The sequence below is a fragment of the Tautonia sp. JC769 genome (assembly GCF_040717455.1).
In the GTDB taxonomy this organism is placed as follows: domain Bacteria; phylum Planctomycetota; class Planctomycetia; order Isosphaerales; family Isosphaeraceae; genus Tautonia.
Window position 1 is genome coordinate 1 of the sequence record NZ_JBFEFH010000036.1, and the last position, 55,669, is coordinate 55,669.

Below are 55,669 nucleotides of genomic sequence, written 5' to 3' on the forward strand. Positions count from 1 at the left end.
AAAGAGCCGGTTCGGCGCCGGCGGGCGCCCCGGGTCGACCGGCAGGGGGCAGCCGTTGACGAGGTAGACGTCGAGCCAGCCGTCGTTGTCGAAGTCGATCAGGCCCACCCCGCCGCCCATCATGTCGGCGATGAACAGGTCGCCTTGCGCGCCGCTGTCGTAGGAGAAGATGAGCCCCCGGCTGCTGGCCTCATCGACGAACCGAGCCGCGGTCGCCTTCGAGGAGATGCCGGAGGTCGCAGCGTTCTCCGGCCTGTCCGCGGGGCCGGTCCTGAGCCGGGGAGGCCTCGGGGCGGCGGGGGCCATCTCGCCGAGCCGGGCGATCGCCTCCTGCGCCTCGCGATGGAACGGATCAACGCGGCTCGCGTGCGCGAACCAGGCTCGGGCCTCGACCGGCATCCGCGATTCGAGGCAAAGGCGAGCGAGCTGCACGCAAGCTTCGGCATTCCTCGGGTCATCGAGGCCGCCATCCAGGCGTGTCTTCAGGGCGATCATGCGGTCTCGGATCGCCCCGGCCTGGTCGAGGACCGGCCCGGCCTCCTCGGACCGGCCGGCGCGGACCAGTGCCCGGCCGAGCCGGTATCGGGCGCCCAGGTGTTCGGGATCGGCCTCGACCGCTGCTTGAAAGCAGGAGATCGCCTCGTCGATGCGCCGGCGATCCTGCTCGACCAGGCCGCGGAGGATCCACCATCGGGCCTGATCGATCGGCCGGTCCGGTCGCGGGCCGAGGGCCGCGATGGCCTGCTCGGGGTCTCCCAGCATGAGCCGGCAATCGGCCAGGGCGAGCCGGGCGGCCGGGTCGTCGTCCATCACCCGGTTCGCGAATTCGAGGTCGGCCAACGCCCCGGCCGGGTCCCCTTGCTCCAGGCGGAGCAAGCCCCGGGCCCGCCGCAACCAGGGGTCGTCGGGCGAACGATCGAGGTACGGCTCAAGCTCGCCCCGCAGGCGGTCGCCATCGCCGGCGAGGTCGCGGAAGATCTCCTGGTGGCGGTCTTCCAGGGCAATATTGGTCAACGAGACAAGCTGGCGAGGGTCGCCGGAGCGGCGGAAAACGTCCCAGAGCAAGGCCCTTGCTTCCTCCTGCCTGCGCTGGATGAGCAGGAGGCCGAGCAGTCGGACCTTCGGCTCGATGGCGTCCGGCTCCCGTTCGATGACGGCCCGGAAGGCACGCTCGGCCTCGATCCGGTCGTGCCGCTGCATGGCCAGGGTTCCAAGGCCGATCTGGGCCTGAGGCCAGGCGGGGTCGTGCTCGGGGATCCGACGGAGGGCGGCCCGGGCCTCGTCGTCCCGGCCGAGGCCGCCGAGCGCCTGCCCCCGCAACAACCAGGCCCGAGCATCCTCCGGATGCCGGTCGACCCACGCGGCGAGCCGCCGCTCGGCGTCGCCCCACTGCTGGCGTCTCACCGACTGCTCGATCGCCTCCCATCGGCGATCGTCCGACGGGGCCAGGCCCCATCGGATCAGGACGATCAGCCCGGCGACACTCGCCAGGCCGATCCTGACGCGCACCAACCGCCGTCCCGGGCGTCTTGGCTTGACACTCATCGCCGATCACTCGACCAGTCATCGGGCCAGACCGATCTCACTCACGCACGAGCAAAACAGAGTTCGAATTCCAACGGGATGTCGATCGCGCCGAGGCATGACCCGCCAGGCCCGCCTTCCCGAACTCGAAACCCCACAACACAGATTATCCCGAATTCGAAACAGAAGCACCCTTCGCCCTGCAAAATCTGGGAGAAACGTACCGCCGGGCGTCTCCCGACTTCGCAGGACCAGCCTGCGGTCATCGTACGCTCAGCCGCACCGGACCGCCAGAAGGGACTGCTCCAGGACGGCCATCAGCGGCGGAAGAAGGAAGGTCGATCGTCCCGGGCGGTGGCGTTGAACATGCCCGAGCCGAGGGTCCGCAAGACCCACTGGCCACCCGGCAGGACTTCGGGCCGGAACAGGGGGAAGGAGGCGGGGCCGGTCACCCGGATGTCGGCGATCTGGCCGCCGGCCTCGCGGAAGGCGTCGCTGAGCAAGGGGATGCGGAACCCGCCTCGGCCGTACATGATCCGCAGGCGCAAATCGAGCTGGCCGCGCAGGTCCATCGTGCCGCCCCCCCGGAGGCTGATGGCGTCGCCGGTCAGGAGGATCGGGTCGAGGTAGGCCAGGCCGTTCTCGATCCGGACGGAGACCTCGGCCGTGTCGAAGGCGGTCTCGTTCGACGGGGCGGCGATGTCGAGCGTGTTGAGCACCTTGAAGAAGCGCAGGGCGACGGGCAGGTCGCCCAGATCCCCCTCCGCGATGCGGAAGTCTCCGGAGCCGCTGACCGACCGCATCTCGTTGCCGATCCCGCTGAAGGTGATCATCCCCGAGAGCAACCCCCGGAAGCTCTGCTTGCCGGGCAGCGAGGCGGTGAAGCGGGCCAGGTCGGCATCGGCCACGGCCAGGGTGGCGTTGTATTCGGGCTGCTCGGCCATGCCGAGCCCGACCTGCCCGGTCAGGCGGCCGCCGAGCAGGTCCCCCTCGATCGCCTCCAGCCGCGCCGCCTTCCCGTCGATGACCAGGGGAGAGCGCACCTGGGTCACCTGCTGGCCGGCGATCGTCAGGCTATCCAGGTCGATCAGGCCGGACAGGCCGAGCGATCGGCCGTCGAAGCGGCCGGCGAAGTCGACGAGCCGACCGTGGATCGCCTCCAGCGGGATGCTCGTGCGGATCGTCTGGCCGTTGAGGACGACCAGGCCGTTGGCCCACTCGACGTAGGCCGGGTCGCCCGGCTGGCCCGACCAGCCGAGCCGCAAGTCGCCCCGCATCGAGGGGATGGCCGGGCTCTCGTCGAGCCGTCGGGCGAACTCGGCCATGACCGAGGGCATCAGCTTCCTCAGGTCGGCGTCGAGCCGGAAGCGGGCGACACGCAGGTCGTCGACCGAGAGGCCGAAGCGGCCGTCGGGCTCCAGGTTCACCGACCCGGATCGGAAGCGGACGGGGGAGCCGCGGAACTGGAACGAGACGTTGTCCATCGACACCAGGCCGTCGTCGTAGACGAACAGGCCGTCGATGGCCTCCATCGCGGGCAGTTCCAGCGGCGGAGGGTCGGGGCCGCCCGGCTCGTCGGGGGCGGGGGTGAAGCGCAGGCTGATCGACGTGCCGGGGTCGGGCCGGACGGCCAGCGTCGTGTGGTTCTCGTTCCCCTCGACCCGGATCGCCGCGTCGAGCGTGGCCTTGCCCATCGGGTTCAGGAGGTTCCAGGTCGCCTGCCACTCCGGGGGCAGGGCGAGCCGAAGCTGCTCGTCGAAGGGGAGGTCCGTGGCCCGCATCGTCAGCTCGGCGTCGAACGTGTTCGGGCCGCTCTGGCGGACCCAGCCGTCGGGGCACTCGATCCGGGCCAGGCCGTTGTAGCCGACCAGGTCGTGGAACTCCCAGTGGTCGGGCATGATCACCAGGCGCCCCTTGACGTTGGTGATCGCGTACGGCATCCCCTCCCAGGTGAAGGCGAAGCCGCCGGCCTCGGCCGGTTCGCCCAGGTCGAGCGCCGCGGTCAGCTCGACGATCTCGTCCTCGTCGCTCTCGGGCGGGGCGGGGCGGATGTCGAGGTGGGCGTGGGCGACGCGGACCGTCCCCTTCGGCTGGAACTGGTGGAGGACGGTGCGCACCTCGGGGTTGAGCGCGGCCAGCAAGGTTTCGTCGATCGGTAGGGCCCCCAGCTCGAAGTCGAGCGAGACGACCGGCTCGGTGCTGGCCGCGTCGATCGTCCCCCAGCATCGGGCCGGGCGGTTGCCGATGATGGTGGTCAGGCCCGGCGGGGCGATCGTCACGCGGTCCCCCTCCCAGACGACCCGGCCGTAAAGCTGGCGGATCGGGTACGGGCAGGCGGCGTGGGTCATCGACGCGCCTTGCAGGTCGAGCGTCAGGCCGAGCCCGACCGGGCTGCCCCGACTGCTCCGCACGGCCCGCAGGTAGGCGTGCGTCCGGCCCCCGGGTCGCAGTTCCTCCCAGAGGCCGACCAGGTGCTCGGGGGTCTTGCCCCGCAGGCGGTCGTCGAACTCCAGGTCGGTGACCTCGACCAGGAGGTCGAACGGGCCGGTAACTGGGTCCGTCAGGTCGAGCCGGCCGGCGGCCCGGGCGGTGGTCCGGCCGTTCGTCCCCCTGGCATGGTCGACGAGCAAGGTCCCGTCGCGGATCGTCGCCAGCAGCTCCACCTCGTTGAGCGGGAAGGGCAATTCGGGCACATTCAGGCTGGCGGACCGGACGAGCAGATCCAGCTCATGCTCTTTCAGCGGTTGGTGCCGGTCCTCGGGGTCGATCTCCAGCCGATGCACGCGGACGTCCAGCTCTCCCCCCGAAAGCCCGAGCCGGTCGTAGCCCGCATGAAGCTCCTCGGGCAATCGGCCGCGGAGGCTCTCTCCCAGCTCCAGGCGGATCAGCTCGCTCCCGGCCAGGGTGGCCCGGCGGGTCCGGGTGTCGAAGGTCCCGGCCAGGTCGAGCCGCTCGAAGCCGTCTCCCCGGGCGGTCCCCTCGAAGGCGTAGGAGGTGTCGCCCTGCGGGGTCATCGTCAGCACGACATCCCGGAGCAGGCTGACCGATCCCCCCTCCCGGCTCAGGATGATCTTGCCGTTGCGGATCAAGACCGTCGGCAAGACCTCCGGCGGGGGCAGCGGCCAGGGGTCGGCCAGGAACCCTTCGAGGTTCCAGCTCCCGTCCTCGCGGCGGCCGAGCCGCAAGGTCGGCTGCGCGACGATCACTTCGCGGGCCTCGAACCGCTGCTGCAGCAGGGCGGCCACGTCGAAGGTCAGGCGGAGCCAGCCGACCTCGATCGTCGGCCCCGGCAGCGTGTCGATCCCCTGATGGACCCGGACCTGTTCCAGGGTCGCCGAGCCGGCGAACGGCCGGAGGCGGACCCGGCCGACGCTCACCTTCGAGTCGGGCAGCAGGCGCAACGACTCCCGCTCGACCAGGCGGGCCAGCTCGGCGCCGTCGGTCGCGTGCCCGGCCGCGTACCAGCCGCCGCCGATGAACACGGCAATCGGCAAGATGATCGACCAGGCGATCATCTTCTTCGTGTCGTGCCCGAATCGCCCGCCGACGATCCGCATCAGGCCCGCCGCCGCCAGGCCCATCGCCGGCACCATGCCCGGCAGCCGATAGCGGATCGAGCTGACGAAGACCATGTGCAGGACGCAGAAGCAGAGGACCGTCCCCCCGAGCAAGACCAGGGTCCTCGGGTCCTTCCGCCGGTCCCAGAGCCCGACGACCAGCAGGAGGAAGACCGGGATCGTCGCCACCCCGCTGAGGATCCCGACGCCCGGGGCCGACAGCTCGTCGGCGTTCGGCCAGGGGCTCCAGAAGCGGAGGGCCTTGATCGCCGCCAGTCCGAGGGCCCGTCGAGGGTTCTCCCGGGCGAAGTCGATCGCGCGGCGGCGCAGCTCGGCATCCTGCGAAACCTCGTCGAGCGCCCGGATCTCGGGGTCGTCCAGGAAGGTCATGTCGCTGGAGCCGGTCGCCTCGGGGCTGAGGCCGTCGTACAGGCTGGCCCCGACCCAGAGCGCCGTCGGCACGAACCGGCCGACGACCTGGGCATTGCGGATCCACCACGGCGCCATCACCGCCGCGATCGTCAATACGACGACCGAGGCCAGCCCCGCCGCCCGCTTCGACCGCTCGAACAGCACCCAGGCCGGCAGGGCCAAGGGGAGGAAGACCGCCCACGACGGCCTCACCAGCAAGGCCGCCCCGATCGCCAGGCCGGTCAGGACCGCCACGACGAGCGATCCGATCGGCCCCGGCCCCGGCGTCGGCCCGTGCCAGGCGAGCGAATGGGGGACCTCGCCCGCCGTCGCATGGGCCTCCTCCTGCTGCCGGGCCTTCGGGCCGGGCCGCCAGAGGACCGCCAGCCCCCAGAGGGCCAGGAGCATCAACGGGACGAACACCCCCTCGGACAGCAAGAGCCCCGAGAGGGCCACCGAGTACGGCTCGACCGCCGCCAGGGTCGCCGCCAGGATCGCCACCCGCCGCGCCCGGCGCCGGTCGTGCTCGTCTCCCCGACGCCAGAGGGCGAGCACCAGGGCATACACCACCGCCACCCCGCCGGCCCCCAGCACCGCCTGGACGACCCGGGCCCCCAGCGCCGCGTCGGGGCCGAACAGGATCTGGCAGACGGCCAGGAAGGCCGGATAGCCGGGGGTCCGCAGGGCGTAGTGCGGCACGTCCCACTGGTTGACGACGTACGGCGACCCGGTCCGGATCGCCTCGGCCAGGTACCAGTAGATCCCCGTGTCGCCGAAGATGCAGAGCACGCCCTTCTGCTGGGCATAGAGCTGCACCGCCCCGGCCGCGAGCAGCCGCAGGGCCAGGCCCACGAGCACGATCAGCGGCACGATCGCGTACCGGGTCCATCGCGATCGTCGCGTCGATTCGGGCATGGCACGCTCGATGGCCACCCCGAAGCGAAGCTCAGGGCGGCCGGATCGGGTCTGAAGGGATGGGTCGAGTTCCTGTCCGATCGCTTCAAGAGCCGTCGCGTCCCAGGCGGGTCGGCATCCTAGCCCCGACCTCCCGGACGGTCAATCGCAACCGAGGGCCGCCCGGCGGCCTCCTGGAACGGCCCAGCCCCGCGCAACGCCCTCTTGGAATGACGATGCTCCTCGTCGATCACGTGGGTTTCCGAACCTCGCCTTGGTACAAATTCTAGAGATGACATATTTCTGCAAAGATCCCTGTAGCAAGAACAATCAAGACGAAATAGGGGTTGATTCCCAACTAGCACAATCTTACAGTCATCGTTCCAATCACGAACGCATTCCCTCCCCTAAACGGGGGGGGGGGGGCTCCTTGAATAGGAGGCTTCCCATGCAAAAGTCATTTCTTCTAGCTCTCACCGTCGTAGTGTCATCTGCCGCTTCGTCTCTGGCGTACGCGAAGTACAAGGCTACTGACACAACATGCTACGGTGGCATGACGGGATGGTCACGGAGCCAAGGGACCGCTGCTCCCGTGATGAACATCATTTACGAGCCACCTCCAGTCAACTCCACCGGGTTATACGTCAACGCCGATGTTGGATTTTACTGTGATATGTTTTTCGAACCGGACGGACCTTGCTCATTTTGCATGAAAATGTTCGTTGATGTCTCATGGGTAGATTCAACAAACACTATTCCCTGGCAAAGCATTGGCGCGAATGAAATTGTGGTCAACTGCTGGGATTTCGTCGGGCCACCAACTGACAAGTGGGAAGAATTATTCGAAACCTTTCCAATTTGCCAGGGAAAGGCTTCAGAAATCCAAGAGAAGCCAGCGATTGTTACAATCACAGTCGGGGCTTTTCCGAAGGGGGCCGGCCCTTGTCCGAACGACCCCTACGAGAATCACGACGCACTGTATCGCTACGCAGGTACGGAATGGGTCGACAAGTTTTTTCGAGATTTTAACATGGAGGGATTTTGGGATACTTGGTGAAATTTTCAAGTATGCCAAATTTTTATTTCCCACATTCCAGATCCGCAATCAAGAGAACAGGAGCCCTCAGATGAGAAAACGCGATCTACTAGGCCTGTTCGGTCTGTTGAGCGTGTCGGTGGTGACATCACTCGTCACAGTGAACCTCGCTGCTCGAGCCGCTCAGGCAGAGGGCGAGATCCGAAAGATGACGCCGTTTGATCTGCCCCCGTCGTACGGTCGCGCCGCCGTTGACATTCCGAGTCTCAACGAGCGCGGCCCTTCCCAGTTGACGACGGTTCAAGGCTCGATCAGCATGCCGATTCGCTACCAGATCAAGACGACGACCTCCTTCGCCGACACTCCTCACCGATTGGTCGTCCAATTCTTCGAACCATGCGTGGCCTGTGACGAGGCCGGGGAACGTGACATGCCCCCTGAGCCGCTGGGGTCGTGGGCGTCGCCGCCGTTCACGCCGGGCGATCGGCTACACATCAACGAAGTAACTCCATTGACCCTTCCTTGCTCGCCGGGGACGTACCGCGTCACGATCCGAGTCGAACGCTACTTTGAGGGCATCGAACGGACCCGCGGCTTGATGACCGAATGGCAGGTCCAGTCAGCCCGATCCTATCCGGAGGTTGTGGTCCGGTAAGGTCCGCGCCGACCGGCGGCGCGGAGCCGTCGTCACGCATGACCACAGGTCCGATCAGATCTGCGGACTCGGAGTGGCGTCACTGGGCATCTCCGAGTCCGATCACAAGACTCCCCTGGGCGAGGCTTCCCTCCCTCCGACTCGTTGGGCGTGATCAATCCACGTCCACGTCGATCGCATGGGCCTTCAGCTCCTCGATCGAGACGAACTCCAGCGCCGACATATGCGTGGCTTCCAGCACGACTGGGGGCGCGAGGCCGGCCTCCAGCGCCTCCTTCCAGCGCTCGACGCAGAGGCACCAGCGGTTGCCCGGCTTCAGGCCGGGGAAGCCGTACTGGGGCATAGGGGTGCTCAGGTCGTTCCCCCGGCGCTTCGAGAACTCGAGGAACTCCCCCGTCATCTCGGCGCACACCAGGTGCAGGCCGATGTCGTCGGCCCCCGTGTGGCAGCACCCGTCCCGGAAGAAGCCGGTCACGGGGTCCAGGCTGCACGATTCCAGGTCGCTCCCCAGCACGTTCTTGGCCATCGCGGTTGCGCTCCCCCTTCAGATCCTTTTGATCCGCCACCGTTCGCTTTCGAAATGGTCCGGCGACTCGTTCGAGTACGAGTATCGTAGCCGATCGGCGGGGGGCCGTCGAAACCCCAGGGCCGGCCAAAAGCCCCGCGCGACGGCCGATCGCGTCGGCCCGGCGTCCGTGATGGAGCGTTTCACAGGCGACAGGAGGCCCGGATCTCGCCACAATTGCATGTCTCGGCTGCCGAGGCACCAAGGCACGTGCTCCCCGCCCGATCGACCCGAGTCCGGTCGTCGGCCCGGGCGGGAGGGGGCCGAGGGAGGAGCAAGACCATCGATGTCCACGTCTCACGCGAGCGACCCGATCCAGCGGGCGGCCGAGGCGATCGCCTCGGCCCGGGCGCTGGTCATCGGTGCCGGCGCCGGCATGGGGGTCGACTCCGGCCTGCCCGACTTCCGCGGCCGGGAAGGCTTCTGGCGCGCCTACCCGATGGCCGAGCGCCTCGGCCTGAGCTTCTCGGAGATGGCCAACCCCCGGTGGTTTCGCCACGACCCGGCCTTCGCCTGGGGCTTCTACGGGCACCGACTGAACCTCTACCGGGCGACAACCCCACACCCCGGCTTCGCCATCCTGCGTCGATGGATGGGGCAGATGCCCGGCGGCGGCTTCGTGGTCACGTCGAACGTCGACGGCCAGTTCCAGCGCGCCGGCTTCCCGGCCGATCGGGTGGTCGAATGCCACGGGCGGATCGACGTGTTCCAGTGCCTCGTCTCGTGCGGGGCCGACCTGTTCGACGCCGACCCGACCCCATTGGTCATCGACATGGAGGAACTTCGGGCCGCCGAGCCGCTGCCCCGATGCCCACAATGCCGGGGGATCGCGCGGCCAAACATTCTGATGTTCGGTGACTTCGACTGGGATTCGTCCCTGACCGACGCCCAGGAGCGGCGGTTCGGCTCGTGGCTCTCCGGAGTGATCGACGAGGGCCCGATCGTCGTCGTCGAGTGCGGCGCCGGCACGGCGATCTCGACCATCCGATCCCTCTGCGAGCGCACGGCCGAACAACTCGGCGGCACGCTCATCCGCCTCAACCCCCGTGCTCCGGAAGTGCCCCGCAGCCAGATCGGCCTGCCCCTGGGGGCCGCCGAGGGACTCGACGCGATCGACCGCCGAATCGCCAGACTCCAGCGGTGAATCGACCCTCCGCCGGGACCGAGCGGAACGAGGTGACGCGCCCGGTCAACCTCGGGCCGCCTCGCAACGCAGGCCGAGCAGCCGATCGGTCCCCTCGGTGCGTCGGACCCGGTCGGCGATCCGATGGCCGACGACCCAGATCACCCCGCGACGATCCCGGACCACGGGCACCCGGCCGCGATCGCTCGAAGCAACGCGCCGGCCGCGCAGGAAGTCGCTCAGCGTCATGGAACGCCCCCCCATGCCCAGCGGCGCGAAGCGGTCTCCCGGCAGCGGGGCGCTGATGACCAGGTGCGCCCCCGAGGCGTCGAGGAACGGGTCCAGCGCGTCGCGGTCGATCCGCTCGTCGCCGGGGGCATCGGGGCCGGGGTCGATCTCGGTCACGATCCGGCAATCGGCCCACACCTCGGACCCGGGGATGGGCAGGATCGCCGAGGCGGGAGGGATCGCGGGGGCGACGATCGGGGCCTGCGGGACGAGTTGCACCCGATCAGGGCTGAGGAGCAAATCGACCCCCGCCCCGATGGCGAATCGCCCGTGATCGCGACGCACCAGCGCCGCCATCCGTTGCCAGCGATCGGCCGACATCGACCGCTCGGGCCAGCCGGCCCGCCGCCAGACGACGCGCAGAATCTCGGTCCGGACCGATCGGGGCAAGGCCGCCAGGCGATCGCGCCGGAGGGCGACCCCGAACGGCTCGATCGTCACCACGATCGCCCGGGCCAGGCTCGACGCCTGCCGCTCGGCCTGCCAGGCGGCGTCTCGGCTGCTCTCGCCGAGCCGGATCAGGGCCTCGGCCACCCTCGGGTTGAGGGCGGCGAGCCTCGGGAGGATTTCGAGGCGGATCGCGGTCCGGGTCCGGTTCGGCTCGGCATTGCTGGAGTCGTCTCGCCAGGGCTGATTCAGGGCATCCAGATAGCCTCGGATCTCCTCGCGGGCGGTCGTCAGCAGGGGGCGGATCAGCTCGACCCCCTCGCCCAGCCGTCGGCGCGGGGGCATGCCCGCGAGCCCCCGGACCCCCGTGCCCCGGACGATCCGGTGCAGCACCGTCTCGGCCTGGTCGTCGCTCGTATGGCCGACGGCCACCGCCTCGGCCGAGCGTCGCCGGGCGACGTCGAGCAGCCAGCCGTAGCGGGCCTGCCTCGCGTCGGCCTCGAAATGGGCGGCACGTTCCGGCCGCCAGTGCCCAAGGTCCATCGGCAGGCCGAGGCGATCGGCCAGCTCGCCCACGAACCGGGCGTCGCGGTCGGCCTCCTCGCCTCGGGTGCCGTGGTGCAGATGGGCGACCGAGAGCCGCAGGCCCAGCTCCTCCGACGCCTCGATCGCGGCCCGGAGCAGGGCCACGCTGTCCCCCCCCCCCGAGACGGCGACGACGATCCCCGAGCCTCCCGATCTCCGCCGCCATCGGCCGAGGAACGATCGGACGCGCCGGCGGACCGCGAAGGCTGGGTCGGTCGTCATGGTCCCCTCCCCGTGTTGGAGTCGATTCCGGATCGGTTCGCGGGCGCGAAGTGAACGCCCAGGGCGCGAGCTTCAAGGCGACGGCGCATCCCCCCAGGGCTCCGGCCCGGGACCCGCCGACGGGGGCTCCGGGCCGATCGGACGGTCGCGGGCGGATCGGGCGACCAGGGCGCACCCATGCAGCAGGAGGCTGAATTGCGAGGCGGCGAAGCACACGAAGAAGACCGTCGCGACGCCCGCCCCCCGGTCGATCCAGACGGTCGAGGCCGCCCGGAGCCCGGCGAGGCGCTCGCTGGCCTGGTCCAGGCTGGCGAAGAACGTGTCGATCTGGGCGCGGACGTCGCCCAGGGCGAAATCGACGTCATCCAGCAGATCCTGGAACTGCGCCCGCTGTCGGGGAGAGAGCGCCTGCCCCAACCGGATCCGGTTCAGGGTCCGCGAGGCTTCATCGAGCAAGGCCGTCGCCTCGTTGAGGCTGTCGGCCACGCTTCGCAAGGGCGGCGCGTCGGCCGATCGATCCGAGGGGCCTCTCCGGGGGAAGAACGGGACCGAATCGAGCAGGACCAGGGCCCGGTTGAGGCTGCGGAGGCTGTCTTGCAGGGCGAGAATGAACGCCTCGGCCCCTTCCAGGCGTTGCTCGATGTCGGGGTCGAGGGCCTCGAGCAGGGTCGGGGTCCCCGGGTCGCGCTCGGCGATCCCCGAGAGTTCCTCGACCGTCTCTCCCACGAACCGGACGCGGTCGCGCACCGTGTCGATCAGGGTCAGCGAGGCGTCTCCCTGCTGCCGGACCAGGTCGACGACCTGTTCCAGGTCGGCAATCGACGCCGGCACCTCCCGGCTCAGGCGGTCGGCCAGGGTCCACGACCCGACCACCGCGCCGATGCCGAAGACCGTCCCCAGAGCGCCGATGAGGACGCCGGACGTCCCGGCCAGAAACTTGAGCAAGCGAAGCACGATCCTGGACACTCCCTGCGGGCTGCGGGCTGCGGGCGATCGGACGATCCCGGATTAACGCTTGAACAGGTCGAGGAAGCGGTCTTCGTATTCGGGATAGATCCCCAGTCGATCCAGCTCTCGCTTCAGTTCGTAGGCCTTCGAGCGGTCTCGGGTCGATTCTTCGAACAAGCGATCGATGCGCCGGCGGTCGTCGGCGGTCACGGCCCCCTCGTCCGATTCGTCGGGGCCGTCGGAGCCGCCGAGGAACGACTCCTCGTCGGAGAGGGATTCCGGCTGCCGGGGTTCCATCGAGTGCTCGATCTGCGTGAGCAACTCGCCGAGCCGCTGCTCGACGTCGACCGCCTGCTCGGCCAGCTCGGTCAGGTCGAGCTGGATCTTGGCGATCGTCGCGAAGACGTCCAGCACGCCGAGCGCCGCCTTCGGGAACGGGAGCTGGGCGAAGATGTGCGGCATCTCGCCGAGCAGGCAGGTCCCCGGCAAGCCGGACTCGGCGGCGACACCGAGCAAGACGCCGTTGAGCCCGCTGATGTGCCCGTCGTCGAGCACCGTCAGCTCCAGTTGGGTCAGCTCGTCGAGGGTCGTCTGATCGGTGGCCGCGCCGAAGGTCCGCGACTCGTGCGAGGGGTGCATCTGGGTGGCCATCGAGGCGAAGGTGAACACCCGCTCGACCCCCATCTCCGCGGCGAATTCGATCAGGCGGCGGCAGAAGGCGAGCTTCCCCCTCGGCGGCTGGGCCTCGCCGATGAAGACGATCAGGTCGTGCCGCCCTTCCGGGTCGTGCCAGGCGAAGAAGCGGCTCCGGGGGAGTCGGCCGGTGCGGATCAACCCGCGCTTGACCTCGACGTGCTCGACGTCGAACAGTTCCTCGGCCTGGAACTCGGCGACCATGTGCATCCCGAGCTTGGCCATCAGATAATATCCGGCGCTGATCGCCACGTGGCCCATGCCCGGCCAGACGGCGACCATCCAGGGCTTGTGCAATTTGATCTCTTCGGCCATCGGTTCACCCTCTCGATCCGCCTCGCGACCACGGCTGCCACCGGGGGCGTCCCTCGCCCCCTGGCGCTCGTCTCGACCTCCGAGACGCAGGCAACACCCCCTTCCAGCATCGGGCGAGGTTGCCGAGAATTCTATGCCTGACCGGCGGAACCCGGCCTCGATCGCCGGTCCCTCGCCCCGCCCCGGTGCGGGGAATGCCCCGCACGTCGGTCGGAGGCGAGGGGACGGGTCCCCCGATCGCGGGTCGTCCCGGGGCGACCGCCTCGCATCCCCATCCTGGTTCCGGAGTCCCTGTCGCCATGGCCATTTACGTCGACGCCGATGCCTGCCCGGTCAAGGACGAGGTCTACCGGGTCGCCCGACGCTACGGCGAGGCGGTCCGGGTGGTCGCCAACGCCCCGCTCCGGGTCCCGGACGACCCCTCGATCGAGCTTGTGGTCGTCCGGGGGGGCTTCGAGGCGGCCGACGACTGGATCGCCGAGCAGATCGGCCCCGGCGACCTCGTCGTCACGGCCGACATCCCGTTGGCCGATCGCTGCCTGAAGGCCGGGGCCCGCGCCCTGGGGCCGAAGGGCCACCCGTTCACCGACGACTCGATCGGCGAGCGGCTGGCCACCCGGGCGATCCTCGACCAGCTCCGCCAGGCCGGGCAGTACGGCGGCGGCCCCTCGGCCTTCGCCAAGACCGACCGCTCGCGATTCCTCGGCAAGCTCGACGAGATGCTCGTCGCCATCCGCAAGGAGCGGGAACGCGCGGCCCGCCGATCCCCCGGCCCCGATCAGGGCTTGCCCGGCGGGCCGATGTAGGACCGGGCGATCACGACGTCGTCGAACAGCACGACGTTGACCTCCTGCTTCGTCCAGCGATCGGTCACGTAGCTCTCCAGGGTCAGCGCGTTGGCCATCAAGGTGGGGGAGGTCCGCCAGTTGATCCCGGTCCAGTGGCCGGCCAGCTCGCCGTCGATCCAGAAGGCTTGCTCGCCGTCGGCCTCGCCGGGGGTGTTGTGCTTGAGCATGAACTCCACGCAGATCCACTCCCCCCGGCGGATGTCCGGCTGTTCGGCGGGGCGGAAGGCGTTGCCCCAGTAGCGGCCGTCGGGCGAGGCCGTCATCTCGTGCCAGTAGCTGTAGAAATTCCAACGGCCGGGAGGGGGCAGCCGGCCCCAGTCCCCCCAGGCCTCGATGGCGGTCGAGAAGCGCTCATCCCCCTCGGGCCGGTCGCCCGCGCCGCCGAACCCGGACCAGCGGTCGCGGCCGGTCAGCCCCTTGTTCGCCCGCAGGGTGACGAAGTGGTGGACGTAGTCGCAATCGGGGTCGAACTTCACGAGGAACCGGAAAAAGAGCGTCTCGCTCGACTCGAACCAGGTGGTCAGGCCCCCTCCCGTGTTCTCGGACAGCCGGGCCTCGACCCGCAGCGTCTTCGAGCCGAGCCGGTCGTCGGCCGACGACTCATCGACCAGGCTGAGCACCGAACCGCCCCGATTGCTCACCTCGTCCCACTTCGAGCCGATCGGGGCATCCCCCTCGAAATCGTCGGCGAAGATCACCTCGGGATGCGCCTCGATGCCCTGATCGGCCGCGAAGGCCGCGGCCAGGCCGGCCCCGCGGGGCAACGAGCTGGCCGCGGCCCGGTTGCGCGAGCCGTCCGGATCTCCCGCGTCATCGGCCCGGGCCGACGCGGTCGAGGCCCATGCCGCGATCAGGGCCGCGGCCGTGACGATGCAAACGCGAGGCAACGCCGGGGACGAGCAGTGCATGGCTGAGGACGCTCCGTCGGATCGTCTCGGGGGTCGGTCGCGACTCGAATCGGACAAGCCTGGACGCTGAGGATTGACCTGGTCGCAGTTTATGCGGCGGATCGCCCGATGGCGAGAGATTCGCGCCCGATTTTCCGGGGCCCCGCCGGTCGCGCCGTGGCCCTGCGGGGGGTCGCGGCACGGAGGATGCACGAGATCCCCTCCAGCGTCATCGTCCGGGTTCACGGCGTCTCGACCCGATCACGCCATCCGGCCGAATCGAAGGGGCACCGCCGTCCGACCCCCAATCCCTGCAATCACACGCCCTGAGGAGACATCCCGTGGCCGACGACCCGAACCGCCCCCCCAAGGGAGACAACTTCGGCTGGGGCCAGAAACCCCTGCGCCAGACCGATGAGACCACCGGAGACGAGGGCATCGAGCCGCCCATCGGCGAGGGACACGACGAGGCCACCACCGGACGCGCCGCCGAGCCTCCCCGGACGAAGGCCCAGGCCGACGACCCCCAGGTCCCCGGCTATCCGAGCGACCCCCGCGGCCCCGACACCCAGGAATGAACCGGCGCCGGGGTCGAGGGGCCTCCCCCGACCGTCACGCCCGCATCGTCATCCATCCAGCCCCCAGGAGGCCACTCCCATGACCGACCGGAACCGCGATCCCCAGCAGGGCGAGGGGCCCGACCCCGACGCCGAAGGCCATCGTCCCGACGAGGCCACCCGCAGCGAGGCCGAGCAGGCCGCCCGCAACCTGCCCGGCTACACTCCCCAGGCCCGAGACGATCACGAGCGGCCTCCCGAAGGCTCGCCGGGCTTCACGCCCATGGGCCGGACCGACAACCAGGAGCCCTGAGCCCCCCCCTGGAGCCCTGGCAATCACGGCGTCCTCCCCGACGGCCTTCCCTCAGCCTGGCACGCCCGAGCTTCCCCGCCGTCCCTCGACTCGCGACCCGGAATTTTTTTTCGGAGGCGGCCCCGATCTGAACTAGAGTCAGATTATGACGTGCCCACCTCCGGGATTCGGATCGGGGAGACGATCCGATCCCGGTCGAGCACCCTTGGGACCTTTGGTAGGTTCGGCAAGACTGGGCAAGGGGTGATCGCCCGGAACGCCCTCGGCCCGGATCGTTTTCCGGCGATCTCGGCGCGAACCCTTGCCTTTCGATCGACACTCACACGGGGAACTCCTCATGATTCGCCTTGCCTCATCGCTCATTGTCGCCGTGGCGATGCTCGTGAGCCTGACGTCCACCGCGTTCGCCCAGGTCCGCATGACGTACGGCTATCCCACGGTCAGCCGAGGAGCCCAGGTGATCGTCCGCCAGCCGGTCCCGGCGCAGGCCCCCGCCCCCGCCGTCGCGGGGATCCCGTACGGCGGCGTCGCTTCGCCGTACGCGACCGACCCGTCCTACGCCTACTCGGCCATCGCCCCGTACACGACGGGCACGACCTACTACACCAACAGCCTCTATCCGTATGGTTACGGCTACGGTTACGTGGCCCCGGAAGCGGGGGTCATGGTCACTCGGGGCTATCCCCGATACCCGCTCAATTACAGCTACGGTTACGGCCCCGGCTTCCGGGCGGGCAACGCCTATGCTGCCTCTCGGATGGTCACTCCCTACGCGGGAGGCGTTCGCGGCGGCTTCGGCCGGGGCTTCGGCGGGCGTCGGTAATTTCCCGGCACCGCCAGAACGTCGCGTCGAGGCCATCAAACCCGGCTGAAAGACACACAGACGGCCCGAGACACCCCCGCGTCTCGGGCCGTCTTTTTTTGCGTCTGCTGCCCGGATTGACAGGGCAGCAGACGCCGATCGGAGCTTGCAGTTCCGTCACGTCGAAGCGTGACGAAACAGATCGTCAAGAAACGCTGTCGTTGTTGGAAGTCGGCGACCGTTTCGGCAAGTCGGGCAAGCCCAGGAATTCAAGAAACCCTTGAGGAACGCCGCGTCTCCCGAACGACGAGAGCGCAGCGGGACGTGTCAGTCGATCACTCGTCCAGAATCTTCGGGAGATCGGCGAGCACGCGTTCGATGTCGGCCTCGGTCAGTTCACCGGGACCGAACGAATGCTTCGAGCGCAGCTCGGCAAAGCGCCAGAGCAGGACCGTCACCTCGGCGTCCTCGGCAATCTTGTACGAGGGAGGACCCGCGGGGGTGTCCATCAAGGTCAGGGGCACGTCTTTGATGCCCTGACCGGCCGCCAGGTCCCGCAGGGCCGTGACGGTCTCGGCCTCGTTCTCGGTGTCCGTCAGCTGGACGACGAAGGCCTTCAGGTCGGAATTCTCGGCAATTTTCTCATCAACGGCCTTGACCAAACTGGTCAAGGGCCCGGATGTCGTCCGCGTGAAGATGCAGACGACCGGGCTGGCACCGTAGCGTCAGCGATAACAGAGCTCGTTGCCTTTGTTCGGACCGGTCACGTCGTAAACGTCGAAGGCGTTGACGACCTCACCGATCTTCGGCCCGGAATCAGGGGCTTGAGCGTACAGCGCCGCCGCCGCACCCAGTGCGGAGACGGTCACCACGGCCAGGCCCCAGGCGTGCGAAGATCGCAATCGCATGGGGAAAAACCTCCTTCGGAACGGGCATGTCACCCCTTCCTGCCGAACGGTCGCGAGGACTTCCACCCTTCATGGTGGCCAGAACCGAAGGCCTCGTCAACGGGGCTTCCAAACACCTCGGAGCGGTTTCGGGCTGATGTCCCGGGCCGATCTTGCCGATCTTGTCGGTGTGACGGATCGTCCGGAGAGTCGGCGCACCGGCGTCGCTCGGCCCGGTTCGGATCTGAGGCCGACAGTCCAAGGAGGGCGGAAATCATGCCTCGGGGAGCGACCAGGAGCAGGACCAGAAAGGCCCGGCCGGGCCTGGAGTCGCTGGAGGGCCGCCAGCTCTTGGATGGCGGCGGCCTGAGCGTCGGACTCGGGCCGGGCGCCACGGAGGCCGGCATGACCCTCAGCCCCGCCGAGCTGCGATCCGGCAGCCCCGACCCCGGCGGCCCGGCCTCGGCAATCTCGGGAGAGCCCGGGGCGTCGGCCGACCCGTCGCTCGCGGACGTCGGGGTGACGATGCTGCGGGCCGCGCCGCAGCAGGCGCAGCAACAGAGCGCCGCCCAGAACGGCCTGCCCGATCCCCCCGTCAAGACCTACCGCTACACCACGCCCCGGGGCGTGCGCGTCGCCGTCAACCTGAGCGGCCCGGGCACCCTGGCCGGCACGAGCGTCCGGCCCGACGGCGCGCTCGACCTGGTGTTCGACGGCACCGGCCCGACCAGCCAGATCTTCGCCCACGCCACCGGCGTCGCCCCGCTCGCCAGCGTCCGCGACGCCGACGTGCCGCTCGAGGCCCAGGCCGGGGCCGGGGCCAATCAGCTCGGGCTGGCCGGGTTCCGGCCGTTCAACCTGATCGAAGGCGGCACAATCAACCTCATCGGCGGCGTCCGCCGCCTCGGCCTCAACAACGTCGGGCCCAACACCCAGGTCTTCCTCCGAGAGCTCCCCGAGGTCGCCCTGGAACGCGAGGCCCTGGCCGGCCGGGACACCACCTTCGCCACCGACCAGGCCGGCGGGGTCGAGCTGGTCCTGACCGACGGCAACTTCCTGCCGGTCCTGACCCCGACGCCCGAGGTCCCGACCGGGCCGCCGCCGGGCATCCGCATCCAGATCGCCGGGCGAATCAATGCCGACCCGCTCGCCCCCTTGCCGCCGGGCACCGATCCCCAGGACGAGCTGACGATCGGCAACCCGCAGATCTACGGCTACGACGCGGCCGCCGGGCAGCTGATCCGCTTCGACGCCGCCACGGGGACCGTCCTGCAGACGACGGCCGTGCCCAGCCTCGCCGCGTCGGCCGGCGTCAGCACGGCCAAGGTCGACGGCCGGCTCCTGGTCCTGGTCGGGCAGGCCAACGTCGTCCGGGCCTTCGACGCCCTGGATGGCTCTCCCGTCGGCCAGTTCACGACCGACACCCTGCCGACGATCGACGCCGTCGACGGCATCGGCACGACCGACCTCCGGACGGTCCTCGTCGACTCCACCTCGGGCGGGGTCGGATCGGCCCAGGTCATCGACCTGGCCGCGAGCCTGGCCTCGGGGGTCGCGGAGCTCCCCGTGCAGGTGCCCCCCCCCAATCCCGCGGACACCGCCTTCACGCCGACCCGCCAGTTCGGCTTCCTCGGCGGGGCCACCGGCGTCCCCGGCTTCGACCCCCTGGCCGTGCTCGGCCGCGGCTTCTTCGACGAGTTCCAGCCCACCACCGAGATCCTCGGCGTGATGGCCTTGAATCCGGTGGGCAACCGTCTCCAGGAGCTCGACCGGGCCGGGGCCCCCGGCCTGCCCCCGGCCCCCCCGGCCGGGACCGACGAGGCCCTCGGCAGCGTCGACAGCGCCGTCGCCCGGGTCGTCGGCGTCGAGGGCGGGAGGAATATCGTCAGCCTCGTCAGCCGGACCACGCTCGCCCGCATCGGCACGACGGAGCTCGACTACCCCAGCCCGCTCAACGGCCTCTCCGAGTCGTTCCGCCCCGAACTGACCGGGACCTCCGTCTTCGACATCCAGGGTGACGTGCAGGCGTTCCTCGCCCAGGATGCCCGGGGGCTGGTGCTCAACACGCTCGGGACCCTGCACCTGGTCGGGATCAACCGGGCCCGCGACTCGTTCATCGCCGGCTATCCCCTGAATCACGTCTACCTCGGGCCGGGGAGCCGCAACGTCTCGCTCGTGACCCCCGCGCCGAGGCCCCCGGGGACCCGCCCCGACGTGACCGTCATCCCCAACCTGCGGCCGATCGGCCCCCTGTTCATCCCCTGATCGTCGGCGGGCCTTCGCCCGGCCCTCGACCAGCACGACCCGAGGCCGCTCCCCTCACGGCACGCCGCGGAGGGGAGCGGCCTTTCATCATCACGATTGCATGAGCTGGCCATTCCGAGGCCAGTTGCCTGGCGACCCGCCCCCATTCTCACCCGAACCGGACCAGATTTCCCGCCCGGCCCGACCCGACCCCGTCCGGTTTTCTCCGCCGAAAAAATTGACCCTGAGCCGAGTTGCGAGATAAACTGGTCCAGACACTCATGACGTTTTCACCGATGGTTCTCGATTTGCACCGGGTCGATCCCTCGTGATGACTCCCCCCGATCCGCCCCGGGATCCGGTCCCCGGGGGGTCCCGTCCGGGACGTCCTTCTCCTCGATTCGGACACGATACCGATCCTGGCACCATCACCCTCGGGGGCGTCGTTCGAGCGGGGCGGCGCCTTGCCCTCACCGTCGAGTCGCCCCCTCCCGCTCGCCCTTGATTGACCGTCACTCGACTTTGATCCGCACCGCGATGAATTGCCCATGACAGACGCGCTCCATCGCCTCATCACCTTCCGGCAATACCGCAAGCGGGCCCTCGCCCTGTGCCTGGCGCCCGTCGCGCTGGTCTTCGTGGCCCGCTGGATGATCGCGGCCCCGCTCGACGCCGCCGGGTCGTTCGCGAGCCTCCCCTCCGAGGACGCGGCCGCCCCGATCGCGGCCCCCCCGGGCGCACCGGACCCGCCGGCCCCCCTGGACGAGAGCGCCACCGCCTGGCCCCTCGACCCCCTGGAAGGCCCCAGGGCCAAGCAGCTCCTGAACGGGGCCCTGGCCGACCTGGTCGACCGGCTCGAATCGCTGAGCGGGTACGAGGCGACCATCTGGCGCCACGAGCGCGTCAACGGCCGATGGCTCATGGAGCAGACCCTCCGGCTGAAGGTCCGCCACCAGCCCGTCTCGGTCTACATGAAGGACATCGGCCGCCCCAAGGGCTGCGAGATCATCTACGTCGACGGCCTGCGAGACGGCAAGCTCATCACCCACACCGGCGGCGGCCTGCTCGGCATGCTCGTGCCGCCGATCGAGGTCGAGCCCCGGTCGAGCCTGGCCATGTCGCAGAGCCGCTTCCCGATCACCGAGGCCGGCGTCCTCCCCGTCGCCCGGATGCTCCTCGACGACAATCGGCGCGACCTGGACGACCCCGACGCCTCGGTCACGCTCGACCGGATCACCGACGACGACGGCCAGCCCCTCTACCGGTCGCTCCATCGCTACGCCCGGCCTTCGCCCGACCGCCCCTTCGCCCGGTTCGAGGTCCATTACGACCCCGAGACCCTCCTGCCCCGCACCTACTCCTTCCACGACTGGCCCGAGTCTCCCGGCGCCGAGCCCGAGCTGGCCGGCCGCTACAGCATCGAGTCGTTCGACCCGAGCGTCGTCCTGGGCGACATCGACTTCGACCCGACGAACCCCGGCTACAACTTCCGCTGAGCCCGCCGAACCATCATCATCGGGCGTCCCTGCCTGCCCGCCCGGCCCCTCCCCGTCACGAGTTCTCCAGGTCCGTCTTCTTGACACTGGCAAGGGCAGCTCGACAAGATCGAAGGCCCTCTCCCCGCAGTCGCGATCATTCGAGACGCCCCGATCGACGCCCCCGATGGCCCCGCCCGAGCGAGTCGATGCCGATGACCATGCGCCTTTTGCTTCAATCCACCCGCCGCGTCCTGGCGGCGACGACCCCGTGTTTTGCCGTCCTGCTGCTGGCCTCGCCGTGCTCGGCTCAGATCAAGAACGAGAAATACACTCAGGAAGACAAGTTCCGCCAGCTTGAGGAAGTCCTCCCCACGCCGAACGAGGCCCGCACCGCCTCCGGGGCGCCCGGCCGGGGCTACTGGCAGCAGCGGGCCGACCACGTCATCGACGTCGAGCTCGACGACGAGAACCGCCGGATCATCGGCCGCGAGACGATCACCTACACCAACGCCTCGCCCGACACGCTCAAGTACGTCTGGCTCCAGCTCGACCCGAACCTCTTCCGCCCCGACGCCGACGCCGTGACCACCGCCACCGCCCCCGGCTTCGGCGACCGCGTCTCGTTCGACGCGCTGAAGGGCATCCTCGCGCGCCAGACCTTCGACGGCGGCGTGACGATCGAATCGGTCGAGGCCTCCTCGGGCGAGGCCCTCGACTACACCGTCAACAAGACGATGATGCGCGTCGAGTTGCCGAACCCCCTGCGCACCGGCGAGCAGTTCGTCTTCGCGATCGCCTGGGAGTACGCCATCAACGACTCGAGCGTCATCGGCGGCCGGACCGGCTTCGAGTACTTCGAGGACGACGGCAACTGCATCTACGAGATCGCCCAGTGGTTCCCCCGCATGGCCGCCTACACCGACGTCAACGGCTGGCAGCACAAGCAGTACCTCGGCCGCGGCGAGTTCACCCTCGAATTCGGCGACTACCTCGTGCGGATCACCGTGCCCGACGACCACGTCGTCTCCTCGACCGGCGTGCTCGTCAATCCGGAAGACGTGCTCAAGCCCGAATGGGTCGAGCGCCTGAAGGAGGCCGAGACCGCCGACAAGCCCGTCTTCATCGTCACCCCCGAGGAGGCCAAGGAGAACGAGAAATCCAAGCCTTCCGGCAAGAAGACCTGGATTTTCCGCGCCGAGAACGTCCGGGATTTCGCCTTCGCCTCCTCCCGCAAGTTCATCTGGGACGCCCAGGGGCACGACGTCGGCGGCAACAAGGTCATGGCCATGAGCTTCTACCCGAACGAGGGGGAGCCGCTCTGGAGCCAGTACTCGACCGCCTCGATCATCCACACCCTGAACGTCTACTCGCGCTACACATTCGATTATCCGTACCCGGTCGCCCAGTCGGTCAACGGGCCGGTCGGCGGCATGGAATACCCGATGATCTGCTTCAACGGCCCGAGGCCCGAGAAGGACGGCACCTACTCCGACCGCACCAAGTACGCGTTGATCTCGGTCATCATCCACGAAGTCGGGCACAACTACTTCCCGATGATTGTCAACAGCGACGAACGCCAGTGGACCTGGATGGACGAGGGGGTCAACACCTTCTTGCAGTATCTTTCCGAGCAGGAGTGGGAAGAGAACTACCCCTCCCGCCGCGGAGAGCCGCAGGACATCGTCTCCTACATGCGCAGCACCCAGCAGGTGCCGATCATGACCAACAGCGAGACGATCCTCCAGTTCGGCCCCAACGCCTACGCCAAGCCCGCCACGGCGCTCAACATCCTCCGCGAGAGCATCCTCGGCCGCGACCTGTTCGACTACGCCTTCAAGGAGTACGCCCATCGCTGGAAGTTCAAGCGGCCGATGCCCGCCGACCTCTTCCGCACGATGGAAGACGCCACCGGCACCGACCTCGACTGGTTCTTCCACGGCTGGTTCTACACCACCGATCATGTCGACCTGTCGATCGACGGCCTCACCCTCTACACCATCGACACCGGCGACCCCGAGGTCCGCAAGGCACTCGAACGCAAGGCCCGCGAGGAGGCCCCCACCACCCTCTCCCAGGCCCGCAACAAGGACCTGCCCAAGTTCGTCGACGCGAAGCCCGAGCTGAAGGACTTCTACAACGAGTACGACGACCTCGCCGTCACCGAGGATGAGAAGGAATCCTTCGAGCGCTTCCTCGCCGGCCTCACCGACGAGGAAAAGGAGCTGCTCGCCACCAAGGCCCACTTCTCGATCGTCGAGCTGTCGAACGTCGGCGGCCTGGTCATGCCCGTCATCCTCGAACTGACCTTCGAGGACGACTCGACCGAGGAGGTCCGCATCCCCGCCGAGATCTGGCGCCGCAATTCCGAGCGCGTGACCAAGCTCCTCATCACCGAGAAGCCGGTCGTCTCGATCACCCTCGACCCCCACCTCGAGACCGCCGACATCGACCTCGCCAACAACCACTGGCCCCGCCGCCCCACCCCCTCCCGCTTCCAGCTCTTCAAGTCCTCGGGCCGCGGCCCCGGCGACAACCCCATGCGCCGCGCCCAGGAGGCGGAGAAGAAGGCCCGGGAGGCCGAAGCGAAGGAGTCGGAGGACTCGAAGGACGAGGCCGACGACACCTGATCGTCGCTCCCAGGCTCAACGACGGCCCCGCCCTTCCGATCGCTTCCCCGAACCGCTAGAATTCCCACGGAAGGAAAGGGGCCATTGATGAGCGAAACACTCACCCTGGAAATCCCGGACGAGTTGGCCCGGCGAGCCCGCGCCCTGGCCGCGGCGACGCACCGTCGCTTCGAAGACGCCGTGGTCGATTGGCTCCGCCGCGCAGTCGAGGAGCCCGACGTCGAAGCCCTCCCCGACGACGCCCTGCTCGCCCTTTGCGACCTGATGCTCGCTCCCGACGACCAGGACGAACTGAGCGCCCTGCTCGCCCGTCATCGCGAAGGCCCGCTCTCCGAGCCCGACCGCCAGCGGCTCGACACCTTGATGCATTCCTACCGCGGCGGGCTCCTCCTGAAGGCCCGCGCCTGGAAGGAAGCGGTTTCCCGAGGGCTCCGACCGCCGCCGACCGACGATGTCTCGTGAGTACCTGGCCGTCGAACTCGTTCGCCGGGTTCGCCAGGATGCGGGGAATCGCTGCGGCTACTGCCTGAGCCCGCAACACCTGGTCATGGCCCGCCTGGAAATCGAGCACGTCGTCCCCCTCTCCCGAGGCGGGACCAATGATGAGTCGAACCTCTGGCTGAGCTGTCCGCTCTGCAACCGCCACAAAGGGGACCGCCTTTCCGCGATCGATCCGGAAACCGGCGGGGAGGTTCCCTTGTTCCATCCTCGCCGGCAACGCTGGGCCGAGCATTTTCGCTGGTCGGAGGATGGCCTCCGAATCGTCGGTTTGACCCCGGCAGGGCGTGCCACCGTCGTCGCCTTGCAGCTCGACACCGACCCGGACGCACTCGTCGTTCGCTCCTACTGGGTCCTCGCCGGCTGGCACCCACCGACCGAGCTGTAGAGTCGTAGCCCCGACAAGGGAACGGAGGCGTTGCCATCTGGATTGATGCGTCCTGATCGGCCGATGATCACGTCCCCTCGTCGCCCGGAGTCGCCCCGCCGTCCTCCGGTGGGGCCTCGGGTTCGGGAGCCGAAGTCGGTTCGTCCTCATCCTCTTCGGTCCGGGCAAGCCGGCCCAGGGCCTGAAGGGCCTCCCGCCTCGATTCCGAGAGAGATTCGTCCTCCAGCCGTTGCTCGATCGATTGGTTCCCCCATTGCCGGGCCACCCGGTCCAGTTCCCGAACCATCCCGGGACCGCGTCGCAGGTGGGTCAGGATGGCGGCGAGCCGCTCGGCGTGCTGGTCCAGCAGTTCCGCAGGCCACTCGAACCAGTCGTAGCGGACCCGATTGATGAACCGATCGGCATACACATCCTCGACCCAGTCGGCATGAGGCTGCTCGGCCAACGCCTCCAGCATGTCGAAGACCTCATCGGTCGTCGGCTCGCCGGGAAATCGGCGAGGGGGAGCGACCCAGCCGGGGGGGAAGTCGCGCCGATCGTGGCTCGACATCAGCGCCAGGGCCGCCGTCGGGCCGCCCTCGTCATAGGCAAGATCGACCCGGTGCGCCCGCAGTTGCCCCGGCTGCGTGATCGGCAGCAAGGCCGCCCACGCGAGCAGCGCCAGCCCGGCAAAGACGATCGCCCCTCGTCCCGCGGCGTGGGGCTCGGGTTCCGCGGGCACCTGCCACTCGGGGATCTCCTCCGAGTTGCTCGCGAACCAGATGACCAGGACGATCCAGACCGGCAGGCTGAGGATTCCCAACGCCCTGACCATCAAGGCCGTCAACGCCACGGCCTCCTGCTCGGGGCTCACCCCTCCCATCATGCCGACGACCGGCAAGGGGATGAACCAGAGCGCCGTCAACGCCGCCGCGTCGGCCACCAGCATCACCAGGGGGAGCGCCACCCGCACCTTCATCCCGAAGATCACCGACACGACCTGGACCATCAAGGCCACCCGCCAGACCGACACCAACGCCAACGTCCAGAGGTTCTTACTCACCGCATCCAGCGGGTCCAGGAATCGCTCGTACGGAACCCCGTACAGCCAGGCCAGCGGCGCGGTCATCCAGTAGAGCGCGAGGAACGCCCCATACGCCCGAGCCATCCCGACCGGTACCATCCCCTTCAGGCGGGCGAAGCCATAGATCGTCAAAAACAACGGGACGCTGATCGCCAGCGAGGCCACGAACGGCCCGAGCAATCGCCAGGGCTCGCCGATCAACCACACCTGGTCATAATTCCTCGCTACCGCCGCCGAGAGGACCAGCAAGGCCCCGACCACCAGCGCCCTCCTGTCCGCAGCAATCGCCAGGATCGCCCGCCGATCGCCCATCAAAAACGCAAAGACCGCCCTGATGCTCATGGTGCCAATCCCGGATGCCTGGCCCAGACCTTTCGCCGGATCGCCCGCCTTTGCTTCGCCGGTCCGGCCGAGAAGGTACGACGGACCAGCCCCCGGAATCCTGACTCAAGGGCCTCCACACTCATCGCATCCGGCCGATACGTCACGTCGAACAGGGTATACGACGACCAGCCGCGATCGGGCAGCAGCCTCCCCTCCTGGCGGAGCCGATCGTACAACGCCGTCCCCGGAAACGGCGTCTGGAGCGTGAGCTGCACGTCGGCCAGCGGGGCCGATTCCAGGAACGCGCCGAGCCGGTCGAGCGACCCTTCCGTCTCCCCCTCGGCCCCGACCACGAAGCAGCCGATGACCGCCACCCCCGCCTCCTGGATCGCCGCGACCGCCTCCATCATCCGGGCCAATGGGGCCGCCTTCGGCCCCATCCCCGCGTGGCGAATCTCCAACGATTCCAGGCCGATCAGCACCTGAACGCACCCCGATGCCGCCAGGCGTCCCAGGATCTCCGGCCGCTCGCCCACCCGCCAATCGACCTCGGTGAAGTACCGCACGCCCGACCCGGCCAGGGCCTCCAGCAACGGCCCTGGCTCCCGACGCCCGGCGAACGTGTTGTCGTCGGCCAGCTCGACCACCGGACGCGGCTCGATCGCCCGGATCGCCGCGAGTTCCTCGGCCACCTTCGCAGCCGGCTTCTCCCGCCAGGGGCCGAGCATCCGGCTCGCCCCGCAGAAATCACAGGCCAACGGACACCCGCGCTGCGTCTGGATCGTGAACCGAGGGCGAGCCCCCTTGCCGAGCAGGTCGAATCTCGGCATCGGCGCCTGCCTCAAATCAAACGGCCGATCCGCCCGGTAGACCGGCTTCAATGTGCGCCGCTCGGCGTCCCGCAAGACCACCGGCCAGGACGACTCCCCATCCCCCACCACCACCGCATCGACGAATCGCCTCGCCTCGTCCGGGCAGGCCGTCGCGTGCAATCCGCCCAGCACCACGGGCACCCCTGCCCGCCGGACCAGGGCACTGAAGCGATACGCCTCCTCCACCGATGCCGTCAACGCCGAGACGGCCACCAGCTCGGGCCGCCCTTCGAGCACCCGCTCGGCCAGGTCCTCCAGCTCCAACGTTCCCGACTCATGCAGGCTCACCGACCACGACGGCGGCACCATCCCCGCCAGGGTCAACACCCCCAGCGCCGGCAACTGGCCGATGGCCCCCGCCCGTCCTTGCAGGCCGGGCATCGCCATCCCCAGGTCCCGCATCTCCTCATCCCGGACGCGAAACCCGGTGAACGGCACGAAGGCGACGTGGGGCACGCTCTTTCCCCCCGGCGAATGCCTCGCACGCCACCGTCACGGGGTCGGCTCGGCGACCGATTCGGCCTCCCGCGCCACCGCGGGTTCCGATCGTCCCCCCACCACCATCACATACCCGATCCACAGGCCCGCCGGGATCAAGGTCACGACCACCAGCAAGGTCGACGAGCTGCCCGCCCACGCCCCGGCCCCGGCCATCAGCATGCCGATCGGCACCGACCCCAGCACCAGGGCCATCAGGAACCGGCCGAAGTGCATCCCGGCGACCCCCGCGAGCAGGGTGAGCACCTCCGGCAGGATCGGCAGGGCCCGCGAGGCGATGATCCCGGCCACCCCCCACGAGTCGAAGAAGCTCCGGAACCGCGCCAGCTCGTCCTCGCTGGCGAGCATCCTGGCCCCCTTGTCGCCGAAGATCCGGGCCGTGCCGTAGGCCGTCAAGCCGGCCAGCACCGAGCCGGTCGAGGCGATCATGCCGCCGAGCAGCGTGCCGTAGAGCGTCCCCAACGTCGCCATGATCGGCGGCGTCGGGATCGGCAAGACCAGGTCGCCCACGATCAGCGACATGCCGATCAGCCAGGCGAACGGCTTGACCGAGATCAGCCACGCCTGGTAGCTCTCCGACTCGAAATAGGCGTCCATCTGCTCGTGCCAGAGGAAGTACGGCGTCAGCAAGACGGCCACGATCCCCACAATCAGCACGATCAGTTTCCGGCGGAAGTTCATCGCGAGGGTCACTCCGGAGCCAATCCACGGGTGCGGCGACTCGGCGCACCACGGCCAATCGCCGGGCGGCAAGCCCGGCAACCTCCGTCAAGTCTACCATCTTTGTCGAGGCCCGCACCGCCGATTGCCCGACCAGCAATCACCCACGCATTCCAACAACGAGGAGCAGGATTGCGCGCAGGGCCGCGGAGAAGCGAGGCGAGCAACGTCTCTTCCCCTCTCACTCCCCTCTTCTTCTCCGCGCCTCCGCGTCTCTGCGCGAGGTCCCCTCCCTCCCCGAAGGCTCAGCGGTCCTCGTCCGAGGTCGCCGGGATCTCCTCCGCCGCGAGCGGTCGCACGACGATGTCCTTCACCGCCCCCCCGGTCTGCCAGGTGGCGAAGCCGAGCGGGTGGTTCACCCGGGTCTCGAGCCGGGTGTCGAGGTGGTGGTCGCCGGGGTCCTCGAAGGTGATCAGCTTCTCGTCGTCGATCCAGCATTCAATGGCGGCGTCGGTCACCCGGATGCGGAAGGAGTACCACGTGTCGTCGGCATACTTCTGATAGGTGCCGGTCAGGTTCTCCGAGGCATCGGCCCCGTCGATGCTCGACAGGCCGGTCACGCTCCCCCCCCAGCCGCCGTTGACGAGCGTCAGGAAGTTCTCGCCCACCGGGAAGGTCGCGGCGGCGAAGAAGTCGCGGCCGGACAACCGCTTGGCCCGGTACGAGAACTCGTAGTTGGTCGTCGGCAGGTCCTCCCGGGTGGTGGTGATCCCCGTCATCCCCCCCGACACCTCGCTGGCGGCCAGGATGATCGCGCCGTCCTTCACCGACACCTCGCCCGGCTTGTAGAAATCGGCCGCCTTCCAGCCGTCGAGGGTTTCGCCGTCGAAGAGGACGATCGGGGCCGGGGCCTCGTCGGCATCGGCCCAGGCCGCGGCGGGGAGGGCGAGCATCGCCCCCATCAACAGCAACACGGGAGCGGGACGGGGCGTCGCGATCATTGGGAGCTTCCCCTTCGACATGGTTAGGGTTCGAGCCTGGAATTCCCAACGTGAACGACCATCCGGCAGCGGTTCGGAATCCCCGGCCTGCTGAGACGAACTCCCTGATAGGATGGCGGACACCGCCTTCCCGACGCAACGCCCCAGCGTGCCACCCTTCCCGTAGGATGCCGTCGAGTCCTCGACGGCCCCCTACTTCACCCGAGAGATTTCGAGCCCATGACACAACGCTACGAGAAGCCCCCGAAGCCCCCCGAATGGAAGAAGCGCAACGCGTTCGGCCTGCCCCCGGGCAGCGTCCGGGCCTTGCTCGCCCTGGCGATCGCGGCGACCGTCAGCGGGTCGCTCGCCCTGCACCCCGATCGCGAGGTGCCGGCCTACCTCCGCGACCTGATGTTCATCATCCTCGGCCACTACTTCGCCTCCCGAAGCCGCCCCCGCTCCGAGGCCCCCACCGAGGCCGACGCCGCCGTCCCGCCGCCGCTCTATCTGCCGAAGGGGACCGTCCGCCTGCTCCTCGTCGGTGCCTTCGTGGGCGTGGCCGTCTTCCTCTACGGCGAGAACCGGCTCGGCCCGATCGACACCAGCCCGGCCGCCGTCACCCTCCTGCTCATCGGCGGCTTCCTGCTCGGCGCCCTGTTCAAGGCCCTGATGCCCGCCGACGCCTTCTCCCGGAACCCCGACGCCATGCGGTTGGTCGAGGATTTGAAGGCATTTATCGCGCTCGGCGCCGCCGTCGTCCTGGTCGCCTTGACCTGGGACCAGGCCTCCCCCTTCCTGCCCGACGACCTCCGCGTCGTCATCCCCCGGCTCGGCTCGAACGGCCCGGAACACCTGGCCGCCGCCTGGATCGGCTTCTACTTCGGCTCGCGCTGAACCGAAAGGGACGCAACCCGATCCCGCGTCATCAAATCACCACTTCCATCTATCGCATCCCCCCTCGTGTTTGATATTCTTCGAACAATCCGCCAGCACCGTGCCGCCTCCTCGGCCGGCCCGGGGACGCTTTGCTTCGCTCCTGTCCTGTCCCAATACGAGCCCGGAGGCGATCGGCGATGTTGACGCTCGGAGGCCCTTCGTATCGCTACTGCGACGGCCGGTCGCGACGATCGTTCCTGAAGCTCGGCGCCTTGGCGATGGGGGGCCTTGGCCTCCCCGGCCTCCTGCGTGCCGAACAGGCGGCGGGGATCGGCCGGTCGCACAAGGCGGTCATCATGGTCTACCTCTCCGGCGGCATCTCCCACCAGGACACGTTCGACCTGAAGCCCGAGGCCCCCGCCGAGATCCGGGGCGAGTTCAACCCGATCGACACCGCCCTGCCCGGCGTCCGGTTCGGCGAGCTGCTGCCGATGCTCTCCCGGTCGGCCGACAAGCTCGCCGTCATCCGATCCATCGTCGGCCTCCGCGACGAGCACACGAGCTGGCAGAACCTCACCGGCTACCCCATGACCCAGGCCCAGCGCGAGGGCAAGCCGCACTTCGGCTCGGTCGTCTCCCGCGTCCAGGGCGTGGTCGATCCCGTCGTGCCGCCGTTCGTCGACCTGTTCCCGACCATGCAGCACCGCCCGTATAACAGCGGGGGCCCCGGCCACCTCGGCCTGAGCTACGCCGGTGCCCGCCTCGGCGACGGCGACCAGGAACTGATGACCCAGACCACCGTCGAGCCCGCCCGCTTCGACCGCCGCCGCGCCCTGCTCGACCGCTTCGACGACTGGCGACGCGACGTCGACAGCCAGCCCGTCGCCGGCCTCGACGCCTTCTACCAGCGCGCCTTCAACGTCCTGACCTCCGACACCGTCGCCCGAGCCCTCGACGTGACGAAGGAAGACCCGAAGGTCCGCGACCGCTACGGCATCGGCTCGTCGAAGCACCTCGGCGACGGCGCCCCGATGTGGAACGACCAGCTCCTGATGGCCCGCCGCCTGGTCGAGGCCGGTGCCCGGGTCGTCACCGTCGCCTACGGCTTCTGGGACACCCACGGCAACAACTTCAACCACCTCCGCAACCACCTCCCCCTGTTCGACCAGGGCATCTCCGCCCTCGTCGACGACATCCACGCCCGGGGGCTCGACCAGGACGTCACCGTCGTCGTCTGGGGCGAGTTCGGCCGCACCCCGAAGGTCAACAAGGACGCCGGCCGCGACCACTGGGCCCCCGTCTCCAACGCCCTCATCGCCGGCGGCGGCCTGAACGTCGGCCAGGTCATCGGCTCGACCGACAAGCACGCCGCCTACGCCGTCGCCTCGCCCATCCACTATCAAGACGTCCTCGCCACCGTCTACCACGCGATGGGCATCGACCCCCACGCCTTCGTCGACGACCTCGCCGGCCGACCCATCCCCATCCTCCCCAGCACCGCCCGGCCGATCCGCGCCTTGATCTGAGCCCGAAGGGGTGGCTGAGGTCGAGCGCAGCGAGCCCCCCCGATCACGCCAGATTCTGCGTCGCCCGGAGCCGGAAATAGTCCTGTAGGGTCCGCTGTGCGGACCGTTCCTGATCGCATCGAACCAATCGGTCCGCACAGCGGACCCTACAGGGTTCGAAAACGCTCGCCATCCCCCCGATCACGCCAGATTCTGCGTCGCCCGGAGCCGGAAATAGAGCGGGGCCAGCACCGGCGCCACCCGGGCGCCGGTCGATCCGAAGGCGATCTCCTGCTGCACCCCGTCCGTCGAGCGTCGGATCGTCCAGCGCCCCGACGCGGGGTGGAAGACGGCCGGATCGGGCCGGCCGTCGCCGTCGTAGTCGCCCACGGCGGCGATCACCCCGGCCACCCCGAACGTCATCGGATAGCCGCCGCCGAAGCTCGGGAACGGCTCGGCCGAGGGCAGGATGAACCACTGGGCCAATCCCGGCGCCAGGTCGCTGACCGACCGGAACGCGGCGATGTCGGCCCGGCCGTCGCCGTTGTAGTCGGCCACCACCGGCTGATCCGCGTTCCCCGAGGCCCCGAACGTCACCGGATACGCCCCCCGACGTTCCCGGAATTGCAGGTCGTTCGCCGACGAGGGCAGGATGAACCACTGCGCCGCGCCCGGGGCCAGGTCGCTGACCGGACGGAAGGTGGCGATCTCGGCCCGGCCGTCGCCGTCGAAGTCGAACGGGGCCGGCAGGTCCGAGCCCCCCGCCGCGCCGAAGGCCACCCGGAACGCCCCCCCCGCCCCCGAGGGCAGGATGAACCACTCGGCCGCACCCGGGGTCAGGTCGCTGCTGGCCCGGAAGGTGGCGATGTCCGTCGTCCCGTCGCCGTCGAAGTCGGCCGGGGCCGGCCGGTCGAGCACCCCCGCGGCCCCGAACGGGATCTCCTGGCGCAGGCCCGATCGCGACGACACGACGATCCAGACCGTCGCGTTCGGCACCGATCCGCCGCCCACCACCGCCATCGGGTCGACCACCGCCAGGTCGGTCTTGCCGTCGCCATCGAAATCGCCGACGACCGGGATCACGTGCGGCGACACATCGGCGATGCTCCGCTGCTCCGTCACCGGGTTCCCCCCGTTCGAGAGCCGGAGCTCGAAGACCAATGCACGAAGGCTCGCGTTGTAGCGCGTCAACGCCAGGTCGGCCATGCCGTCGCCGTCGTAATCGGCCGGCTCGTGCGTCGTCGGCCCGGTGGGTTCGGTGGGCGGCGGCGCCGTCGGCGGCGGCGGGGTCCCGGGGGGCGGGCTCGTCGCGGTGATCGTCACCGTCGAGGCGGCCAGCAAGCCGGCCTCGTTGGCGATCACATAAATCACCGTCGTCGTCCCCACCGTCGGGGTCAGGGTGATGCCGCAGTCCGTCGTCTGGACCGGAATCCCCTCGGTCGTCATCGCGTCGACCACGAACACCCTGTCCCCTTGCCCCGCTTTCGCCGAGGCCGTCAGCTCGACCGTCACCGGCGATCCCGCCGCCACGCTCACCGTTTCGGGGAACGCCGTCGGCCGCTTCCGGGGGATGGTCGGGGCGATCACCTCGGCGTAATCGAGGAACACCCCGCGCCCCATCACCACGTTCGCCGTCCGGTTCGTCTGGCCCATCGACACGTCACGCACCATCGGCGCGTCGATCCCCGGCCCCGTCACCTCGACCCGATAGCCCGCGTCGGTCGCCAGCGGCAGTTGATACATGCCCCCGCCGTCCGAGGTCGTCTCCACCACCGCCCCGGTGTCGAGCGACATGGCCCGGATCGTCACCGACCGCCCCTCCCCCAGGTCGAGCCACCCGTTCCCGTTCCGGTCGTCGAAGACCACCCCCGTCAACGCCCGGATCGCCACCGACGGGCCCGGAGCGACGCTCGCATACGACGAGAACGAGACATACGACCCGCTCAGCCGGTCCTCCGGCGTTCCTTCCCAGTTCGACCCCACCCCGTAGCGGTCGATCTGCGCCAGCATCGCCGGGTTCCAGCCCGACCAGATCGTGTTCAGGTTGTTGAAGTGCCCCGGGCTGGCCACCCACGGCCCGAGCGCCTCGATCGGCCCCCGCGGCGTCAGGTTCATCGGCCCCGACAGCGGCCCCCCGTAGACATTCTCCGCCATGCCCGTCCCGGCAATCACGTGCCCCTGGTGCCGATCGGTGGGATCGGTCCCCGTGATCGGGTCGATGTGGTGCAGCCCCGGGTGCCCGAGACGCTGCAATTCATCGATCCGGCTCGCCCACTCCACGTTCGCCTCTCGCGCCCCCGCTTCGGGCGTCATCGGAGGCCGGGCCTGCCAGCCCGAGTCCGCGTCTGCGACCCCTCCCAGGGGGATCCAGTGCAACGCGCCGACCTGCCGCCCGTAGTTCAAATGCGCATGAAAGAGCGCGTGCACGCCGTCGAGATCGACGCTCATCAGCGTCCGGGCCTCGAGCGGACTGACCTCCAGCCGGGTTGTCCGAGTTCGCCGCCGGATCGTGCTCATGGGAACCGTGCTCGTGGATGCAAACCGATCCGATCAGAGGGGTCTGCCCATCCCCTGGGGCCGTCCGTCGCATTCCTTCGCCCCGTCCGCGGCGCTCCCGATCCCGGCCGAACCCCCCGCCCCTCGGGCAACGCAATGCCCCGCGACACGCGACGAGTCCGACCCGACCAATCTCTCGCTCCCGATTCGGGAACCCAAGAGGGCCGAAGGCCGAGCAACATGGGGGAGCCGGCACCATCGGCACACTCGCGAGAACCGCTCAAATCCAACCCTAGGTCACGGCGCCCCGTCCGGCCGGTTTCCCGACGCCGTCCCGGCAAAATCGGGGCGCGGTTCCGACCACCCGACGACCTGCCACGCCCACCTCCCCGCGTCGCAAACGGTCCACGCCTCCCGATCGAGGTTTGTCAGCGACCGCCCGATCCCACTACAATGGAAGACGGCGTGCCCCGGCCCCGGGTGCCCCTGTCGCAGGCTCGCCCTTGGGGTCACGCACTCACCCCTCCGGAAGGACTTCCCGGCGATCGGCCCCGCACGGTACGCCGCTTCGTACCCGGGCCGATCGCGCGGCCATCCCCCGCCCGGACCCCGATTGCTTCGGTCTCGCCGCCCACCCTCCATCCGCCCTCCCCCCCCTCGCCGGTTTCCCACAAGACGATCGCAAGACCTTGCGGAATCGGCAAGTTTCCCAGGAGTCGATGCGCATGATGACCCGAATCGTTCCGGCCGCGCTGCTTGCGGTCCTCCTCGCCTCCCCGGTCGGTGCCCAGGACGACCCTCGGCTTGCCGTCGTCCTCGGCGATCCGTCCCTGACGGCGGGGATCCCGGGCGAAGGCCCCCTGACGACCGATCAGATCCAGGCCTGGCTGGCCGACGAGGACAATCACAAGGTCCTCGACGTCACATTGCCGCTCGGCCTCTCGGCCGGGGCCGCCCAGATGATCGGCCTGACCGAGAACCCGATGACCCGCGCCAAGGTCGAGCTGGGCCGCCAGCTCTACTTCGACACCCGCCTCTCGGCCGACCGCACGATCAGTTGCGCCACCTGCCACGCCCCCGGCACCGGCTACGCCTCGCCGACGCAGTTCGGCATCGGCATCCTCGACCAGCAGGGCAACCGCAACTCGCCGACGGCCTACAACCGCATCCTCTCCGGCCCTCAGTTCTGGGACGGCCGGGCCGCCTCGCTCGAAGAGCAGGCGATCGGCCCCATCGCCAACCCGATCGAGATGGGCAACACGCACGACGTCGCCGTCGACACCATCCGCCGCATCCCCGGCTACGTCCTCCAGTTCGAGGAGATCTTCCCCGACGACGGCATCACGATCGAGACCATCGGCAAGGCCATCGCCACCTTCGAGCGCGCCATCGTCACCGGCCCGTCCCCGTTCGACTACGCCGAGGAACTGGCCAAGTTCGCCCAGCTCGACCCCTCGGAACTCGAAGACATCGAGGAATTCGAGCCCGAGCTCTACACGCAGTACCTCGCCGTGAAGGCCGACGCCGAGAAGAACCCGATGTCCGAGGAGGCCCGCCGCGGCCGCGAGCTGTTCTTCAGCCAGCGCGTCAACTGCTCGGCCTGCCACGTCGGCCCGAACCTCGCCGACGAGCTCTACCACAACCTCGGCGTCGGCATGGATTCGGACGACCCCGACGTCGGCCGCTTCGCCGTCACCGGCGACCCGAAGGACTGGGGGGCGTTCAAGACCCCCACCATCCGCAACGTCGCCCAGACCGCCCCTTACATGCACGACGGCAGCCAGCAGACCCTCCTCGAGGTCGTCGAGCACTACGCCAAGGGGGGCATCCCTAACAAGAACCTCAGCGACAAGATCAAGCCGATCGACCTGACCGAGCAGGAGAAGCTCGACCTCGTCGCCTTCATGGAAGCCTGCACCGGCCCCCTGCCCCCGGTCGAGACCGAGCGGCTCCCCGAGTAAACCCCGACCATGCCCATGCTCATCTCCGCATGATCATCTTGCTTCCCCGGGAACCGCCGCCGCCGGCGGTTCCCGGGCACGGGCCGGCAATCCCTCGAAGTTCCTGATGCTCGCCCAGCCTCCGCGCCGGCTCTCGATCCCCTTCCCTCCCCCCCCAAGACCACTCCAGGGGCCGGCCCCCTCCGGAAAAGTTCAGACAGAATCGGCGCCGATGGGATGGCTCGACTTGGCAGGTCCGCCACGCGCTGTTAAGCTGCCGGGCTCGGAGGGACGATCGGGCGAGGGCGGTCGGACGTCATGCCGGGCGGGAACCCCCGGTGCGTTCAGGCATTGGACGCCCCGGGGCCGCGTCCCTCGTCCCGGTGGTCGACACGTCGGACGGCCGACCCGTCGATCCGTGGTTTTGGGAGTCGGGGATCGTCGTAACGCACCGAGGCGGGGGCCAGTCGTGACGTTGCCGAGCACACTGAACAAGACGACGTCGCACCTGCTGGAAATGGCCTGCGAGGCCGTCGATCAGCTCGGGGCCGCCGGCTTGCTCGTGCTGCCCGAGGGCAACCTCGACTGGAAAGCCGTCCGGGAGGTCTGCCAGTCCACCCGGGTCCTCGTCGCCGTCCTCGAGAAGCACGTCGAGACCGTGGCCGAGGCCGGCCTGGTCCCCGTCGAGGTCGAGCCGGTCGACGCCGGGATCGTCGAGCGCATCACCCTGGCCCTCATCGAGTCGGTCGCCAACGACCTGCTCCGCTCCGGCGCCCGCGTCGTCGTCGTCTACGCCGCCTTCGACTCCGACCTCGATTCGATCAGCACCATCCGCCTCGGCGAGCGCCTCGAACGCCTCAGCGCCCGAGACCTCCGCGCCCTCGAGACCAGCGTCCCGTTCGAGACGCTCAAGGCCATCGTCGACATCGCCGTGGCCGTCGGCCGCGAGGGCCGCGAGGGCAAGCCCGTCGGCACCCTGATCGTCGTCGGCGACACCCGAGAGGTCATGGCCCGCGCCCGCACCCTCGGCTTCGACCCCGTCAAGGGCTACCGCCGCAAGGAGCGCAACATCCGCGACGCCCGCGTCCGCGAGGCCATCAAGGAGATCGCCCAGCTCGACGGCGCCATCGTCGTCTCCCGGGACGGCACGGTCGAGGCCGCCTGCCAGATGATCGACGCCCCGACCACCGGCCTCGCCCTCCCGAAAGGGCTCGGCACCCGCCACTGGACCGGCGCCGCCATCACCAAGGTCACCACCGCCGTCGCCGTCGCCGTCAGCGAGTCGACCGGCACCGTCCGCATCTTCCAGAACGGCGAGATCGTCCTCCGCATCGCCCCCATCGGCCGCGCCCGCGCCCTCAAGTGGACCGACCCCGAGATCGAGCCTCCCCCCCCCCGCGCCGAAAAAGGCAATTAGCCCCCGCCATCCCCCCTCCCCCCTTGCTTCCTCCCCCTTTTTTTGGAATCGTTGCGGCCCCCGCCTCCCTCTTCCCGTAAGTCCTGGCCACATCCGCCTCCCTCTCCCTCTCCCCGCCCGCGGGGAGAGGGCCGGGGTGAGGGGTCCCCGGCCGGATCGCAAGGCGTGGCGAGCTGGCCAACTGCCCCCTCACCCGGCCTTCGGCCACCCTCTCCCCCAGAGGGGGCGAGGGTTGAGATGGCTCGCTCGCCAGGAAACGCCGATCCGCTCCCGTCCCCCTCTCCCCGCCCGCGGGGAGAGGGCCGGGGTGAGGGGTCCCTGCCCAGAACACCACGCCTTGCGCTCCGACCACCACCTCCCTCACCCGCGACCGCAACACACGCAAAAGCACGCTCACGTCCCCCAAAACGCCGAGCCAACCGCGTGGCCCCCCTTCCCTTGCCTCGATACACTGGGAGCACCCGGAGAACCCTGCGCCCGAGCGGTCCCAAACGTGCCGAACCGAGCCGCCCCTCCTCGGCCCAAAAGGGAACCCGACCCATGACCCTGGCCCCCCCCGCCCCCCCCCCGAAGCGCCCTCGATCGCCCCGCCTGCCCTTGCCGATCCGCAAGGCGCTCCGCGGCGTCGATCGCCGGTTGCGATGGGCGAGGGCCATGACCGGCCTCGGCCGCCTGCTCGGCCTCCTCGCGGCGATCGTCGCCGGGGCCATGATCGTCGATGGCCTCCGGCCCCTGACCGACCCCGCGCGATGGGCCGTCTGGCTCTCGGCGGTGGGCCTGGCATCGGTCGGGCTCAGCCTGATTCTCCTCCGGGCGATCCTCCGACGCCCCGCCCGACACGCCCTGGCCGCCGTCGCCGAGCGGGCCCGCCCCGAGGCCGGCGAACGCCTCTCGGCGGCCGTCGCCCTGATCGAGGACGGCGAACTTGCCCACGGCTCTCCGACCTTGATCGCCGCCCTCGTCGACCGGGCCGCCGACGACGCCAAATCCATCGCCCCCCGCCTCGCCGTCCCGCTCCGCCGCCCTCGGCGACACCTCGCCCTGGGCCTGGCGGCGGTCGCCCTGGTCGCCCTGCCCGGCGTCCTGGCCCCCGACCCCTTCGCCCTGCTCGCCCGCCGCGTCCTGATGCCCTGGACCGACCCCGGCACGGCCGGACAGCTCGCCATTCTCGTCGAGCCGGGAGACGCCCTGCTCGCCCGGGGCGAGCCGCTCACCATCTCCGCCGTCGTCCGCCCCCGATTCGGCCCATCCGTCCCCGACTCCGCCCGGATCGCCTGGACCGACGCCTCCGGCTCCTCCCATTCCCTGACCATGGGCCCCGGCTCCCCCTCAAGCGACGCCAACGACCAGACCTTCGCCCTCACCCTCCCTGCGGTCGAGGGTGCCATCACCTACCGGATCACCGCCGGACCCGCCCGGACCCGCGCCTTCCGCGTCTCGGTCGTCGACCCTCCCCGAGTCGCCTCGCAACGCTGGACGATCACCCCTCCCGCCTACACCGGCCTGCCCCCCTCGACGATCGACGACCCCTCCTCATCCGTCGTCGTCGCCCGGCAAGACAGCCTCGTCGCGATCACCGTAACCACCGACCTCCCGAGCCACCGCGTCACCCTCGACTGGCCCGAAGAAGGGGCAGACGGCCCCCCCGACCCGATCGAGCTGACCCCCGCGCGTGACGCCGACGGCACCAACCGCACCCGCTGGACGGCCGAGGTCGTCGCCTCCGCGTCCGGCCCCTTCGCGATCACCGCCGAGGATGCCCGGGGGCTGGCCGACCGCTCCGCCCCCCCCGGCCTCCTGGACGTCCAGCCCGACGCCCCCCCCGCCGTCGCCCTCGGCGACGGGGCCGAGGCCCTCGGGCCCGGCGATCGCCTGGTCGTCCCCGTCGCCGCCCGGGACGACCTGGCCGTCGCCGCCGCCGAGCTTCATGTCACGATCCATCGCCCCGATTCCCCGCACGACGAGCCGGAACAGGAGGTCATCCCCCTCTCGCTCGACGGCCTCGGCTCCCCTGCGGCCCGGGGCCTGGCCGAGTGGGATCTCACCCCCCTGGCCCTCACCGGCGGCGACTCCGTGTCCATCCGGGTCCGGGTCGTCGACTCCCTGCCCCCCCCTCGCGGGCCGAACGAGGCATGGTCGGACCCCCGGCCCGTCGCCATCGTCGCCGACATCGAACGCCACAACGCCGACCGGCGCGACGAGGCGCTCCGCCCGATCCGAGAGGCCCTCGACGCCCTCGCCCGCCAGGCCGCCGAGGATCGCCTCCGCTCCGGGCCGCTCCGCGCCGCCGCCGAGGCCGCCCGGCGCGACCCGAGACGCTGGTCCGACCGCCAGCAAGCCGACCTCGACCGCCTCGCCGAATCGGCCCAGGACCTGGTCGATCGGCTCCGGGACCTCGCCGATTCGCTCCACGACGACGCCATGCTCGAGCCCATCGGCGACGCCATCCGGCAGGCCGCCGCGGCCGAGCCCGACGCCGCCCGCGCCGCCCTCGACGACGCCCAAACCGCCGAGACCGCCGACCGCCCCGACGACCTCCGCCGCGCCGAGCAGGAACTCGCCGCCTCCTCCAACCGGCTCGACTCCCTCTCGGAACGGCTCGACGACCTCGCCCGGGCCGCCGCCGCCCGGCCCCAACTGGCCGACCTCGCCCGCCAGGAATCCGAGCTGGCCGACCGCGCCGACGCCATGTCCGCCCCCCCTTCCGACGCCGAGGACCCCGCGGCAGAACCCTCAATCGACCCCGAGGCCCTCGAACAACTCCGCCAGGCCCAGGAGCAATTGACCCAGGCCCTGGCCGACCTGATCGAACGCACCCCCGAACTCGACGAGTCCGCCCAGGCCGCCCGGGCCGAGGCCGACGCCGCGCAACGCGACCTGCAACAGGCCGGCGGCGACCCCTCCCGATCCTCCGACGCCTCCCGATCAGCCGCCGAGGCCATGCGACGCGCCGCCGAACAGCTCCGCCAGGCCTCCGGCCCCGCCGACCCGAACGCCCAGGCCGAGCAGCTCGCCCGGATGCTCGCCCAGGCCCCCGGCGCCGCGCCCCCCTCGTCGCCGACCGATCAGGAGCCGTCCGCCCCTCCCTCCGGATCGGCCGCCGCCGGCGTGGCCGACCCCGACGCCGACCTCGACCTCCGCTCCGATCGCCTCTGGGGCTCCTTGCCCGGCCATCTCCGCACCGAGATGCTCCGCTCCTCGACCGACCGCTACCACCCCGACTACGCCACCCTCATCCGCCTCTACTTCCGGGAAATCGCCCGAGCCTCCTCGCCCCCCGCCGCCGAACCCCGCCCGGCGCCCCCGCCCGCACCTTGATCCCGACATGGAACATCGGGGGACGGAATCCCCTTGCCTGGAGGAGGGGGCTCCGTCCACCGATCCGGACCCGCTCCGCCCCCCGACCGGGCTCCCCCCCCTTGTGGCGTCCGCCCCGATCGTCAGTCTGTCAGGCTCGACGCCAGCTCCGATCCCGATTCCCGAGGGCCGGCCGTCGGGGCGGGGCTGCGCGGCAGGGCTTCCCGCAGCGTGACGGTGCGGTCATCGCTGATCGAGGCGAGCGTCCGGCCGTCGGGGCTGAAGGCGACCCGGCGGACCCGGTCGGAGTGGTCCTTCAAGGTCAGCACTTCGAGGCCGCTGGTCATGTCCCACAGGCGGATCGTCCGATCGGACCCGGCCGACGCCAGCCGACGGCCGCCGGGGCTGAACGCCAGGTCCTGAATCGACCCCGAGTGCCCGGCCATCGCGTCGAGCAGGCTCCCGTCCTCCACGCTCCAGAAACAGATCATCGCATCGGCGCCGGCCGAGGCCAGTCGGCGGCCGTCGGGATGGAACACCAGGCTGTAAACCGCCCCGGAATGCCGCTCGAGCGAATGCAACTCCGCCCCGGTCGCGGCCTCCAGCACCTTCACCACGCCGTTCACCCCCGCCGCGGCGATCAGCCGGCCGTTCGGGCTGACCCCCACCCGGTGAATGCCACCGAGGAGCCCTTCGTACGTGTACACGTTTTCGAAGGTCGTGGCGTCCCAGACCCGCAGGCGCCCGTCGTCGGAGACCGAGACGACCCGCCGCCCATCCGGCGTGAAGGCGAGGTCCTTGATCGTGTCCCCGTGCGCCGAGGGGATCACCCCCTCGATGAGGCCCGGGGACGCCCCGTAGAAATTGATCTGGCGGTCGGGGCCGCTCATCGCGAGCCGACGCCCGTCGGGGCTGAAGGCGATCGCGTCGATCCGCCGGTCGGGGCGCGGGTCGTCGCGATCGAGCACGGAGAAGAAGATCACGACCTCGCCGTCCTCGACCCTCCACCCCTTCAGGAACCCGCTGCCGAACGACGCCGCGACCCGCCTCCCGTCGGGCGTGAAGGACAGGTCGATGGGCACGTCCAGGCCGCCCAGGGCCTCGACATTCCGCAGGCTGCGGGGCTGCTCCGACTCGTCCAGCTCCCAGAGCCGCACCGTCCGGTCGAAGCTCGACGAGGCCAGCAGCCGGCCGTCGGGGCTGAAGTCGAGGCTGGCCACGGTATCGGTGTGCCCCTGGAACACCCGGGCCTCCTCCCCCGAATCGAGGTCCCAGACCGTCACCGCCTTGTCCAGGCCGGCCGAGGCCAGCCGGCTCCCGTCCGGGCTGAACGCCACGGCGATCTGCCAGGGGCCGGCCTCCCGGATCAACGCGGACTCGCGCCCCGCCTCCAGGTCCCAGAGCCGGACCGAGCCGTCTCGCCCCGCCGAGGCGATCGTCCGGCCGTCGGGGCTGACCGCCACCCCGAACACCTGCCCCGCGTGGCCGACCAGCCTGGCCCTCGACCGCAGCGGCTCGGTGTCCCAGAGCTGGACCACGCCGTCCTTCCCGCTGGTCACGAGCGTCCGGCCGTCGGGGCTGAACGCCAGGCTCATCACCGAACTCCGATGGGCGCCGTCGATCGAGGCCGCAAGCCTCCCCGTCTCCAGCTCCCAGAGCATCAGGCGGTGCGCCGAGGTCGCCCCGACCAGCCAACGGCCATCGGGGCTGACCTCCAGGTCCAGGACCGAGCCCTCGACCCCCTCGAACACGGCCAGCCGACGGCCGCTCGCCACGTCGTAACTCGCCGGCTGAAGCGTCTCCGCGTCCTGCGCCACCACGACCCGGCCGTCGGGGCGGAACGCCAGGCCGAAGACCCCGATCTGATTCGGGCCGACGATGTCCGGGTGGTCCGACCCCGACAGCGTCCGCCGCACCGCCCCGGTCATCGGGTCCCGAAGCAGCGCCAGGCCCCCCCACTGGATCGACGCGAGCGTCCGGCCGTCGGGGCTGAAGGCGACCTCGTTGACCTCCCGGGAGTGGTCGTCGAACCGCCGCCGATCGGGGCCGGCCAGCCGCCTCAGGTAGTCCCACTCCCAGCCGATCAGGTCCCGGTCCTCCTCCCCCGGCTCGGCCCGGTCGAGCAGGACGTGGAACTGCCCCATGTCGTTCGCGTTCCAGGCCGAGAGCGCCGCGTTGACCCGGGACGCATACAGGTTCCGCCGCAGCCGATCCTGGGTCGCCGACAATTCCCGGTTCGCCTGATCGGCCTCCAGCCGGGCGCGCAGCTCCCTCGTCGCCGCCTCGTTGGCGGCCTCGGCCGAGGCCAGCGCCTCGCGGGCCGAGCGTTCCAGCCGCACCGCCAGCATCGAGGACCCCACGGCGATCGTCAGCATCAGCCCGAAGAGCGCCCCGGTCATGGCCGCCAGCTCCGGCTTGCGGCGGCACCAGCGCGCCAGCCGCTCGGGCACGCCGATCGGACGCGCCGCGATCGGCCTGTCTTCCAGGAATCGCCCCAGGTCCTCGGCCAGGGCCGAGGCCGTCTGATACCGGGCGTCGGCGTCCTTGTCCGTCGCCTTCAGGATGATCGTCTCCAGGTCCTTCGGGATGCTCGGGTCGAGCTGCCGGAGCGGCTTCGGCTCCTCGGTCCGGATCTGCTCGACCAGTTGCAGCCGGTCGGCCGCGGCGAAGGCCGGGCGCAGGGCCAGCATCTCGTACAAGGTCAGGCCCAGCGCGTACAGGTCGGCCCTCGCGTCGGCCCGGCTCCGGAAGCACTCGGGGGCCAGGTAGCGCAGCGTGCCCAGCAGGTCCCCCGTCCGGGTCAGCGGCCGGTCCTGCTCCACCTGCGCCAGCCCGAAGTCGGTGACCCAGATCACCCCGTCGTCGTCGAGCAGCAGGTTGCTCGGCTTGATGTCCCGGTGGACGATCCCCCGGCCGTGCGCATAGGCCAGCGCCTGCGCCACCTGCCGGCCGACCCGCGCCACGCTCCGGAAATAGGGCAGCCGCCCGCTCGACCGCCACGACGACGAGGCGACCCGGTCGGCCCTCGCCCCCGGGCCCGTCGCATCGCCCAGCCGTCGCAGATCCGCCCCCTCGTCGGCCGGCTCGATCAGCGTGGCGTCGGTGCTCGGGATCGCGATCAGGCTCGTCCCCGAGTCGAGCGCCCCGAGCGCGAACCGCCCCGTCCAGAGCGACCGGGCCGCCAGGCTCAGGCTGCTCTCGTCCCGATCCGAGGTCAGCGCCTCCGCCTTCAGGGCCCTCACCTCGGCCGGCGACAGGGTCTCGGCCGCCTGGTGCTCGCGGTGCCTGCGCAGCTCATCGATGACCCGGTCCAGCCCCCGGCCCCGGATGAACTGCATGGCGTAGTAGGCCATCTCGCCTTCCTGGCCGACCTCGAACACCGGCACGATGTTCGTGTGGTGCAGGCGGGCCGCCGCCCTCGCCTCGCGCCGGAACCGTTCGAGCATGTCCGCATCGAACACGATGTGGCTCGGCAGGATCTTCAACGCCACCCGCCGGCCGAGCGAGATTTGCTCGGCCTCGTAGACGACCCCCATCCCCCCCCGGCCGACCTCCCTGACCAGGTGGTAATCTCCCACCTGCCAGAACCGCGGCCCTCCCGCCGGCTCCGCCCCGCCGCCCCGCGACGACGAACCCGAACCCGAACCCGACGAGGGCCACGCCGACAACGCCATCGACAGGGGGGACGGCGACGGCCGGCCCTCCGCCCCCTCCCTCGGGAACATGCGCTCCAGATCGAGCATCGTCTGGAGGATCGCGGGCAAGTCGTCGGCCAGTTCCGGATAGGCCAGGATCAGCTCCTCGGGCTCGGGGCGTTCCCCGTTCCGGAAGCGCTCCATGATCTCGTCGGCCAGCAACTCGACCGGGTCGCGATCCGCGAACGACTCGCTCATCGACCTCTCCTGGCCTTCTGGGTCCTTCCGCAAGCCCCTCGCCCCTGGCCGCCGGGCCGCCGGGCCGCCCACACTCGTAAATAAACGGAGAATCGAGACCGGCCGCCCAATCACACCTCAGCCTCCCATCGTAGACCAAGAGCCGCAGCGATCCAAGCCCCCCAGATACGAATGGACGTGCATGAATTCCGGCCCCCGTGACCACCCCCCCTCCCCACCACTCACCCATGCAACCCAGTTATCCCAATTTCTCGTGAACCCGATCGCCTCCCGCCCGACTATCGTCCCGGACGGCTGGCCCGACGCCTTGGCAGGAATCGAGGAGCACGCGACCGGTGGGCCGATCACCCGACGAGGTCCTTGACGACTGGCTCGTGCTGGCCGCCCAGCAGGGCGAGGTCGACGCCTTCGAGGCCCTCGCCCGCCGCTGGCATCGTCGACTGGTCGCCCATGCCTACCGCCGCACGGCGCACGCCGAAGGGGCCACCGAGGCCGCCCAGGACGCCTGGCTGGCGATCATCCGGGGCCTGCCGAGACTCCACGACCCCTCCCGATTCCCGGGCTGGGCCTACCGGATCGTCGACCACAAGGCGGTCGATTGGCTCCGCCGCCGACGCCGCCAGCGGTCGCTCGACGACCGGATCCGGGCCCACCCCGAGGTCATCGACCCCGACCCCCAGGCCCGATCTCCCGGCCCCGAGGAGCCGCCCGACCCCCTGGCCCGGCTCCGCTCCGCCCTGAACGACCTGCCGGGCGATCAGCGCCTGCTGCTCTCCCTCTCCTACACCGAGGGCCGCCCCGTCCGGGAGATCGCCGGGCTGCTCGGCATCCCCGAAGGCACGGTCAAGTCTCGCCTGTTCCACGCCCGCCAACACCTGAAACGCCGGATGGAGCAATCGCCATGAAGACCCAGGACCACGAACTCGATACACTGATCCGAGAGGCCCTCTCCGCCGAGGAACGCGCCGTCTTCGACCGCCTCGGCGAGCCGACGCTCCCGGAGCTGATGACCGAGAGCTTCCGCGGCCGGCTCCGCTGGATCAACGTCTATGCCTCGGTCATGAGCTTCATCTTCTTCGGACTGGCCATCGTCTCGGTGGTCAAGATCTTCCAGACCGACGAGGTCGTCGAGATCCTCCGCTGGGGCCTCGGCTTCGGCCTCGGCGTGGCCGTCTCGCTGGCCCTGAAGGTCTGGTTCTGGCTCGACATGCAACGCTATTCCCTCTCCCGAGAAATGAAGCGCATCGAGCTCGCCGTCGCCCACCTGGCCAGCGAGCTGAAATCCCACCGGGGTTCCTCGTCATGACACGACCGACCGCGGTTGTCCGGCTCGGGCTGATCCTACTGCTCATCGCTCCCTCGGGAACCGCGATCGCCCAGGATCTGCCCGATCCCCCCCGCGCCTCCTTCTCGAACGCCGAGACCGACCTGGCCGCCCGCCGGGCGCTCGACTCCCTGGCCGCCGCCCAGCAGGCCGACGGCTCCTGGGAATCGGGCGGATTCGGCAAGGCCACCTCCGTGACCTCGCTGGCCGTCATGGCCTTCCTCGCCTGCGGCCACGTGCCGGGGGACGACGGCCCGTACCGCGAGGCCATCGAGCGCGGCATCGCCTACGTCCTCGACCACCAGCGGCCCGACGGCATGCTCGTCTCCAACACGAGCCACGGCCCGCTCTACTGCCACGGGATCAGCACATTGATGCTCGCCGAGGTCGTCGGCATGACCCCCGACCCCGATCTGGCCGACCGCGCCCGCGACGCATTGGCGAAGGCCGTCGAGCTGATCGTCCGCGCCCAGCGCGTGCCCAAGTCCCCCGACCACGCCGGCGGCTGGCGCTACCAGCCGGGCAGCTACGACAGCGACCTGAGCGTCTCCGGCTGGCAGGTCGTCGCCCTCCGAGCCGCCCGAGACGCCGGCTGCACCGTCCCCTCCGAGGCCATCGACGACGCCCTCGACTACGTCCGACGCTGCGTCGAGCCCCGCTCCGGCGGCTTCAGCTACCAGGCCGGCCGCGGCGGCCCGAACAACCCCAGGACCGGCACCGGCATCCTCTCGCTCGAGCTCTGCGGCGAGCACGCCTCGCCCGAGGCCCTCGCCGGCGGCGACTACCTCATGACCCACCCCCCCAGCTGGGGCTCCGACTACTTCTTCTACGAGGCCTACTACTGCTCGCAGGCCCTCTTCCAGCTCGGCGACGACTACTTCCTCCCCTACTACCGCCAGCTCGTCCCCATCCTCCTCGACCGCCAGGACCCCGACGGCTCCTGGTTCTCCCCCTCCGGCAACGACCGCACCGGGGGCCGCAACTACTGCACGGCGATGGGCGTGCTCGCCCTCGCCGTCGAATATCGCTACCTCCCCATTTATCAGCGATGAAGGCGCCCCATCCCTCTGAGACGCCCCCCTTCAGGCCGGTCCCCCGTCCCCCGACCTCCCCGCAGCTCCGTCCCGCGGTCCCATCCTCAGAAGGCGGCATCCTCCCCCGATCGAGACTCCCCCATCCCGCGGAGACCGCCCGGGCGATCATCGCTGCCCGCGTCATGCACGATCACGCATCCCGGCAGACCGCTTCGGAGCCGTCCCACCCCCTCGGCCGTGATCGCCGTGTCCCGCAATTCCAGCCGCGTCAGCCCCGGCAGTTCCAGCAGGTCGTCGACGGAGGCGTCGGTCAGCATCGTCTGGTTGAGCCAAAGCTGCCGGAGCCTCGGCAGCGCCTGCAAGGGCATCAGCCCGCCGTCGGTGACCTGCGTCCCCGACAGATTCAGGAACTCCAGCCCCTCGGCCCTGCCGATCGCCGGCACCCCGGCGTTCGTCAGGTAGGTCCGCTCCAGGTCCAGATGCCTCAGGTGCTTCAAACGGCCCAGTTGCATGATCCCCCGGTCGGACAGGTCGTTCCAGCCGACCCAGAGCATCCGCAGCCCGGCGATCCGGGAGATCAGCACCAGGTCCTCGTCGCGCAGCCCCGTATCCCCCAGGTGCAGGAAGGTGAGGCCCGGCAAGGCGCAGACGGCCGCCACCTCCTCGCCCCCCATCGGCTTGATCCCGATCAGTTCCACGGTCCGGAGCGGCCGCATCACCTCCGGCAACTGCTCGAGCCGGGTGATCGTGGCCGGATGGGTGACGAAATCGACCGCCCCTCCCCGGCCGATCGCCCACTCGGCCACCTCCCGGTCGAGCGGCGAGGCCACGACCGGCGGCCATCCCGGGAGCGTCCGCCCCGCCCCGGGCGCGGGCCCGGCCCCGGCCCCGCGCCCCAGCAGGGCCCCGATCCGAGGCCCGAACGCCTGCACCAGCACCGCCGCCATCAGCACCAGGAAGACCACGCTCACGCCCTGCCTCAACCAGGCTCGCCCCCGGCCCCGGCGCCGGGCCGAGCCCGCCCGACACGGCCGCAGCTCCTCGGCCAGTTCCCAGGCCGACGCGAACCGGTCTTCCGGATGAATCGCCATCGCCTTCAGGCAGATCCGCTCCAGGCACGGCGAGATCTCCGGCACCAGCCGGCTCGGCGCGACCGGCTCCTCGATCTCTATGATCTCCATCGAGCGAGGGTCGCCCCTCGACCACACCGGGAACGGCAGGCGCCCGGTCAGCATCTCGTACAGGATCACCCCGAACGAGTACACGTCCGTCCGCCAGTCCACCAGCCGAGACTTGCCGCCGGCCTGCTCGGGGCTCATGTACCGCAACGACCCTTCCACGCAGTGCCGGTCGCTCCGGTCGGTCGTCCGCAGCGCCAGGCCGAAATCGGCCACGTAGGCATTGTTCCGCACGTCGAGCAGGATGTTCGACGGCTTCAGGTCGCGGTGGATGTACCCCTTCTCGTGGGCATGGGCGAGCGCATCGGCCACCTGCGCGGCGATCGCCACCACCTCGTCGATCGGCAGGCGCCGCAGGGCGAGTTGGCTGGCGAGGCTCCCCCCATCCACATGCTTCGAGACGATGAACACCGTCGTCTCGTCCAGGTGCCCGCAATCGTACACCGGGACGATATTCGGGTGGTCGAGCTGCGCGACCTTGCGCCCCTCCTCCAGCAACGAATCGATGCTCAGGTCCGAGGACCGGCGCGCGACCTTGATCGCCACCTGGCGGTGCAATTCCCGATCGTACGCCAGCATCACCACCCCGAACCCGCCCCGGCCCAGCTCGCGCTCCAGGCAGTATCGCCCCTCGATCACCCGGTCGATCTCCACCGGGACCGTCGGATCCGGCGCCGAGTCGGGCTGCAGCCGAATGGTCGCGTCGCCCCGGGCGACGCTCCTCAGGTCAATCGTCGACATCGCCACCGTGTCGCGCAGGTCGCTCCCCCGCTCCGTCGACCGCGCCGGGTTGGGAGGCCGATCCGGGGGCGAGCCCCCGCGCCTCCGCTCGGCGAGCGAATCGCGTTCCGTCGGCCCAAGAGGCGGATTCGGGGTGTCGCTCGACATGAGACCATCACTCCCAGCCACGCCAGCCCCTTTCGCCGGGCGGTCACATCACCATCCCGGGCTCGTCTTCTCAAATCACACTGATCCTAACGAACTCAATTCTATGCAAACGGCCGATCCCTCGATCAGGCCATCGCCCCCACATCCTGCATGGCGTCCAGATCTTCTTCACATTCTGACACGCCGATCCGGTGCTCACAACGGAGATCCCAATCCATCAGCAGGGTCCCGCCCCGACGGGCCACGTCGAGCCAGAGGTTGCAATCGTATCCCACCGCCTCGCCCCCCGATCGCGCCGGCCCGGCCCGGAAGACCTCGCGACGCACCAGGGCGCAGCCGAGGCCCGCCCCGCCGATCGCCTCCACCCCCGTCCCCGCCTCCAGGTGGACCAGATCCCCCGTCTCCAGGTCCGTGTAACGCCAGGCCACCCGGCAGCCGGGCACCACCCGGGAGCGGTAGCTCGCCGTCACCCCGTCGACCATCGGCCCCATCCGGTCGAGCAGCCGATCGAGCGCGTCGGGCGGCGGGATCACGTCATCCTCCAGGCACCAGACCAGGTCCGTCTCGACCAGTTGCCCGATCCGGTTCCAGAGCGCCCCGACCCGGTGGTTCAACGACCTCCCGTGCCGCCGACGCCCCTGCCCCCGCTCGTCCAGCGGCGCATCCGCCAGGTCCGACGCCGACAGGCCCGCCACCGCCGGCCTCGGGTCGCGGTGGTAGCTGTGCCCGGCATAACCGTCCTGCTCCAACAACCACCGCCGCAACCGCCCGCCGACCGCGGCCGACCCCGAATTATCATAAAAGAGCACGTGCAACCGATCCGCCGGGTACGACTGCCCCGCCACCGCCCCGAGCACCTCGTCCATCAGGTGTTCCCGGCCCGACCAGGGGATCGCCAGCGTGACCAGGCCCGCCGGGTCGATCGTCCGCCGCCACTCCTCCCCGGCGTCGGCCCGGGCCTTCGACCGGCAGACCCCGTCGCCGTGGCGATAGTAGTAGTAATCCACCGGCGCCGGGATCATCCGCCAGCCGTGGTCCCTGAGCCGCCGCCAGAGCGCCCAGTCGTCGTGGGGGATCGCCCCGCCCTCCCCGCTCGAGAAGACCGGCCACCCGCCCACCTGCATCAGGGCATCGGTCCGGATCAGGGCCGGCACCCCCGAGATGTTCGCCCGGCCGAGCGACTCGGGGTCATACGGGAAGCTCCAGACCCCGTCATGCGACCCGCAGAACCGCAAGCGGGGATAGGCCGCCGCCGCCCGGCAGTCGGTCGCGATCGTCGCCAGCAGGACCTCCAGGTAGTCCGGCGGGATCATGTCGTCGTCGTCGAGGAAGCAGAGGTACGGCAGGTCGGCCAGCTCGCGCAACCCGACATTCCGCGCCGGGTTGCCGCTCAGGCCCGACCCGACCCTCGCCCGAAGGTACTCGACCCCCGGATACCGCCCGACCACCCCCTCGGCCGAATCGTCGCCGTCGTCCACCACCAGGATCCGCTCCGGCCGATGCGACTGCATCAGCAGCGACCCGAGCATGTGCGGCAGCAACCCCGGCCGGTCCCGGGTCGGGATCACCACCCCCACCCGGCTCGGCAGGGTCGGCCTCGCATACCAGGGACGCCCCGACGCCTCCCGATCCTGCTCCCGCTCCGCCCGGCGCGCCACCAGCGGCGACGTGCCGTCGACCATCGCATCGCCGTATGCGACGCCCTGCAACGCCCGGCCATACGCCGCCGGCGGGGCCGCCTTGCCCGCTCGCGTCCGGTGACCGGGACTCTCCATGCTGCCCGACTCTCGGGGATCACGACCGTTCGCCATCGTTGCGTCAATCCTCCAGGCCGGGCAGGCCCCCGGCCGGCACCCTACCACCCATGGCTTTTGCACACCAATGATGCAACAGCCCTGATTCTACGCCGATCACCCCCGCCCCCGCACACAAAACCCCGCATTCCTGGTCGAATTTTCCGCCCCCTCGGTCCCAAGGCCCGCGTCCCTCACCGCCTCTCCCTCAATGACATTCGCGCGCCACCGCTCCCCATGGCAATCCGACGTCCTCCCCGCCCTGCCCCCCTCACCTCTAGATCCGCCACGACTCCCCGCCTTCGGCCCGCACCACCTCGATCACCGGCCTCGGCTCGGCCTCTCCCAGCCGGAACGCCAGCGGCACCACCTCGCTCGCCAGCGCCGCCGGCTCGCCCGGCCGGCTCGTCCCCACCCGCTCCAATCGCCCCCCGGCCAGCCGGTACAGCTCCAGCCCCCACGGGTCGCGGTCGATGACCAGCACCTCCCGCGTACTGACCGCCGCATAGAACCCCAGCTTCTCCCGCGCCCGGTCCCCCTTGCTCGCCACCTCCACCGCGAAGTCCGGCCCGCCGAACCAGTGACTCTCCCGATTCACCGCCGACGTGCCATTGAGGAACACCGCCACGTCCGGGCACCGGTAATTCTGCTTCCAGTCCTCCTGCCGATCCGTCACATTCACTCCGGCAAACACCAGCCCTCGCTCACCGAAGTTCAAAGCGATCTGAAGAATCCCCGAGAGTTGCGTGGCGATCAACTGGTGCTCATTATTCGCAAGCGGCGACATCACATAGACCCCGTCCCAGACCTCATCGAACCGATCCCCCCCCGAAGCCCTCCGCTGCTCCAGCAGTCGTTCTTCGACATACGAATCGAGCACGAGCGTCGCCATCACCCAGGCCCCTTTTTTTTGTGTTCGATCGACCGGATCCGCGAGCCGCCAAACGACCGACGGAGGCCAACGCCCCGTTCGCATCGGGCCGTCGCCTCCGTCGCATTCTAACCGATCAGCTCATCGAAAGCGGGTGGCCGGTCAGGCCCCGCGGCGGGTCAAGGGGGTCGGGTCGAAGACGGCCGACTCGCCCAGTTGCTCCTCGATCCGGAGCAACTGGTTGTACTTGGCGATCCGGTCCGATCGGCTGGCCGATCCGGTCTTGATCTGGCCGCAGTTCGTCGCCACGGCGATGTCGGCGATCGTCGCGTCTTCCGTCTCGCCCGACCGGTGCGACATCACCGCCGTGTAGCCGGCGCGGGTGGCCATGTCCACCGCCTCGAGCGTCTCGGTCAACGTGCCGATCTGGTTGACCTTGATGAGGATGCTGTTGCAGCAGTCCTTGGCGATCCCCTCGCGCAACCGCTTCGTGTTGGTCACGAAGAAGTCGTCGCCGACGATCTGGATCCGGTTGCCGAGCGCCGCCGTCAGCTTCGCGTAGCCGTCCCAGTCGTTCTGGTCGAGCGCGTCCTCGATCGAGACGATCGGGTACTTATCGCACCAGCCGGTGAACAGCTCGATCATCTGCTCGGCCGAGAACAGCTTGTCCGGCGCCGACTTCCAGAACTTGTACCCCTTGCGCCCCCCCTCCTCGAACAGCTCCGAGCAGGCCGGGTCGAGCGCGATGGCGATGTCCTTGTCGCGGCCGGGGGTGTACCCGGCCTTGCTCACGGCGTCGAGGATGAACGGGATCGCCTCCTCGTTGCTGATGTCGGGCGCGAAGCCGCCCTCGTCCCCCACCGCCGTGTTGTGCCCGGCCTTCTTCAAGACCGACTTCAGGCTGTGGAAGACCTCGGCCACCATCCGGAGCCCCTCGGCGTAGCTCTTCGCGCCGACGGGCATGATCATGAATTCCTGGAAGTCGATCTTGTTGTCGGCATGCTTGCCGCCGTTGATCACGTTGGCCATCGGCACCGGCAAGACCCGCGCATTCGCGCCGCCGATGTAGCGATAGAGCGGCAGCCCCCTGCTCGCCGCCGCCGCCTTCGCGGCGGCCAGCGAGACGCCCAAAATCGCGTTCGCGCCGAAGGTCCCCTTGTTCTCGGTCCCGTCGGCCGCGATCATCGCCCGGTCGAGCCCGACCTGATCGGCCGCGTCCCGCCCGACGACCACCTTCGAGAGCTGCGTGTTGACGTTCTCGACCGCCTTGCGGACCCCCTTGCCCACGTAGCGTCCCTTGTCGCCGTCCCGCAGCTCGACCGCCTCGAACTCGCCGGTGCTCGCCCCCGAGGGCACGGCCGCGCGGCCGAGCGTGCCGTCGGCCAGGATCACGTCCACCTCGACCGTCGGATTGCCGCGCGAGTCCAGGATCTCGCGCCCCTTGATCGCCACGATCGTGGCCGGCTCGGTGCCGCTCGGCGCGTTCTGCCCTCGAATCCCGGGGATCGCGTTGTGCGTATGGGTACTCATCGTGGTGCTTTGCTCGTTTGGAAGGAAGAAACGTTCAGAGAGAGGAGGGTGAAACAATCACGGAGGTCAGGCCGATCTCCGTGGCGATCCCCCTGCGTCAGGAAAGCGCGGGGGCCTTCGCGGACGCAAAGGACCTCGGCCCGGGGTGGCCCCGGTTGCTCGCCGGCCGGGGTCGCGGAGCGACAACGAGGCCGCAGCCCCTTCCCGCCGCGACGGCGTGCGCCGCGACGGCCACTCGCCCTCGGTGCTGTCCTGCAGGAAAATCACCGGGGACCCGCGGGGGGGGAGCGATCGAAACTGATGGGCGAGATCAAGCCCCGACGCTCAGCTTCCCCCCGCGATCCCGACGGTGTTCCCGGCGACTTCAATGCGCGAAACGGCCCCCGACTCCCGCATGATGTTCATTGGGTGGGCCAATTGGGAGTGGTCCCCAGACCGAGAGTCGGGGGCCGCCGCGCGGTGGAGCATCCCAGGTGCCAGTTCTTGGGGGCGTCCGCATCCCGTCGCGAACGCACGCGGGCCGGGGCCTGGGCGTTGATTCCAGGCCGCGGCCCGCATGCGGTCGCTTGCGGGTTGCATATTGTGTCACGATCGCCTCGCCTTGACCAGACAATCGCGACTCGCTTCCCCCAAGTCTCCCCGGCGGGCGGGCTCGTTGGCCGCCTCGTCGCGACGTCAACCATCGCCGCCGGGCTCTATGGTTATCGGCGCGGCACCCCGCCGTCTTGACCCTCTCGAAAATTCAACACCCCGCCCCGCTCACGCCCACTCCAACGCCACCCCCTGGCCGTCCTGCGGGTGCCCCGGGTCCATCGCCCGCAACTCCAGCACCATCCCCCCGGGCCCGAGCTGCGCGTCGACCCAACCGTTCGGCAATCCCTCCTCGAACAGGTACGCCACCGGCGGCAGGTTCACCAGATACAGCCCGTCCCGCTTCCCGATCGACCACCGGTGCGTATGCCCGTACACATACGCCTTCACCTGCGGCCTCGCCGCGATCAACTCGAAAAACGCCTCCGTGTCCCGGATGCCCGACCACCGCGCCCCCTCCTCCGGCGGCGTGAACTGCGGATTGTGGTGCGCGAAGAGAACCGCCGGCTTCTCCCCCCGCCGATCCAGCTCCCCCGCCAGCCAGCCGAGCTGCTCCCGCCCCAGCTCCCCCGTCACCACGTCCACCTCGGTCAGCGTGTCGAGCAGGAACAAATTCGCGTGTTCCGACTCGATCACGCTCACATGCTTCGACTCGACCACCGCCCGGTCCGGCTCCTGCATCACCAACGCGTCGTACAGGGGCCCCCGATCATCGTGGTTGCCCATCGTCACGTGCAGGTCCAGCCCCGCCCCGGCCATCGGCCCGACGCACGAGGCGAAATTCGCGTAGTCCTCGGGCAACCCCTTCAAGTACGCGCAATCGCCGTTCACGATCACCCCCGCCGGCTTCCGCTCCAGCGCGATCAACTGGCCTACCACCCGCTGCAAGTTGCGGGTCATGTTCACCCCGCGAGCCTCCGTCTCCGGCCGACTCGGGATGTGCGTGTCCGAGAGCAGGGCGAACCGATTCGCGTCCCCCTCCGCCCCGATCGCCCCCCGGCCCACCGCCAGGCCCGCCACCGCCGCCGCGCCGCCCGCCAGGAACCCCCGCCTCGTCAACGCTTGCACATGAATCGGCATCGATTTCTCCTCCCGAAACGCCCTTCGCTTGCCTGCCGCCCCACTCTATCGGAGCCTCCCCCCCTTCGCAACGGCCCCGAACGCCCCTCGACTTCGGGGGGCATCCCATCGGGCCTCGCCCCTGCCGCCGCGCATGGCCACGCCTCCGGGGCCGCCCCTCCCGCCCCCAACCCGGCGAGGATTTTCCGACCGCCCCCGGCCGCACGGGGGGGGGCACCACGGAGCGTGTCATGCGAAATCCAAGAATTGGCCGTTTATGGCCATGTCCTCGGCCGGTAACGCCCAGGGCCCCCTACCTGCAGACTCAGACGCGCTGTCTCCGCCCCCCCTGGCCTGAAGCCGCCCACTCCCCGACGGCTGAGACCAGGGCCAAGTCTTCGTGCCCCGACCCGCAACCGCTCCTCTCCCCGGGGCACGCTCGAAGACTCGCCCAGCCCCGGCCACCCGCCCGCAGAGGTCATGATCGCGGTGAGGCAGCCCCAGTCTCGCCCCAGGTGCTCCTCGAGAGCCACTCCGCGATCTCGACGACCAGCGCATCGGAGTCACCGGCCTTGGAGGTGACGATGAAGCCCGACCAATTGTCCCACGCCAGCTCGACGACCTGACCGGCCCGCTGGAAGTCCATCGCGATCGCCTCGAAGCCGGCCCCGAATGCTGCCGGAGACGGCGAGAGCGAGAACGCCGTGGCGACGGCCTTGCACACGTCGGGGTAATCGGCGGCAGAGACGCCGAACAGGTCGAAGGACACTCGGCCACTTGCGTCACGAGGAAGGCGAATGTCTGCCATCGGTGTCGCCCTGAGCCGCCCTTAAGAAACCATGGAC

The 55,669-nt window shown here is 69.8% G+C and carries 41 protein-coding genes; 20 read left to right on the plus strand and 21 right to left on the minus strand.

Annotated elements, in window-relative coordinates; all coding sequences use genetic code 11:
• Both AB1L88_RS24265 and AB1L88_RS24270 read right to left on the minus strand, forming a co-directional pair.
• On the minus strand, window positions 1-1,545 hold a 1,545-nt coding region (locus AB1L88_RS24265), incomplete at its 3' end, for a tetratricopeptide repeat protein (protein ID WP_367099289.1).
• 296 nt (window positions 1,546-1,841) lie between these two features.
• Window positions 1,842-6,407: an AsmA-like C-terminal region-containing protein gene (locus AB1L88_RS24270; RefSeq protein WP_367099290.1), complete on the minus strand. Its 4,566-nt coding sequence runs from the start codon at window positions 6,405-6,407 to the stop codon at window positions 1,842-1,844.
• 574 nt (window positions 6,408-6,981) lie between these two features.
• On the opposite strand from AB1L88_RS24270, the gene AB1L88_RS24275 reads away from it, so the two are divergent.
• Entirely contained in the window at window positions 6,982-7,443 is a 462-nt protein-coding gene (locus tag AB1L88_RS24275; protein WP_367099291.1) for a hypothetical protein, read from the plus strand.
• A 70-nt stretch (window positions 7,444-7,513) separates the two neighbouring features.
• Window positions 7,514-8,077 (plus strand): hypothetical protein, encoded by a 564-nt coding sequence (locus AB1L88_RS24280; RefSeq protein WP_367099292.1) that lies wholly within the window; start codon window positions 7,514-7,516, stop codon window positions 8,075-8,077.
• A gap of 154 nt (window positions 8,078-8,231) precedes the next feature.
• On the opposite strand, the gene AB1L88_RS24285 is transcribed toward AB1L88_RS24280, so the two are convergent.
• Window positions 8,232-8,603 carry a DUF2237 domain-containing protein gene (locus AB1L88_RS24285; protein WP_367099293.1) on the minus strand — a complete coding sequence of 124 codons (372 nt, stop codon included), beginning with the start codon at window positions 8,601-8,603 and terminating at the stop codon, window positions 8,232-8,234.
• A gap of 325 nt (window positions 8,604-8,928) precedes the next feature.
• Here AB1L88_RS24285 and AB1L88_RS24290 point away from each other — a divergent pair, with 325 nt between their 5' ends.
• Entirely contained in the window at window positions 8,929-9,786 is an 858-nt protein-coding gene (locus AB1L88_RS24290; RefSeq protein ID WP_367099294.1) for a Sir2 family NAD-dependent protein deacetylase, read from the plus strand.
• A gap of 45 nt (window positions 9,787-9,831) precedes the next feature.
• On the opposite strand, the gene tilS is transcribed toward AB1L88_RS24290, so the two are convergent.
• The 3 genes from tilS to AB1L88_RS24305 all read right to left on the minus strand — a co-directional run bounded on the left by tilS (window position 9,832) and on the right by AB1L88_RS24305 (window position 13,203).
• Complete coding sequence (tilS, locus tag AB1L88_RS24295) at window positions 9,832-11,247, minus strand: tRNA lysidine(34) synthetase TilS (protein WP_367099295.1); 1,416 nt, start codon at window positions 11,245-11,247, stop codon at window positions 9,832-9,834.
• Between the two features lie 72 nt (window positions 11,248-11,319).
• Window positions 11,320-12,201 carry a hypothetical protein gene (locus AB1L88_RS24300; protein WP_367099296.1) on the minus strand — a complete coding sequence of 294 codons (882 nt, stop codon included), beginning with the start codon at window positions 12,199-12,201 and terminating at the stop codon, window positions 11,320-11,322.
• A gap of 54 nt (window positions 12,202-12,255) precedes the next feature.
• Window positions 12,256-13,203, minus strand: coding sequence for a PAC2 family protein (locus AB1L88_RS24305; protein ID WP_367099297.1), 948 nt, complete (start codon window positions 13,201-13,203; stop codon window positions 12,256-12,258).
• 299 nt (window positions 13,204-13,502) lie between these two features.
• On the opposite strand from AB1L88_RS24305, the gene AB1L88_RS24310 reads away from it, so the two are divergent.
• Complete coding sequence (locus tag AB1L88_RS24310) at window positions 13,503-14,009, plus strand: YaiI/YqxD family protein (RefSeq protein WP_367099298.1); 507 nt, start codon at window positions 13,503-13,505, stop codon at window positions 14,007-14,009.
• Here AB1L88_RS24310 and AB1L88_RS24315 read toward each other — a convergent pair.
• On the minus strand, window positions 13,982-14,959 hold the full coding sequence (locus tag AB1L88_RS24315; protein ID WP_367099299.1) for a hypothetical protein: 978 nt from the start codon (window positions 14,957-14,959) through the stop codon (window positions 13,982-13,984). The genes AB1L88_RS24310 and AB1L88_RS24315 overlap by 28 nt on opposite strands.
• Window positions 14,960-15,279: 320 nt before the next feature.
• Between AB1L88_RS24315 and AB1L88_RS24320 the strand changes: the two genes are divergently transcribed.
• From AB1L88_RS24320 to AB1L88_RS24330, 3 genes are all read left to right on the plus strand, one after another.
• Window positions 15,280-15,516, plus strand: a complete 237-nt coding sequence (locus AB1L88_RS24320) for a hypothetical protein (RefSeq protein WP_367099300.1) — start codon at window positions 15,280-15,282, stop codon at window positions 15,514-15,516.
• Between the two features lie 79 nt (window positions 15,517-15,595).
• Window positions 15,596-15,808: a hypothetical protein gene (locus tag AB1L88_RS24325; protein WP_367099301.1), complete on the plus strand. Its 213-nt coding sequence runs from the start codon at window positions 15,596-15,598 to the stop codon at window positions 15,806-15,808.
• Between the two features lie 337 nt (window positions 15,809-16,145).
• The gene (locus AB1L88_RS24330) at window positions 16,146-16,631 is read left to right on the plus strand and encodes a hypothetical protein (protein WP_367099302.1); all 486 of its coding nucleotides are present in this window, start codon (window positions 16,146-16,148) and stop codon (window positions 16,629-16,631) included.
• A gap of 314 nt (window positions 16,632-16,945) precedes the next feature.
• Here AB1L88_RS24330 and AB1L88_RS24335 read toward each other — a convergent pair whose 3' ends face one another.
• Together AB1L88_RS24335 and AB1L88_RS24340 are read right to left on the minus strand one after the other, a co-directional pair.
• Entirely contained in the window at window positions 16,946-17,281 is a 336-nt protein-coding gene (locus AB1L88_RS24335) for a hypothetical protein (RefSeq protein WP_367099303.1), read from the minus strand.
• Window positions 17,282-17,335: 54 nt separating this feature from the next.
• On the minus strand, window positions 17,336-17,518 hold the full coding sequence (locus AB1L88_RS24340; protein ID WP_367099304.1) for a hypothetical protein: 183 nt from the start codon (window positions 17,516-17,518) through the stop codon (window positions 17,336-17,338).
• Between the two features lie 255 nt (window positions 17,519-17,773).
• Between AB1L88_RS24340 and AB1L88_RS24345 the strand changes: the two genes are divergently transcribed.
• The 5 genes from AB1L88_RS24345 to AB1L88_RS24365 all read left to right on the plus strand — a co-directional run bounded on the left by AB1L88_RS24345 (window position 17,774) and on the right by AB1L88_RS24365 (window position 24,732).
• Window positions 17,774-19,762: a hypothetical protein gene (locus tag AB1L88_RS24345; RefSeq protein WP_367099305.1), complete on the plus strand. Its 1,989-nt coding sequence runs from the start codon at window positions 17,774-17,776 to the stop codon at window positions 19,760-19,762.
• Window positions 19,763-20,289: 527 nt separating this feature from the next.
• A complete protein-coding gene (locus AB1L88_RS24350) occupies window positions 20,290-21,237 on the plus strand; it encodes a DUF1571 domain-containing protein (RefSeq protein ID WP_367099306.1) in 948 nt (315 codons plus the stop codon).
• A 200-nt stretch (window positions 21,238-21,437) separates the two neighbouring features.
• Window positions 21,438-23,846: a M1 family aminopeptidase gene (locus AB1L88_RS24355; RefSeq protein ID WP_367099328.1), complete on the plus strand. Its 2,409-nt coding sequence runs from the start codon at window positions 21,438-21,440 to the stop codon at window positions 23,844-23,846.
• An 87-nt stretch (window positions 23,847-23,933) separates the two neighbouring features.
• Window positions 23,934-24,308 (plus strand): hypothetical protein, encoded by a 375-nt coding sequence (locus AB1L88_RS24360; protein ID WP_367099307.1) that lies wholly within the window; start codon window positions 23,934-23,936, stop codon window positions 24,306-24,308.
• Window positions 24,298-24,732, plus strand: coding sequence for an HNH endonuclease signature motif containing protein (locus tag AB1L88_RS24365; RefSeq protein ID WP_367099308.1), 435 nt, complete (start codon window positions 24,298-24,300; stop codon window positions 24,730-24,732). The genes AB1L88_RS24360 and AB1L88_RS24365 overlap by 11 nt, the downstream gene beginning before the upstream one ends.
• A 67-nt stretch (window positions 24,733-24,799) precedes the next feature.
• On the opposite strand, the gene AB1L88_RS24370 is transcribed toward AB1L88_RS24365, so the two are convergent.
• The 4 genes from AB1L88_RS24370 to AB1L88_RS24385 all read right to left on the minus strand — a co-directional run bounded on the left by AB1L88_RS24370 (window position 24,800) and on the right by AB1L88_RS24385 (window position 29,150).
• The gene (locus AB1L88_RS24370; protein ID WP_367099309.1) at window positions 24,800-26,137 is read right to left on the minus strand and encodes a hypothetical protein; all 1,338 of its coding nucleotides are present in this window, start codon (window positions 26,135-26,137) and stop codon (window positions 24,800-24,802) included.
• The gene (locus tag AB1L88_RS24375; protein ID WP_367099310.1) at window positions 26,134-27,447 is read right to left on the minus strand and encodes a radical SAM protein; all 1,314 of its coding nucleotides are present in this window, start codon (window positions 27,445-27,447) and stop codon (window positions 26,134-26,136) included. The genes AB1L88_RS24370 and AB1L88_RS24375 overlap by 4 nt, the downstream gene beginning before the upstream one ends.
• Window positions 27,448-27,483: 36 nt before the next feature.
• Entirely contained in the window at window positions 27,484-28,182 is a 699-nt protein-coding gene (locus AB1L88_RS24380; protein ID WP_367099311.1) for a VTT domain-containing protein, read from the minus strand.
• Between the two features lie 272 nt (window positions 28,183-28,454).
• Window positions 28,455-29,150 (minus strand): DUF1080 domain-containing protein, encoded by a 696-nt coding sequence (locus AB1L88_RS24385; protein WP_367099312.1) that lies wholly within the window; start codon window positions 29,148-29,150, stop codon window positions 28,455-28,457.
• Window positions 29,151-29,369: 219 nt separating this feature from the next.
• Here AB1L88_RS24385 and AB1L88_RS24390 point away from each other — a divergent pair, with 219 nt between their 5' ends.
• The gene (locus AB1L88_RS24390) at window positions 29,370-30,026 is read left to right on the plus strand and encodes a hypothetical protein (RefSeq protein ID WP_367099313.1); all 657 of its coding nucleotides are present in this window, start codon (window positions 29,370-29,372) and stop codon (window positions 30,024-30,026) included.
• A 179-nt stretch (window positions 30,027-30,205) separates the two neighbouring features.
• Window positions 30,206-31,534, plus strand: coding sequence for a DUF1501 domain-containing protein (locus AB1L88_RS24395; RefSeq protein WP_367099314.1), 1,329 nt, complete (start codon window positions 30,206-30,208; stop codon window positions 31,532-31,534).
• Between the two features lie 180 nt (window positions 31,535-31,714).
• Here AB1L88_RS24395 and AB1L88_RS24400 read toward each other — a convergent pair whose 3' ends face one another.
• Complete coding sequence (locus tag AB1L88_RS24400) at window positions 31,715-34,030, minus strand: FG-GAP-like repeat-containing protein (RefSeq protein ID WP_367099315.1); 2,316 nt, start codon at window positions 34,028-34,030, stop codon at window positions 31,715-31,717.
• A 707-nt stretch (window positions 34,031-34,737) separates the two neighbouring features.
• On the opposite strand from AB1L88_RS24400, the gene AB1L88_RS24405 reads away from it, so the two are divergent.
• The 3 genes from AB1L88_RS24405 to AB1L88_RS24415 all read left to right on the plus strand — a co-directional run bounded on the left by AB1L88_RS24405 (window position 34,738) and on the right by AB1L88_RS24415 (window position 40,684).
• Entirely contained in the window at window positions 34,738-35,970 is a 1,233-nt protein-coding gene (locus tag AB1L88_RS24405) for a cytochrome c peroxidase (protein ID WP_367099329.1), read from the plus strand.
• Between the two features lie 448 nt (window positions 35,971-36,418).
• Window positions 36,419-37,366, plus strand: coding sequence for a diadenylate cyclase (locus AB1L88_RS24410; protein ID WP_367099316.1), 948 nt, complete (start codon window positions 36,419-36,421; stop codon window positions 37,364-37,366).
• A gap of 540 nt (window positions 37,367-37,906) precedes the next feature.
• The gene (locus tag AB1L88_RS24415; protein ID WP_367099317.1) at window positions 37,907-40,684 is read left to right on the plus strand and encodes a hypothetical protein; all 2,778 of its coding nucleotides are present in this window, start codon (window positions 37,907-37,909) and stop codon (window positions 40,682-40,684) included.
• Between the two features lie 122 nt (window positions 40,685-40,806).
• Here the strand turns inward: AB1L88_RS24415 and AB1L88_RS24420 are convergent, their stop codons facing one another.
• A complete protein-coding gene (locus AB1L88_RS24420; protein ID WP_367099318.1) occupies window positions 40,807-44,556 on the minus strand; it encodes a protein kinase in 3,750 nt (1,249 codons plus the stop codon).
• Window positions 44,557-44,891: 335 nt separating this feature from the next.
• On the opposite strand from AB1L88_RS24420, the gene AB1L88_RS24425 reads away from it, so the two are divergent.
• Genes AB1L88_RS24425 through AB1L88_RS24435 form a run of 3 tightly spaced genes read left to right on the plus strand, consistent with a single transcriptional unit; the run spans window position 44,892 to window position 46,932 of the window.
• Window positions 44,892-45,461 (plus strand): RNA polymerase sigma factor, encoded by a 570-nt coding sequence (locus AB1L88_RS24425; protein WP_367099319.1) that lies wholly within the window; start codon window positions 44,892-44,894, stop codon window positions 45,459-45,461.
• Window positions 45,458-45,862, plus strand: coding sequence for a DUF6768 family protein (locus AB1L88_RS24430; RefSeq protein WP_367099320.1), 405 nt, complete (start codon window positions 45,458-45,460; stop codon window positions 45,860-45,862). The genes AB1L88_RS24425 and AB1L88_RS24430 overlap by 4 nt, the downstream gene beginning before the upstream one ends.
• Window positions 45,859-46,932: a prenyltransferase/squalene oxidase repeat-containing protein gene (locus AB1L88_RS24435; RefSeq protein ID WP_367099321.1), complete on the plus strand. Its 1,074-nt coding sequence runs from the start codon at window positions 45,859-45,861 to the stop codon at window positions 46,930-46,932. Before AB1L88_RS24430 ends, AB1L88_RS24435 begins: the two co-directional genes overlap by 4 nt.
• An 86-nt stretch (window positions 46,933-47,018) precedes the next feature.
• Here AB1L88_RS24435 and AB1L88_RS24440 read toward each other — a convergent pair whose 3' ends face one another.
• The 6 genes from AB1L88_RS24440 to AB1L88_RS24465 all read right to left on the minus strand — a co-directional run bounded on the left by AB1L88_RS24440 (window position 47,019) and on the right by AB1L88_RS24465 (window position 55,593).
• On the minus strand, window positions 47,019-48,980 hold the full coding sequence (locus AB1L88_RS24440) for a protein kinase (protein WP_367099322.1): 1,962 nt from the start codon (window positions 48,978-48,980) through the stop codon (window positions 47,019-47,021).
• A gap of 125 nt (window positions 48,981-49,105) precedes the next feature.
• Window positions 49,106-50,791, minus strand: coding sequence for a glycosyltransferase family 2 protein (locus AB1L88_RS24445; protein ID WP_367099323.1), 1,686 nt, complete (start codon window positions 50,789-50,791; stop codon window positions 49,106-49,108).
• A 259-nt stretch (window positions 50,792-51,050) separates the two neighbouring features.
• Window positions 51,051-51,665 (minus strand): Uma2 family endonuclease, encoded by a 615-nt coding sequence (locus AB1L88_RS24450; protein ID WP_367099324.1) that lies wholly within the window; start codon window positions 51,663-51,665, stop codon window positions 51,051-51,053.
• A 141-nt stretch (window positions 51,666-51,806) separates the two neighbouring features.
• Window positions 51,807-53,174: a phosphopyruvate hydratase gene (eno, locus tag AB1L88_RS24455; protein ID WP_367099325.1), complete on the minus strand. Its 1,368-nt coding sequence runs from the start codon at window positions 53,172-53,174 to the stop codon at window positions 51,807-51,809.
• A gap of 759 nt (window positions 53,175-53,933) precedes the next feature.
• Window positions 53,934-54,845: a metallophosphoesterase gene (locus AB1L88_RS24460; protein WP_367099326.1), complete on the minus strand. Its 912-nt coding sequence runs from the start codon at window positions 54,843-54,845 to the stop codon at window positions 53,934-53,936.
• 457 nt (window positions 54,846-55,302) lie between these two features.
• Complete coding sequence (locus tag AB1L88_RS24465) at window positions 55,303-55,593, minus strand: hypothetical protein (RefSeq protein ID WP_367099327.1); 291 nt, start codon at window positions 55,591-55,593, stop codon at window positions 55,303-55,305.
• Window positions 55,594-55,669: the final 76 nt, after the last annotated feature.

What these genes read in the sequence shown, in the direction of transcription:
- AB1L88_RS24385 (WP_367099312.1), bottom strand. Translation starts at nt 29,150, where the DNA reads ATGATCGCGACGCCCCGTCCCGCTCCCGTGTTGCTGTTGATGGGGGCG.
- AB1L88_RS24340 (WP_367099304.1), bottom strand. Translation starts at nt 17,518, where the DNA reads ATGCGATTGCGATCTTCGCACGCCTGGGGCCTGGCCGTGGTGACCGTC.
- AB1L88_RS24330 (WP_367099302.1), top strand. Translation starts at nt 16,146, where the DNA reads ATGATTCGCCTTGCCTCATCGCTCATTGTCGCCGTGGCGATGCTCGTG.
- AB1L88_RS24365 (WP_367099308.1), top strand. Translation starts at nt 24,298, where the DNA reads ATGTCTCGTGAGTACCTGGCCGTCGAACTCGTTCGCCGGGTTCGCCAG.
- AB1L88_RS24395 (WP_367099314.1), top strand. Translation starts at nt 30,206, where the DNA reads ATGTTGACGCTCGGAGGCCCTTCGTATCGCTACTGCGACGGCCGGTCG.
- AB1L88_RS24345 (WP_367099305.1), top strand. Translation starts at nt 17,774, where the DNA reads ATGCCTCGGGGAGCGACCAGGAGCAGGACCAGAAAGGCCCGGCCGGGC.
- AB1L88_RS24440 (WP_367099322.1), bottom strand. Translation starts at nt 48,980, where the DNA reads ATGTCGAGCGACACCCCGAATCCGCCTCTTGGGCCGACGGAACGCGAT.
- AB1L88_RS24310 (WP_367099298.1), top strand. Translation starts at nt 13,503, where the DNA reads ATGGCCATTTACGTCGACGCCGATGCCTGCCCGGTCAAGGACGAGGTC.
- AB1L88_RS24355 (WP_367099328.1), top strand. Translation starts at nt 21,438, where the DNA reads ATGCGCCTTTTGCTTCAATCCACCCGCCGCGTCCTGGCGGCGACGACC.
- AB1L88_RS24285 (WP_367099293.1), bottom strand. Translation starts at nt 8,603, where the DNA reads ATGGCCAAGAACGTGCTGGGGAGCGACCTGGAATCGTGCAGCCTGGAC.
- AB1L88_RS24450 (WP_367099324.1), bottom strand. Translation starts at nt 51,665, where the DNA reads ATGGCGACGCTCGTGCTCGATTCGTATGTCGAAGAACGACTGCTGGAG.
- AB1L88_RS24325 (WP_367099301.1), top strand. Translation starts at nt 15,596, where the DNA reads ATGACCGACCGGAACCGCGATCCCCAGCAGGGCGAGGGGCCCGACCCC.
- AB1L88_RS24405 (WP_367099329.1), top strand. Translation starts at nt 34,738, where the DNA reads ATGACCCGAATCGTTCCGGCCGCGCTGCTTGCGGTCCTCCTCGCCTCC.
- tilS (WP_367099295.1), bottom strand. Translation starts at nt 11,247, where the DNA reads ATGACGACCGACCCAGCCTTCGCGGTCCGCCGGCGCGTCCGATCGTTC.
- AB1L88_RS24275 (WP_367099291.1), top strand. Translation starts at nt 6,982, where the DNA reads ATGAACATCATTTACGAGCCACCTCCAGTCAACTCCACCGGGTTATAC.
- AB1L88_RS24430 (WP_367099320.1), top strand. Translation starts at nt 45,458, where the DNA reads ATGAAGACCCAGGACCACGAACTCGATACACTGATCCGAGAGGCCCTC.
- eno (WP_367099325.1), bottom strand. Translation starts at nt 53,174, where the DNA reads ATGAGTACCCATACGCACAACGCGATCCCCGGGATTCGAGGGCAGAAC.
- AB1L88_RS24270 (WP_367099290.1), bottom strand. Translation starts at nt 6,407, where the DNA reads ATGCCCGAATCGACGCGACGATCGCGATGGACCCGGTACGCGATCGTG.
- AB1L88_RS24360 (WP_367099307.1), top strand. Translation starts at nt 23,934, where the DNA reads ATGAGCGAAACACTCACCCTGGAAATCCCGGACGAGTTGGCCCGGCGA.
- AB1L88_RS24315 (WP_367099299.1), bottom strand. Translation starts at nt 14,959, where the DNA reads ATGCACTGCTCGTCCCCGGCGTTGCCTCGCGTTTGCATCGTCACGGCC.
- AB1L88_RS24290 (WP_367099294.1), top strand. Translation starts at nt 8,929, where the DNA reads ATGTCCACGTCTCACGCGAGCGACCCGATCCAGCGGGCGGCCGAGGCG.
- AB1L88_RS24280 (WP_367099292.1), top strand. Translation starts at nt 7,514, where the DNA reads ATGAGAAAACGCGATCTACTAGGCCTGTTCGGTCTGTTGAGCGTGTCG.
- AB1L88_RS24370 (WP_367099309.1), bottom strand. Translation starts at nt 26,137, where the DNA reads ATGAGCATCAGGGCGGTCTTTGCGTTTTTGATGGGCGATCGGCGGGCG.
- AB1L88_RS24435 (WP_367099321.1), top strand. Translation starts at nt 45,859, where the DNA reads ATGACACGACCGACCGCGGTTGTCCGGCTCGGGCTGATCCTACTGCTC.
- AB1L88_RS24305 (WP_367099297.1), bottom strand. Translation starts at nt 13,203, where the DNA reads ATGGCCGAAGAGATCAAATTGCACAAGCCCTGGATGGTCGCCGTCTGG.
- AB1L88_RS24400 (WP_367099315.1), bottom strand. Translation starts at nt 34,030, where the DNA reads ATGAGCACGATCCGGCGGCGAACTCGGACAACCCGGCTGGAGGTCAGT.
- AB1L88_RS24350 (WP_367099306.1), top strand. Translation starts at nt 20,290, where the DNA reads ATGACAGACGCGCTCCATCGCCTCATCACCTTCCGGCAATACCGCAAG.
- AB1L88_RS24460 (WP_367099326.1), bottom strand. Translation starts at nt 54,845, where the DNA reads ATGCCGATTCATGTGCAAGCGTTGACGAGGCGGGGGTTCCTGGCGGGC.
- AB1L88_RS24390 (WP_367099313.1), top strand. Translation starts at nt 29,370, where the DNA reads ATGACACAACGCTACGAGAAGCCCCCGAAGCCCCCCGAATGGAAGAAG.
- AB1L88_RS24415 (WP_367099317.1), top strand. Translation starts at nt 37,907, where the DNA reads ATGACCCTGGCCCCCCCCGCCCCCCCCCCGAAGCGCCCTCGATCGCCC.
- AB1L88_RS24445 (WP_367099323.1), bottom strand. Translation starts at nt 50,791, where the DNA reads ATGGCGAACGGTCGTGATCCCCGAGAGTCGGGCAGCATGGAGAGTCCC.
- AB1L88_RS24420 (WP_367099318.1), bottom strand. Translation starts at nt 44,556, where the DNA reads ATGAGCGAGTCGTTCGCGGATCGCGACCCGGTCGAGTTGCTGGCCGAC.